Genomic DNA, 57671 nt, shown 5'->3' on the forward strand with positions numbered 1-57671 from the left:
ATGGAGAGCATCAAGTGGTTGCCATTCATTCAGGCATGGAGGACCACGAAAAACGTTATGCTTACGCACATTTACATACAGCGCGCTTTATTTTTGTCAGTCCAGAATTCATTCTGCAACCCCATCACTTTAAACGTTTTAAAAATATTCCCTTAGGGCTCATTGTTTTAGATGAAGCCCATTGTTTATCTGAATGGGGATTTGATTTTAGACCTCATTATGCCTTGATTGGTAAAATCACAAGCTTTTTCAAACAAGCAAAAATTTTAGCATTAACTGCCACAGCGACTCCGCAGCTTCATAAAGATATAGAATTGGCGACAAACCAAACCTTTAAAGTTTTTCAAACAACAGTGAATCGACCAAATATCTCTTTAAATGTTAAATTTTTTGATAGCTATGAAGAAAAGGTGGATTGGCTTTTGCGATTTATTGACGATAGTGGTCCGACGATTATCTACGTGTCCTCTAAAAAAGTAGGCTTGTCACTAGCAGAAGTCATTTATGAAAAGGGACATTTAACAGGTCTATATCACGGTGATTTAACTTATCAAGAGCGACAAACTGTTCAACAACAATTTTTAAATGATGATATTAAAATTATCGTGGCTACGAGTGCATTTGGGATGGGGATCAATAAACCTAACATTCGCTCAATCGTACATTTTCATGCACCATATAGTCCTTCCAATTACATTCAAGAGATTGGGAGAGCAGGGCGAGATGGTCAAAAAAGTCAGGCGATTTTACTTTATCACCCAGAAGATCAATTTTTAATGGAAAATTTAATGCTAAGCCATACAATTGAAGTGAGGGATATTACACTCTATGAACAATCTCAACTTATTGATGATGTTAAAATCGATATTTTAAATACATTAAGCCAACGCTATTCAGTTAAGTCACTTAAACAAATTTTCTTAAAACAAACTGAGTTGAAACAAAGAGCCTATCGTTATATGATGCACTTTATTATGACGAAGCAATGTAGACGTGAAGTCATATTACGCTATTTTGTTACAGCATCCACACAAGCGGATCATTGCTGTGATAACTGTAATAATATCGAATCTATTAGTGAAAAAAATAGTAAAAAAGTAAAACGTCGACTAAACTATGTTGAAAAGTTAGAAAATTTATTAGAATAACTGAAAATCGCTTTACATAGGAATTTTGGTATCGCTATAATTAAAGATATCAATGCGATGAATAGGGCATAGAACACTGTATATATTTAAAATTAGCAAAATCTTCCTGTTTATGTAAAAAAAATGTTTTAAATAGAGCCAGATAAGCTATATATATACAGTAATAGAAAGGGTGAACATAGTGTCAAAAGATAATTTTAAAGACGATTTCGAACGCAATCGCCAAGAAATCAAACCAGATCATACAAACGAATTCAATGATCAAAGCGAAAATGAAGAAACTTCATTTGATATTAGAGATGAACAACAACATTTCCCTCCAAGAAACGCATCACGTCGTCACCGTAAACGTGATTTAAATTCAGATGATTATCAAGCTCAAGAGCACGTTCAAGAAAATTCACACAATAGCCATTCTGAAAAACGTCCGGGTCTTTTAGGTGGATTTGTTAATAAACAACAAGACACTTCTCATCGCGAGGATTCTGCGGAACCAGCACGTACAAACGACCAAGGTGAAAAAATTAGAGATTATGCTAAAGAGCATCCTCATGAAATTCAAAATCAACCTAAAGAAAATCACTCCAACAACCGTGAACTTAAATCAGAACAACAAAGAGACCAACGCCGTGACATTCACAATCCTGAAAAAGGAAAGGATGTACATCGTTCAAATATCAACAATGTAAGCAGAGAAGATAGAGCTAAACAAGAACCTCATGGCCAATTCAAAAAATCTTCAGAAAAAGATGTAAACCATACGCGTAGCAATAACAATAGTTATTCTCAAGAGCAACAACATAAAAAAGTTGGACCAATTGCGGGCGGTAATCAAATCAATCATCGTGAAAACGAAACACATCCTCATACGAACGAACCCAATGCGTCTCAACGCCTTGACCATGAATCTAAAAAGATTGATCAAAATCATCGCCAACAACCTGGAAACACGCGACCTGATCAACGTCATACTAAATTCAATAAAAAAGCCGCAGCTGGAGCGGCTGGGGCAGCTGGGGTGGCAGGTGCAGTTGCAAAACATGAACACGATAAAAAGCAACGTGAACCATTAAGCGACAAGAACGAGAAGCAAAATCACGCGCCTCAACAAAATGATAAGATCCCTAACAATAATAAAACCACTTCAGGCGCCGTGGGAGCTGCAGAAACGCGTGGTGAATCTCAACACCAACGACCTCAACACCAACGACCTCAACAACCAAATGATAGAAAGCGTCCTACGCATGAAGATGAACGTCATTCACGAAATAAAAAAGCTGCCATGGGCGCTGGAGCTATTGGTGCTGCGGGTGCAGGAGCCGCGGGCGCTCATGCTGCAAAACAACATAATGAAAAAAATCAACAAGAAAAAAATCAACAACCTCGTAAAACGAATCGAAATGCAGCAACAGGAGCTGGTGCTGGCGCTGCTGGGGCGAGTGCAAGTACGCAAACTGCGCATACACCTCCAAATAACAAAAGAAAAAAAGGTGGCTGTCTAAAAAGATTATTGCCACTTTTAGCCGCCTTATTGCTCTTAGGGGCTTTAGCAATTTTCGGTGGAATGTATTTATTCAATCAAAATAATGATGAAAATCATAATAATAAAGATAACCAAACTGAAGTTGCTAAAAATGATAATGCGTCTAAAGATAAAGCCGAAAACGATAAAGCAAACAAAGATAAAGAAAAATCTACTGAAGAAACAACTGAAGAAACAAATTCAAATGAAACACCGGGGGCATCTAGCGAATCTTCTTCAGAACAAAGCAATCAAGACACTACACAAAGTGACTTAAACCAACAACAAAACCAAACACAACAAGACCCTAATTCGCAAGCTCAAACAAATTCAAATCAACAGACCCCATCAAATACAAACCAACAAAATCAAAATAGCGCATCAAATAATAACGCACAATCTCATACTGTAACAGGTAATGAAAACTTATATCGAATTGCAATACGTTATTATGGTAGTGGTTCTCCTGAAAATGTTGAGAAAATTAGAAGAGCTAATGGCATTTCAGGTAACAATATTAATAATGGTCAACAATTAATTATTCCATAAGGAACTGTTTTAAGAAAAGAGGAGTAGACAAACATATGTCACTCCTCTTTTTACATATAATTGATTTCTGTAGAGTTAATAGAAAATAGTATGTCACAAAACTGTACGCCTAAGTACTAATATTAACTGTTTAATCATAAACATTTCCATTTAGTTCTCATTATGAAATTGCTATAATAATTCATGGATGAAAACGAATGAAGTTATCAACAAATGAATAAAAGAAATAGGTTCGTTATTTCTTAAAAATGATAACTTGAGAGAGGATGCAAAATATGATTAAAGTCGAAAGTATTATCATAGGTGGCGGACCGTGTGGGTTAAGTGCAGCTATTGAACAAAAGAAAAAAGGGATTGAAACATTAATCATTGAAAAAGGGAACGTTGTGAATGCTCTTTACCATTATCCTACACATCAAACGTTCTTTTCTTCAAGTGACAAATTAAGTATTGGCGATGTCCCTTTTATTGTCGAAGATTTAAAACCACGTAGAAATCAAGCACTTGTTTATTATCGTGAAGTAGTGAAACATCACCAACTTCGAATAAATGCTTTTGAAGAAGTGCTTACTGTGCGTCAAATTGAAGACCACTTTACAATTACAACAACTAAAGACGTTTACCAATGCCGTTTCTTAACGGTTGCAACAGGGTATTATGGCCAACATAATACATTAGAAGTGGACGGAGCAACTTTACCTAAAGTGATGCACTATTTTAAAGAAGCTCATCCCTATTTCGATCAAGATATCGTGATTATTGGAGGAAAAAATTCAGCAGTAGACGCTGCAATTGAATTAGAAAAAGCCGGCGCTCGAGTCACTGTAATTTACCGTGGTGACAATTATTCTCCATCTATTAAACCATGGATCTTGCCTAATTTTGATTCGTTAGTTAGAAGAGGGAATGTAAAAATGCATTTTAATAGTAACGTTACAAAAATCACTGAAGATACTGTAACATTTGAAACAAAAGGTATCGAAACAACGATACAAAATGATTACGTCTTTGCAATGATTGGCTATCATCCTGATTATGAATTTTTGGAATCCATTGGTATTCACACGCACACAAACGAATTTGGAACAGCACCGGTTTATAATAAAGATACTTACGAAACAAATGTTCCTAATTGCTATATTGCAGGTGTCATTGCTGCTGGTAATGATGCTAATACAATTTTTATTGAAAATGGCAAGTATCATGCCAATTATATCGCACATGATATTTTATCTAAAAAGCAAGCCCCGTTAGAATCATAAAATAATAGGACAATGACAGAAACGATTTGCATTTCGTTGTCATCATCCTATATCTAAACGGAACAAAAACCGCTTATAAATTTGAGGAAACCGGATTGCTATGATTTTTATTAAGACGTGTCTATTGAAACTTATTTTATTGTGGGTTGGACTTATAAAGTCTTTCCCACTTTTTTAATAGTTAAAATAAGTTTTGATATGTGCTTTATTAAACTTGTTACTCAAAGCGACTAATAATTTTAATCTCGCTTTTTGTCCATTAAGTCCATTTGAAAAAATGACGCCTTTTTCACTAAGTTGGTGTCCGCCACCTTCGTAAGCATAAACGGCACTCACGATGCCATTAAACGAACGAGAAACAAGCACAATAGGAATATTTTGTGCTAAACAAGCCTCAAGTCCCTCCATTGCAGTAGGGGGAAGATTTCCTTGGCCTAAGGCTTCTATGACGATACCATCTACTCCTGTATTAGCATAATACGTGAGCATTTCACTGCCTAATCCCATATGTGCTTTTATAAGTGGTACATTTAAAGAAACATTTATATTAGGAAAAACAGTTTGGCGGTAGGGTCTATGGTGAAATAGAACACCTGATTTTGTAATCACTCCTAAGGGTCCGTGATTAGGACTTTGAAATGTATTTGTATTAGAGGTATGTGTTTTTGTCACATTGCGTGCGGTATGAATTTCATCGTTAAAAACAACCATTACACCCTTATGCTGTGAATCGTCATGAATAGCGACGCGAATTGCTGAAATAAAATTATATAGACCATCCGAACCTATTTCATTTGAAGAGCGCATTGCCCCGGTGAGAATGATAGGTTTCGAGGTTTCGACGGTTAAATCTAACAAATATGCAGTTTCTTCTAATGTATCTGTCCCATGCGTAATCACATATCCATCATAATTAGAATTTTGTTCTTCATGTTCAAGAATAGATATCAATTCTTTAACATGTGACAATGTAATGTGAGGCGAAGGGACATTAAATGGCATGACCTCTTCAATGTGGGCGTATTTTTTTATTAAACTTTGATGTTGTGCTATTGGGTTTTCATCATTTGTTAAAACACGATTAGATTCATCTTCTGACATACTAATAGTGCCACCAGTATGTATGACTAATAATGATTTCATATGTTTCCTCCTCGATAAAACGTACGATATTATGATAAAATATTATTAACTAAACAACAAGGAAGGTATTCAATGACAGCTATAAATATTGCATTAGATGGCCCTGCAGCAGCTGGTAAAAGCACGATTGCAAAACGTGTTGCTGCAAAATTAGGAATGATATATGTCGATACAGGTGCCATGTATCGCGCCATTACCTATCATTACTTAAATCACCAATCAACTTTCACTAATTTTAGTGACATGATGGCAAATATTCAAATCGAATTAAAATATGACGATCAAAAAGGTCAACGCGTTTTTCTTCAAAATGAAGATGTGACTGATTATTTGAGGGAGAATGATGTCACTCAAAATGTTTCATATGTTTCTTCCCAAGAAGAAGTGCGTCAATTTTTAGTCAAATCACAGCAACGTTTAGCCATTAAAAAAGGTATCGTTATGGATGGTCGAGATATCGGAACGACAGTATTACCTAATGCGGAATTAAAAATTTACATGGTCGCATCAGTAGAGGAGCGTGCAATGCGTCGTTTAAAAGATAATGAACTGAGAGGCATCGAATCTACTTACGATCAACTTGTCAAAGATATTGCTGAACGAGATGCATATGATATGAACCGTGACATTTCTCCTTTGAGAAAAGCAGATGACGCTATCGAAATTGACACAACAGGGCTTTCCATCGAAGAAGTTACTGAACAAATCATTTCACTCGCTAACAAAGCCATTAGCCAAGCATAACTGAAAAGTGCGCTATGATTTAACGATTTCGTTAATATTGCACAGAAAAAAATTTTATGATTCATTAATGTTGAAAAAATTGTAAAAAACACCGTTCAAATTCCTCATTAAAACAAAATTTACTCTATTTGTAATGATAAAACGCTTATTTCTAACAAATCTAAATTTCTTGACAATTTTACACTTTTGTAAGATGTTAGTATTATGTAGTAGTATAAGGAGGCATTCATGATGACTGAAGAATTCAATGAATCAATGATTAATGACATTAAAGAAGGCGACAAAATTACTGGAGAAGTACAACAAATTGAAGACAAGCATGTCGTAGTACATGTAAATGGTGGTAAATACAATGGTATTATTCCGATTAGCCAATTGTCTACACACCACATTGAAAATGCAGATGAAGTTGTAAAAGTCGGAGATGAAATTGGAGCTTATGTAACTAAAATTGAAATCGATGAAGAAAATGAATCAGGTAGTTACATTCTCTCAAAAAGACAATTAGAAGAAGAGAAATCTTATGAATTTCTTCAAGAAAAATTAGATAACAACGAAACAATCGAAGCTAAAGTGACTGAAGTTGTAAAAGGTGGCTTAGTTGTTGACGTAGGACAAAGAGGTTTCATTCCGGCATCGCTCATTTCTACTGATTTCATTGAAGATTTCTCAGATTATGAAGGAAAAGTGCTTGAACTTAAAGTTGAAGAACTTGATCCATCAAATCATCGTGTCATCTTAAGCCGTAAAGCTGTAGAAGCAGAAGAAAACGTAAAGAAAAAAGAAGAACTGTTAAAATCTATTAAAGCTGGCGACGTAATCGAAGGTAAAGTTGCACGTTTAACTAATTTTGGTGCATTTATTGATCTTGGTGGCGTAGATGGTTTAGTACACGTATCTGAGTTATCTCATGAACATGTAAAATCACCTGAAGAAGTAGTATCTATTGGTGAAACGGTTAAAGTAAAAGTACGTTCTGTCGAACAAGACTCTGAACGCATCTCACTTTCTATTAAAGATACGTTACCAAGTCCTTTTGAAACGATTCAAGAGAAATACAACGAAGGCGATATCGTTGATGGTAAGGTAATGAGATTGGCAAGCTTTGGTGCATTTGTTGAGATCGATAAAGGGTTACAAGGCTTAGTTCATATCTCTGAAATTAGTCATAAACATATTGGCACACCAAACGAAGTGTTAGAACCTGGTCAAGAAGTTAAAGTGAAAATTTTAGGCATTAACCCTGATGAAGAACGTATTTCACTATCAATTAAAGCAGCTTTACCAGAAGAAGAAAAAAATGAAGCTTCAGAAGAAACGACACAACAATATACACATCAAAACGATGATGAAAATGAAAATAACCCAACACTTGGGGATGTTTTCGGAGATAAATTAAAAGACTTAAATTTATAGTTTTAAAATGAAGGTAGCGGGATATATGCATATCTCGCTCCTTTTTTATTGTCTATAAAGTTTACTGGCATGATATAATTGTATGTAAATTATATTACATACGCACATTTTCTTATAATACCGAAAGTTCAAACAACCGAACGCTAAGTGACTTTTCCATATAAACGTCACTTTCATAATCAATGCGTTCATTCCTATTTAAAGTGAAATACCTTATTCTTAGAAGATGACTTTCTTTTATTCTATCTTTTGAAAAGTAGGACCATGTGCTAAAATAATGAAGATAATTAAAGAGAGGAAGAACACTCATGACGAAACCTGTTGTAGCAATTGTAGGGAGACCTAATGTCGGGAAATCAACAATTTTTAATCGTATCGTTGGTGAACGTGTCTCTATTGTTGAAGACACTCCAGGCGTTACACGTGATAGAATTTATTCTAGTGGCGATTGGCTGACACATGAATTTAATATTATCGACACGGGGGGCATTGAAATCGGTGATGCGCCATTTCAAACGCAAATTAGAGCGCAAGCCGAATTAGCCATTGAAGAAGCGGACGTTATTATTTTTATGGTAAACGTTCGTGAAGGATTAACACAAAGTGATGAAATGGTTGCCCAAATTTTATATAAATCTAAAAAACCTGTCGTTCTCGCAGTTAATAAGGTAGATAACCCAGAAATGAGAAACGATATATACGATTTTTATGCGCTAGGATTTGGTGAACCTTATCCTTTATCGGGTTCCCATGGCTTAGGACTAGGGGATTTGCTTGACGCTGTTGCCAGTCATTTTAAAGACATAGTCGATGACGATTATGATGATGATACGATTCGTTTATCTCTCATTGGTCGCCCAAATGTTGGAAAATCAAGCTTGGTTAATGCCATTTTAGGTGAAGAACGGGTCATTGTTTCCAATGTTGCAGGTACCACTCGTGATGCTATTGATACAGAATATACTTTTGATGACCAAAAATATGTACTTATAGATACAGCGGGTATGCGTAAGAAAGGGAAAGTATACGAATCCACAGAAAAGTATTCTGTTTTACGCGCTCTCAAAGCAATTGAACGTTCAAATGTTGTACTCGTTGTTATTGATGCTGAAACGGGGATTATTGAACAAGATAAGCGTGTGGCGGGATACGCTCACGAAGAAGGAAAAGCCATTGTCATTGTAGTCAACAAATGGGATACAGTTGAAAAAGATAGCAAAACAATGAAAAAGTTTATGGACGATATTCGTCAGAACTTCCAGTTTTTGGACTATGCTCAAATCGCATTTGTTTCTGCGAAAGAAAGTGCACGTTTACAAACCTTATTCCCATTAATTAATGAAGCCAGTGAAAACCATAAAAAACGTGTACAAAGTTCTACATTAAATGAAGTCATAACTGATGCAATATCTTTGAATCCAACACCAACTGATAAAGGGCGTCGCCTAAATGTGTTCTATGCAACACAAGTTGCCATTGAACCACCAACATTTGTTGTTTTTGTCAATGATGTAGAACTATTGCACTTTTCTTATAAACGTTATTTAGAAAACCAAATACGTCACGCCTTTGGTTTTGAGGGGACACCTGTTCATATTATCGCGCGTAAAAGAAATTAAACTCGGAGGGATTAAAATGACCAATATAACTGTATTCGGTACGGGAAGCTTTGGTAGCGCACTTGCCAATGTTCTTGCTGAAAATGGTCACCATGTTTTAATGTGGGGGAAAAATGAGACAACCATCTCTGAAATTAATACACAACATACAAATAAGAATTATTTAAAAGAAGCGAAGTTAGATCAAACGATTCAAGCAACGACTGATTTAGATCGTGCGATTCAACATTCAGATATTTTTATCATCGCATTACCTACGAAAGCAATTCGAGAAGTGATGGGACGTGTCAATGCAAAATTAAATTCGAAAAAAACATTGATACATGTCACTAAAGGAATAGAAAACGAAACCTTCAAACGGGTTTCTGAAATGCTTGAAGATAGCATTTCTCCTGAATTTAATGCTGGAATAGGTGTTTTATCAGGTCCGAGTCACGCTGAGGAAGTTGTTGTTAAGCAACCAACGACAGTTGCAGCAGCATCTAACAATTCAGAAATACGCCAATTAATACAAGACCTTTTTATGACAGACTACCTTCGTGTTTATACTAACGACGACCTTGTAGGCGTAGAATTAGGGGGCGCATTGAAAAACATCATTGCCATTGCAAGTGGTGTCGTTTCAGGAATGGGCTATGGTGATAATGCTAAAGCCGCATTAATGACACGAGGCCTTGCAGAAATCACACGCTTAGGTGTCCAACTTGGTGCTGACCCTTTAACATTCCAAGGTTTAGGCGGTATCGGTGATTTAATCGTGACTTGTACTTCAACGCATTCAAGAAATTTCTCATTAGGCTATAAACTAGGACAGGGTCAAAAACTAGATGAAATTTTAAACGAAATGAATATGGTGGCTGAAGGCGTTTATACGACACAATCCGTTCATAATTTGGCAAAACAACAAGGTGTAGAAATGCCAATTACAGAAGCGCTTTATAGAGTCTTATTTGAGGATCAACCCGTCGAAGAAGAATTAAAAATCTTGATGGGTCGAAATAAAAAGTCAGAATAAGTCACGAATATGACATTTTCTTTCTAATTTATGGGTTTATTGCTCCTTTCTTAAGGGTACTATAAAAACGCGTAACAAAGCGCAACATGTCTTCAAAGACAATTTTAATGACTTTCACATGCAAATAATCGTGTTATTTGTTAAATTCGAGCTATAATTTAACAAAATCGCATTAAATCAGCGTTTTTCTTGTATAAATCGTTGCAGTACCGCTATTGCTTGTGTTAAAGTCATACCATAATGATAATTGAATTATCATTACATAAACCTTTAGGAGGTGAATTGACATGAACAAAACAGACTTAATCAACGCTGTAGCTGAGCAAGCTGACTTAACTAAAAAGGAAGCTGGTCAAGCTGTTGATGCCGTTTTCGAATCAATTCAAAAATCACTAGCAAAAGGTGACAAAGTACAATTAATCGGTTTCGGTAACTTTGAGGTACGTGAACGTGCTGCACGTAAAGGACGTAACCCTCAAACAGGTAAAGAAATTGATATCCCTGCAAGCAAAGTTCCAGCTTTCAAAGCAGGTAAAGCTTTAAAAGATGCAGTGAAATAATTCAATTATTTACTTAGAAAGCCCTGTAATTAGGGCTTTTTTTATTTTTTTATAATCCTCTTTATACTAAATCTAAAATATTCTGCAATTCAGTTTTCTCATGCTTCATATTTCAATGAAATTTCTTATCACCACATTATCAAATGTACGCTATAAGCTACATTACTTTTGAAACGTTATCATTTTGCATATACTTATAAATATCGTGAAGATTTCAAAACAATTCAGATTTAATTTTCAAACCGATAATGTTAAGATAGTAAGTGATTAAAAATTGAGGTGTGACCATGAGTAAAACCTTTGAACTATTAGAAAAACAGATGAATAAAACATTAATTCATATACATAAACCAAAAAATGTCTTTGTTAATCGTGCATTAAGCGAAATTTTAGATTCATTAGAAATACCTACATTATCAAAAGTTGCTGTGCTCTCTATTAATACTGCGATGAATCATCTCGATCGAATCAGCTTTTACCGGTTTGAACGAGATGCCATTTTAATAGGAGATTTGTATAGCGCGCATTATTACTACCTTATTTCACAAATACAATCCACCACTTTTCAAAAGCATATGAGTGAGGCAATTATCAAAATTAATGCACAGAAGTCATACCTTCAAAATGAACATCAATCTCTATCACAACATCAACTTTTAGAAACTGTGTTAGCGGTTGAATTTGGTTTAATCGATACACTATTGAATATATATCAATTAAATACACTAAAAGAAGAGAATCATCAACGTATTATTGCACATTTAGCCGTTGATCAATTGACATATCTTAACTTTTTAAATGAAACCCAAATTAATCAATTGATTGATGTGATACACTCAAAATACAAATATACTGGAGTCGGTTTTAATGAATAATCAAGCAGATAAACAAAAAGTACATGAGGTCTTTCAAAATATTTCAGGCAAGTATGATAAATTGAATAATATCATTAGCTTTGAGCAACATAAAGTATGGCGTAAAAAAGTCATGAAAGAAATGAATGTACGTCCAGGATCTCAAGCATTAGATGTCTGTTGTGGGACGGCTGACTGGACAATCGCATTAAGTAAAGCAGTAGGTCCTAATGGTGAAGTCGCGGGAATAGATTTTAGTGAAAATATGTTAAAAGTAGGAGAAACTAAAACAGAAAACATGTCTAATATACGCCTCATTCAAGGTGATGCTATGGATCTCCCATTTGAAGATGACAGTTTTGATTATGTAACAATTGGCTTCGGACTTCGTAATATTCCAGATTATACGAAAGCTCTTGCAGAAATGTATCGTGTACTTAAGCCCGGTGGAACAGCTGTTTGTTTAGAAACTAGTCAACCCACGGCTCCTATTTTTAAGCAAGGTTATCAACTTTACTTTAAATTTATAATGCCGTTATTCGGAAAGATTTTCGCAAAATCAAAACAAGAATACGAATGGCTTCAACAATCGGCGTTTGATTTCCCAGATAGCGAAACATTGAAAGGGTTATTTGAATCAGTATCATTTGAAAATGTAAAAGTACGTCGCTTTACAGGTGGTGTGGCGGCGATGCATTTAGCTCATAAACCTAAAACAAAATAATTAAAGGTGAGGACCATGTCGAAAATTTATATGAATCGAGAACTAAAATATATAGAAAAAAACTTAGCGCATCAGATGCAATGCGAAGATATGACGTTGCAAAAAGCAGCAGAACATTTATTATCATCCGGTGGCAAACGTGTACGTCCTCTATTCGTAATTCTCAGTAGTTATTTGAGTAATCAGCACGCCACAGAAGATACTTATCGCGTAGCCGTTGCATTAGAATTAATTCATATGGCGACATTGGTTCATGATGATGTAATCGACTTTAGTGATAAACGACGGGGCAAAACGACAATTGAAAAAGAGTGGAATCAATCTACAGCCATTTTAACGGGAAATTTTTTACTTGCACGTGCTTTAGAACATTTGTCTCCGATAGAAAACCCTCATATTCATCAAACATTATCAAAAGCTATCGTAGAAGTGTGTCGCGGAGAATTATTTCAATTTCAAGACCAGTTTCGTGCAAACCAATCAATTACAAATTACTTGCGTCGCATTAAACGTAAAACGGCATTGCTCATTCAATTAGCAACTGAAGTAGGAGCGATGAGTGGTGGGGCTAATGCTCAAACGGTAAAAACAATGAGAAACATTGGCTATAATATTGGTATGAGTTTTCAAATCATTGATGACATTCTAGACTTTACGAGTTCCGAGAAAAAATTGGGTAAACCTGTCGGAAGTGATTTGAGAAATGGACATATGACGTTGCCAACATTGCTCGAAATGAAACGAGATCCTCAGTTGAAAGCACGCATTGAATCATTAAACGCAAATGCGCCTCAAGATGCTTTTGAATTATGTGTGGAACAAATTCGAAACTCAGAATCGATTAAGATTTCTCAACAAATTAGTGAGCGCTATTTGCAAAAAGCGAATGATTTATTAGCAACATTACCCGACAATGATGCAAAACCTGTGTTTAAAAAATTGATTTCTAAGCTTAAAAATCGTATGTCATAATATATAAAACGATTGAAAGCGCTTTATTTACATGGTAGGATATTCTTGTAATCTATACATAAACACAGGGGGATCCTCACAATGGAAAAAACATTCGTAATGATTAAACCAGATGCTGTACAAAGAAAATTAATCGGTGAAATTGTTCAACGTCTTGAACAAAAAGGGTTAAAATTAGTTGGTGCTAAATTAATGACTGTGCCTCAAGAGTTAGCGGAAGAACATTATGGTGAACATAAAAGCAAACCTTTTTATTCTAAGTTAATTTCATTTATTACTTCTGCACCTGTATTTGCAATGGTCGTAGAAGGGGAAGATGCGGTGGCTGTTTCCCGTCATATTATTGGCTCTACAAATCCTTCAGAAGCTACACCAGGCTCTATCCGTGGGGATTTAGGTCTAACAGTCGGACGCAATGTTGTACACGGTTCTGACTCAGTCGAATCAGCAGAAAGAGAAATCAACTTATGGTTTAAGCCAGAAGAAATCAGTAGTTACCAATCACCAGATGAAGTTTGGTTATACGAATAGAAAAAACGAGATAAAAGAGTTGAAACAATATGCCGTTTCAGCTCTTTTATCTATCAAAACACTTTAGTTATTAAAAGCGTTAAACTTTTTCTTATTTTTCTGTTAATTTAAACGATATTTTGTGCTATGATAAACAACATATTTAATTTAAATCTTTGATGACACAATACGCTATGTTAGTCTAAAAATAATGAATTAATAAAAGGAGTTGCCCGTTATGAGATTTTTAACTGCCGGCGAATCACATGGCCCTCAATTAACAGTGATTATTGAAGGATTGCCTGCAAATATGAAAATAGATATCGATCAAATCAATAAAGAAATGTTCAAACGTCAAGGGGGTTATGGTCGGGGTCGACGTATGCAAATTGAAAAAGATACCGTAGAAATTGTTTCTGGTGTTCGACACGGATATACATTAGGTAGCCCTGTAACAGTGATTGTTAAAAATGATGATTTTAAACATTGGCAGAAGATTATGGGAGCTGAACCTATAACTGAAGAAGAACAAGAAAATATGAAGCGTGTCATTACAAAGCCACGGCCTGGTCATGCGGACTTAGTGGGCGGTATGAAATATAATCATCAAGACCTTCGCAATGTCTTAGAGCGTTCTTCTGCACGTGAAACTGCAGCGCGAGTTGCTGTTGGTGCAATTTGTAAAAGTCTTCTCGCACAATTAGGTATCGAACTCTTTAGCCGTGTCGTAGAAATTGGTGGCATTAAAGATGAAGGTGAATACGACATTGATACGATTAAAAAGTCCGAAGATGCCAATGATGTTCGCGTGGTGGATGAAAGTATTGCACAGTCCATCCGCGATAAAATAGATCAAGCTAAAAAAGACGGCGACTCTATCGGTGGAGTTGTTCAGGTCATTGTAAATCACATGCCTGTCGGTGTGGGAAGTTATGTCCACTATGATCGTAAATTAGATGGACGCATCGCCCAAAGCGTTGTCGGCATAAATGCTTTTAAGGGTGTCAGCTTTGGTGTAGGCTTTCAAGCGGGAGCTTTACTTGGTTCACAAGTTCAAGACCCAATTATGTATGATGAAACAAGAGGATACTACCGTGCAAGCAACCATTTAGGAGGTTTAGAAGGGGGCATGTCGAATGGAATGCCTATCGTTGTAAATGGAGTAATGAAACCAATTCCAACTTTATACAAACCACTTGCTTCTGTGGATATCAAAACAAAAGAACCTTTTAAAGCGACGATTGAGCGTTCAGATAGTTGCGCAGTGCCAGCGGCGAGTATTGTTTGTGAACATGCCGTTGCTTTCGAAATTGCCAAAGCGCTTTTAGAAGAATTCGAATCTAATGATATTGAGAAATTGAAAAACCAGGTAGACACGCGTCGCTTACGAAACATCACTTATTAAAAGGAGATTTCTATGCAATTACACACACGTTACCCTCACGATAACTATCCTATAATAGTAGAAAATGGGGCCATTCAACATCTCAATGACTACTTGTCAGATTATGAGCAAATATTCATTCTTATAGATGAACACGTTGCCAAATGTTGGCCAGATGTGCAACATCAAATCAAACCGAAACACACTTTAATCATAATCCCCTCTGGTGAGCAAGTGAAATATATACAATATTATGAGCAATATATGGGGCAAATTCTATCATTCAAACCTACACGACAAACATGTCTTGTTGCTATTGGTGGGGGAGCTACGGGAGATTTTGTTGGATTTTTAGCCGCCACGTTATTACGTGGGGTTGACTTTATTCAAGTTCCAACCACACTATTAGCTCATGATTCTAGCATTGGCGGAAAAGTAGGTATTAATTCGCCTCAAGGTAAAAATTTAATAGGCGCTTTTTACAGACCTAAAGCGGTTATTTATGACTTAGATTTTTTAACTACTTTACCTCAAACAGAGATTTTAAGTGGCTACGCAGAAGTTTATAAACACACACTTCTCAATTCTAAAAAAGCTGTCAATCAGCTTGAACAGATGTATCCTAACGTGCAAACATTGCTCAAGTTAAAAAATATAGAGACCGTCATTGTCGATGGCATAGAAACTAAATTAAATATTGTACTCGCAGACGAGAAGGAACAAGGACAACGCAAATTTTTAAATTTAGGTCATACTTTTGGCCACGCGATTGAATACCAACATCACTTAGCGCACGGTCATGCTGTGATGTTAGGTATTTTATTTCAATATTTTGTTTCTAATTTAATCTTAAAAACGCAATATTCAACAACATCATTTTATCAGTATTTAAAAGAACTCCATTATCCGCTATCCATCATTGATGACTTTAATTTTGAACAGCTCTATGAATACATGTTGTCAGATAAAAAAAATGATGCGACAGGCGTACAAATGGTACTATTAAAAGATTTTGGACAACCCACTGTGCAACATATTCCAAAATCCATTTTAAAACAATCATTTAATCAAATGGTTGCATTACATCAAGAGGTGATATAAATGGAAACTATTTCATCCAACGGACCCCTTAAAGGGGAAATAACAATCCCGGGTGATAAATCTATGACGCATCGTGCCATCATGTTGGCTTCACTTGCTCAAGGAAAGTCTATCATTACAGGTCCTCTTTTAGGAGAGGATTGTATGAGAACAGCCAACATTTTTCAAACTTTAGGCGTTCAAATGACATTTTCAGAAAATCAAATTGAAATCAACTCACCAGGATACGAACATTTCACAACTCCACATCAAGTCCTTTATACGGGGAATTCAGGTACCACAACTCGGCTTATGGCTGGTTTATTAGGAGGACTTGGGATTGAAAGTGTTTTAGCTGGAGATGCGTCAATAGGTAAAAGGCCCATGAAGCGCATTATTGATCCGCTTCAAAAAATGGGTGTACAGATACGAGGTATAGAGAATAACTATACGCCCCTCATTATAAGTAGAGGAAATGTTAGAGGATTACACTATAAAATGCCTGTTGCTAGCGCTCAAGTAAAAAGTGCTTTATTATTTGCGGGTTTATTTGCACCTGATTTAACCACAATTGAAGAGATTGATATTTCTAGGAATCATACAGAAACAATGTTTCAACATTTTGGCATTCCTACTGGAACTTCTAACCAAACAATAACTTTACCGGGAAAAAGTATCCAACACTTGTCACCTAATAATTTTGATGTTCCTGGTGATATCTCTTCTGCTGCCTTCTTTATTGTTGCAGCACTTATTACACCTGGCAGTGATATTTATATTCATCACGTTGGAATGAATGAAACGAGAGATGGCATTATAGAAATCGTTAAAAAAATGAGCGGACATTTAGAAATTCTGAATTTAACCGATACCCCTGAACCTACTGCAACATTACATGTAAGATATACTGAACATTTAAAGCCGATTGAAATAAGTGGTCAACTCATTCCACGTTGTATTGATGAACTTCCTGTCATTGCATTACTCTGTACACAAGCAACAGGTTCAAGTATCATTAAAGATGCTGAAGAATTAAAGGTAAAAGAAACAAACCGCATTGATACTACAGTTAATGAATTGAATCGTCTTGGGTTTCAACTTGAACCTACAGCGGATGGAATGATTATTTATCCTTCTCAACTTACCACACCCCAAGTTGTAGATAGCCATACAGATCATCGTATAGGCATGATGTTGGCGATTGCCTCGTTATTAACGAAGGAAGACATTCAAATTCAACGTTTTGATAGCGTAAATGTTTCTTTCCCAGGGTTCTTACCAATCTTAAAACAATTAGAGAATGAGGGATAATATGCAAGATATCTATAAACTTATAGATGATATCAACTTACAAAAATTAGATGGCCTCGATTCACGTGTTCAAGAAGCACAACAATCTGATGATGACGAAGGGTTGTTTGCGCTTGGCGAAACTTTATACCAATATGGATTAACACCTCAAGGGCTTGAGGTGTTTCGCACGTTATACCACAAGTATCCAAATGAAGGCGAAGTTCTCATTTACTTTATAGAAGGGCTTGTGACTGAAAACCATATTGATGAAGCTTTAGAATATTTAAATGAAGTGCCAGAAACCCCAGAAAAATTGATGCTTGAAGCAGATTTATATCAACAAATTAACATGCTTGAAGTGGCAATCGATAAATTAGAAGCAGCTCTTGAAATTCAACCTAATGACCCCATCATTCATTTTGCGCTTGCTGAATTGTTATATTTTGATGGTCAATACTTACGTGCTTCTCGTGAATACGATACTGTGTTAGAGAGCGGAGAGTATGAAGTCAATGGTATTAATCTATTTTCACGTCTTGCCGATAGTAGCCTTCAAAGTGGAAATTATCAAGATGCTTTAAAATGGTATGATGAAATAAACGAGCAGGAATTGGTTCCTGAAGATTATTTAAAAAAGGCTGTTGCTTACGAAAAAAATGATCGTACACAAGAAGCCATAAAAATAACAAAAACACTCTTAAATAAGGATCCTGACTTTATACAAGCCTACTACTATTTGCAACAACTTTACGAAAATGAAAAAATGTTCGCAGACGCAATAGAAATTGGTGATGAAGGTTTACGTTTAAATCAATATTATAAAGAATTAATGTTCAGTACCGGGGCGCTTAAAATTGAACACGGAGACCAAAATGAAGCTGTTTCATTGTTAAAACAAGCGCTCGAAGTCGACCCAAGCTATCAAGAACCTTTACTCATGTTAGCAGATTTATATCGTCATGAAGAAGACTATGAAGCCCTAATTGAGTTGGTACAATTTGTGAATGAGGAAGATATGGATCCCGTATTCATTTGGCAACTGGCATATGCCTTAGGACAAGAAGAGCGTGATAAAGAAGCACAGCATTTTTATGATATTGCCTATACATCTCTAAAAGACAATGTAGACTTCTTAAAAGATTATTATGAATATCTCATTGAAATTAGCCAAATAGCGCATGCTAAAACAATTTTGGACCTCTTGATTCAAAAAGAACCCAATCAAGAGAAATGGCAAGATGAATACGATAGATTAAACTAAGGGGACCAGCAATGTTTGAGGTACCTATAAATAAAGATAAACAACATTTTATGGACTATCTGTTATTTCAATATCAATTTAAATCACGTATTACTGTTTGGATTTTAAACTACCTCAAAGCAAATGACTCCCATGTCAAATTCGTAAAATTTGTTGATGAAATTAATCCACAACATACGACACTTGAAATATCAGTAGAAAATAGTCAACAAGATGCAGTACGTCTCACTTTTAATCAAAATATATACATTAATACGAATAAAATTTTTACATTAATTGTTGAAGACATTGATCAACTTGACATCAAAATCCATTTTTCACATCCCGATTATCGTGATACGCGACTTGATTTTATCATTTTGCATCAATTATTCAGTCATCACGTGGATGAATCTTATATTTATGACTTAAAACGCATCCATTTAAACTCAACCACATACCAACATTTAATGCATTTATTGGAGTCTCAAATCGATTTAAGTCTACGTGTTAAAAATCCTGATGCATTTAAATGGTACACGCATTTGCTTAGCGTTCTAAAATTGCGCCGTTATAAATTCTATGAGGAGTGAAAGCATGAATTGGTCAACAATACATCAAACTATCATATACAACCGATTTATTTTATGGCTTTTGCTCCTATGTAACTTACTTGGAACAATTTATGGATATATTTGGTATTTACCACAGTTAATGAGATCTGAATGGTATTTTTGGATTTTTATTCCAGACAGCCCAACCGCTTCATTATTTTTGACTATTAGCATCTTTTTAATGCTGTTTAACAAAAGAAATGCGATTATCGATACACTTGCTTTTGTTACTTTGATCAAATACGGGGTTTGGGCTGTAATTATGAATATATTTATGTTTATTCATGACGACACAGTTTATATTACGGGAATCATGCTGATTTTTTCACATGCCGTTATGGCTATACAAGCTATTTTATTTTTACCTCGTTTGACCGTTACAACACTCAGTCTAACAATCACTTTAATATGGATTTTTCATAATGATGTGATTGATTATGTGTTTCACCAATATCCTGTATACGGGTCGCTCATTCATTATGAATCCATAATTGGCTATATTGCTTTTTGGCTTAGCGCGATTCCTTTTATTGTTATTTTATATATCTTTCGGATACGAGAGGATAAAAAGTTTGACCATTATTAATCAACCACTTACAATATAATTAAAGGAGTGAGCATAATGTCTTTTATGTCTTTAATCATTTATTTTGTAATACTTATGATCCTCCCAATGTATGCGCAACACAAAGTAAAATCTAACTATGAAAAATACTCTCAAGTTAGATCAACGAGTGGCAAGACGGGACGAGAAGTTGCTTTAGAAATTTTACATTCAAATGGCATTTACGACGTTGATGTAAAAGAAGGGGAAGGCTTTTTAACAGATCATTACGATCCTAGTAAAAAGGTCGTTGTATTATCACCTTCAAATTATAATCGTCCTAGTGTAGCAGGTACAGCGATTGCTGCTCACGAAGTCGGACATGCGATTCAGCATTACGAAGGTTATTTCTTCTTACGTTTCCGTTCTGCATTAGTTCCTGTAGCGAATTTAGGTAGCTCTTTATCCTACTTATTAATCACAGCAGGCTTTATTCTTACAATGTTGCATATCGCATTTGGTTCAACTTTATTATGGATTGGTATTTTCTTTATGGCATTTGCAGTGCTATTCTCAATTGTCACATTGCCAGTCGAATTTGATGCAAGTAAGCGTGCCATGAGACAAATCCAACATTTGAATATTGTTGATGAAAAAGAATATAAACATGCAGGACGCGTACTACGTGCTGCAGCAATGACGTACGTTGCAGCTACTGCCGTTGCGGTTGCTGAATTAGTACGATTAATTCTCATTGCACGTTCTGAAGAATAGTCATAAGCATTCAACACCCGTTCTTATCCCATGATAAGAGGGGTGTTTTTGTTTGGCTAAAATTCTTTCTAAAGTGGGTTGATACATTGCCGATATATAGCTCAATCATGTAAGATAAAGAATAAGATACGAAAGGGTGAGTTTTATGGAAAAATCTATGCAAATGATGCAACAAGAAGTAGATAACTATATTTCACAATTTAAAGCCGGCTATTTCTCACCTCTTGCAAATTTAGCACGTCTTACAGAAGAGGTAGGAGAACTTGCTAGAGAAATCAACCATTATCACGGTGAAAAACAAAAAAAATCTACAGAAGAACCTAACACAATTGAAGCTGAACTTGGTGACAATTTATTTGTCTTACTTTGTTTAGCCAATTCATTAAATATAGATATGACCGAAAGTTTTAATCAAACAATGGAAAAATTTAATCACCGAGATCAACATCGCTTTGAACGTAAATAAAAAGGAGTGATCGGTTGTGAAAATAGGAATCACATGTTATCCCTCAGCAGGTGGTTCAGGAATTATTGCCACAGAATTAGGGATACTTATGGCTGAGCGTGGACATGAAGTACATTTTATTACTTCAAATATGCCATTTCGTTTAAAAAAGCCTGTTCCAAATATCACATTTCATCAAGTCGATATTAATCAGTATGCCGTGTTTCAATATCCGCCATACGATATTTCTTTAAGTACAAAAATTGCAAATGTAATTAATGAATACGACTTAGATGTATTACATATGCATTATGCAATTCCACATGCAATTTGTGGTATTCTGGCACGTCAAATGTCTGGAAAAAATATAAAAATTATGACCACGCTACATGGAACAGATATTACGGTATTAGGTTATGACCACGCGTTACAAAATGCAATAAAATTTGGCATTGAAAAAAGTGATATCGTCACAAGTGTAAGTCAGTCACTTAAAGAGGAAACTTACGAAATTATACAACCTGAAAAGGAAATCATTCCTATCTATAATTTTGTAAAGGAAAAAGATTTTCCTCAAGGACGTCAGCCAAAATTACGTACGAGTTATGGCATTGCAGAGGATGAAAAAGTGGTTATTCATGTTTCTAATTTTAGAAAAGTAAAACGTATTGATACAGTGATTGACACCTTTCATCTTATACGTCAAAAGATGAAAGCAAAGTTATTACTTATAGGGGATGGGCCTGAGTTGTTAGACATGCGACAACGTGTAAAGTCTCTTCAATTAAGTGAGGATGTCTTATTTCTAGGTAAGCAAGATTGCATGAGTAACTTTTATCAAATTTCAGATTTACTTTTGCTCATGAGCGAGAAAGAAAGTTTTGGACTTACATTGCTAGAAGCGATGCACACAGGCGTTCTACCTATTGGCACTCGGGCAGGAGGAATCCAAGAAGTCATTAAACATGAAGAAACTGGATTTCTTGTAGATATTGGAGATGCTGAGACTGCTGCCCAATATGCGGTATCTATACTTCAAAATCCAACAAAATACCAACAAATGCAGACAAAAATGTTACTAGACATCCAAGAAAGATTTAATTCTAAAAAGATTGCAGATCAATATGAATATTACTATCAACAAATGTTAGGAGACTCAAAGGTTCATGTCTAAAGCAGCTTTTAATGCGGCCATCCCATTGATGAAACATATTCAACAACATGGTTTTGAAGCCTATTTTGTAGGTGGAGCCGTACGTGATTTTTATCTCAATCGTACGATAAATGATGTCGATATCGCTACCAGTGCGACACCTGATGAAATAGAGGCTATATTTGAACATACTATTCCGGTAGGTAAAGCCCACGGAACTATTAATGTCGTATGGAAAAAAAACAATTATGAAGTTACTACTTTTCGAACGGAAGGTCGTTATGAAGATCATCGGCGTCCAACCGACGTTCAATTTGTACGCTCATTATATGAAGATGTCGCACGTCGAGATTTTACTATTAATGCTATGGCAATGGATACAAACTTTAAATTGTATGATTATTTTGATGGCTGTAATGATTTAAACCATCACTGTATACGTACAGTAGGCAATCCACAAGCACGTTTCACTGAAGATGCCTTACGTATTATAAGAGGTCTTCGTTTTCAATCTCAGTTGAATTTTGATATAGAAGAAAAAACCTACGTAGCAATGTCTGCATGTGTAGAAGATATTCATTATTTATCAATCGAACGAATTATGACTGAGCTCGAAAAGTTATTATTGGGACGGGGCATTGAGAAAGCATTTAAAGCAATGGTTGATTTAAAAATCATGGCCCACATTCCTTATTTAAAAATGTTTAATTGGCAGCATATACATTTAAATATAGCGCTCTCTTTATCGCAATTTTTAGCCTTTTTACATTTATTTGAAGGCCAAAAAGAGGGGATTAAACGTTTAAAATTGAGTAATCAAACTTTAAAAGAAGCTGAACACTTGGCAAGTGCAATCCTGCGTCTCCAACAAATTCAGTCTAAAGAAGAATTACAAATATGGGTTTACGATTACGGTGAAAATATAGCTTCGGATATCTTTTATTTAAAACCACTATTAGAGGCGCATGAGATTCAAATCGCGAATCCTTTAATATTCAATCCAAAAATCATTCAAGAGATTTATCAACAGCTATCCATTCATAATAGAAAAGAAGTAAATATGAATGGTAAAGTTTTAATGGAGGTCCTCGATCAACCTAGTGGTCCTTGGATTAAACATGCATTAAGAGAAATTGAATGTGCCATCGTGTTGAAAAAAGTAAAAAATAGTCGAACAGATATTGTAGAATGGGTGAAGCAAAATGTCAAAGTATAGAGATCAAATTTTAAAATTAATTGCAGATGCGCGTCCGAACTATATTTCCGGACAAGCGATTGCAGAACAACTACATATTTCACGGATGACTGTAAAAAAAGTGATAGATCAATTGAAATCCGAGTCTATCTCAATAGATTCAGTTCATAATAAAGGTCATCGTTTAAATGAGTTTCCTCAACAATGGCATGCAAGTATTATTCACTCAATGATAGAATATCCTACGCTTTTTGAATCCGTCTATACATATGACAGTGTGGGATCCACGCAATTAGAAGCAAAGCATCTACTGGTTGAGCATGATGAAGCGATGCTTATTATCAGTGATGAACAAACTGAGGGAAGAGGGCGTTTTAAAAGACCTTGGCAATCTTCAAAAGGTAAAGGGTTGTGGATGTCCCTTGTCCTACGTCCTGATATCTCTTATGCAATGCTCACGACATTTAATTTATTTATTTCACTGGCCATCCGTGATGCTATTCAAGAGTATGTTGAGCAAGATGTAAAAATCAAATGGCCTAATGACATTTACATCGGTGAGAAAAAAATTTGTGGGTTTTTAACTGAAATGGTTGCTAACGCAGATCGTATAGAAGCCGTCATTTGTGGGATTGGAATTAATATCAATCAAGACGAGACCGATTGGAATCCAGAGGTGAGAAAAATCGCGACTAGCATTTCACTTCAAAACAGCCAATCAATAAATCGATACGCTTTTTTAAAGACTTTAATGTCTCATATACAACAACGATATAGCCAATTTTTATCAAAACCATTTACATCTATTAAACAAGAATATATTGCCGCTTCAAACATTTGGAACCGTAGATTACGGTTTACTGAAGGAACACGTCAGTTTTATGGAAAAGTCATCGAAATTGATGATTTGGGATTTTTGCATGTGGTCGATGAATCAGGTACGATTCATCGTTTAATGAGTGCGGATATAGATTTATAGATAGAAAGGAGGGGACAATATGTCTCGATATGCCGTTGTTGACCTTGAAACAACGGGGAATCAGGTTGACTACGATGAAATTATTCAAATTGGCATTTCATTTGTCGAAAACAATCAAATTGTAGATCAATATCATTCAATGGTTAAAACTGATTTAGAAATCCCTACTTTTATACAAGCATTGACTTCTATTGAAAAAGATATGTTGGCTCAAGCCCCTTATTTCAACTCAATCGCTCAAGAAATTTATAACAAATTGCAAAATTGTATTTTCGTCGCACATAACGTGAATTTTGATTTAAATTTTCTTCAACACGCATTTAAACGTTGTCATATTCACTATGCGCCAGCACAAACGATTGACACACTTGAATTATTTAAAATTGCCTTTCCTATGGAGAAAAGTTATCAATTAGGTGAGTTGGCAGACGCTTTGGGAATTTCACTTGGACAAGCACATCGAGCAGATGAAGATGCACGTGCAACAGCTTTACTCATGATCAAAGCCTTTAAACGTTTTGAAAAACTACCTATTGAAACTATTAAACAACTCTATTTTTTGAGCAAGCATCTAAAATATCAATTAGATTATTATTTCTTTGAATTAGTCCGTACTGCTCCAAAACAGACCGAACAAAATTTATATACTCAATTCTGTCATATTTACTATAAACCTATTCCTGATTTAAAGGAGACACATTTTCATTTTGAAGGAAATATTAAAGACCTCTATCAAACCATTGTAAATCATGCAGGGTACCAATATCGAGAAACTCAACTTTATATGGCTGAAACCATTTTTAATCAAATAATGCATAATGAGAAAACTTTAATTGAGGCAGATACTGGAAGTGGTAAATCACTTGCCTATCTCATCGCTGCATTGATGTTTCATATTGAAACAGGAGAACATGTTATGATTTCCACGAATACGAAACTACTTCAAAATCAGTTACTGACTCATGACATTCCTGTCATCAATCGTGCTTTAGATACACAGATTCATGCACGCATGATTAAAAGCAAACAAGATTATATTTCGTTAGGTCTTGTACGCCAAATCATCGATGAAAAAACATCTAACTATGAAGTTAATTTATTAAAAATGCAATTGCTCATCTGGTTACTTCATACGGAAACAGGTGATATTCAGGAACTTAATTTACGTGGTGCCCAAAAAATGTATTTTCATCAGAAGGTTGAAACTTATGTTCCTTATAAAAATGATGTTCATTACTATCACTATATCAAACAAAATGCACGCCGTATTCAAATTGGAGTGACGAATCATGCACACTTAATGTATTCTTCACCTGATGACACCATCTATCAACTTTTTAATCACTGTATTATTGATGAAGCACATCGCCTGCCTGATTATGCTTTTGAAAAATCAATAAAAGAAGTCGACTATGCGGATATCAAGTATCAACTTGGTTTAATTGGCAAATCTGAAAAGGAAAAATTATTACGCCAATTATACTTCTTAGAAAACACGCGTAAAGCTCAGAAATTAGATATACCTCCGATTGATATATTTAGTATAAAACAAGATGTTGATCAGATTCATGCTGACAATGAATATCTCTTCGATGTGTTATTTGAACAATCACACCAATCAAAGATTTACGAAGATGAAAGCACAAAAACATTTTATGTTTATGAAATTGAGTCACAACACATTAAACAACCTTTAAATCGACTCATTCATCAAATCAATCAAACACTTGAAAACTTTAATAACATGAAGCACATAACAGTTAAAACGATACGTAAACACTTATTATATGTACGTGATTTAATGAAACGTTTTGAAAGCGCCCTTAATCAAGATGAACCATTTTATATTTCATTGAAAAATACTCATCAAAAGTCAACACTTAAAATTCATATTAAAGAAAATAAAATTAAGACGACGTTAACTGAAAAAGTACTTAAGAAATTTGATTCAGTTACATTTGTATCGGGTACGTTGACTTTTAATGGTTCGTTTGACACTTATAAAAAGTGGTTCAATGACGAAAATTTTAAATCGTTCATCATGAAATCATCCAACTCCCAATATTCAAAAGGTCATTTATTTATTCCGACTGATATTGAGCGATACGATTATCAGTCTCATGACGATTACGTACAGTCTATCGTTTCTTATATCATTGACTATGCAAATGTCGTGCAAGGGAAGTGCCTTGTTTTATTTACGAGTTATAAAATGTTAAACGAGGTCATGGCTTATTTACAAGACTTGGAATCGCTTGAAGATTATGTCATATTATCACAACAACCTAGCCAAAATGTTAAAATTGTGCAGCAGTTCAATCATTTTGACAAAGCTATCCTGCTTGGAACATCTATGTTTTTTGAAGGATTTGATTATCAAGCGACAGGTATCAAATGTGTCATGATTACTAAATTGCCTTTTATGAGTCAATATCATGCAAAACCTGTGCTACTTAAAGATGAGTTTGACAATATTTTTAAAGATTACATTTTGCCTGAAGCTGTGTCACGATTTAAGCAAGGATTAGGACGACTGTTGCGTAATGAAAATGATGAAGGTATCGTTGTTTCATTTGACAATCGACTGATTCATCAACATTATAGACATTTCTTTAATGATGCAATTGAACCATTTCAACGTTATGAAGGGAATATCAAGCAATTTGATGCATTATTAAATAAATTGAATTCAAAAAAAGACTAAATTTAACAACTTCCTTACAAATCTTATGAATGTAGAAGTCCAAGCTAAGTTTTGATAAAATAATAAAGAGTAAAAATGTTATAGGAGACTGGTTATGAAAACAACGATTAAAGAAGCTAAAAATTTTATAGGTCAAGAAGTGACAATTGGAGCGTGGCTCGCTAATAAACGCTCTAGTGGTAAAATCGCTTTCTTACAATTGCGTGATGGAACAGGTTTCATGCAAGGTGTTGTCGTTAAAGCAGCAGTAGATGAAGAAACGTTCCAACTTGCTAAATCATTAACGCAAGAAACGTCCCTCTACATTACAGGTGAAATTACTGAGGATCAACGTTCGGATTTAGGTTATGAGATGCAAGTTAAATCGATCGAAACGATACATGAAGCACACGATTATCCCATTACTCCTAAAAACCATGGCACAGAATTTTTAATGGACCATCGCCATTTATGGTTGCGTTCAAAAAAACAGCATGCCGTAATGAAAATTCGTAACGAAATTATTCGTGCAACTTATGAATTTTTTAATAACAATGGTTTTACAAAGATTGATCCTCCGATATTAACGGCGAGTGCACCTGAAGGGACAAGTGAACTATTCCATACTAAATATTTCGATGAAGATGCATTTTTATCACAAAGTGGACAACTTTATATGGAAGCTGCGGCAATGGCATATGGTAAAGTATTCTCATTTGGTCCTACTTTCCGTGCAGAAAAATCTAAAACACGTCGTCATTTAATTGAGTTTTGGATGATTGAACCTGAAATGGCTTTTACGACACATGAAGAAAGTTTACAAGTTCAAGAACAATATGTTTCTTATGTTGTGCAATCTGTACTAAAAAATTGCGCTATTGAACTTAAAACATTAGAACGTGACACTTCAAAATTAGAAAAAGTCAACGCACCATTCCCAAGAATTTCCTATGATGATGCCATCGACTTTTTACACAAAGAAGGATTTGATGATATTGAATGGGGCGATGATTTTGGAGCCCCTCATGAAACAGCGATTGCAAATCATTATGACCTCCCTGTATTTATTGTCAACTATCCAACAAAAATCAAACCGTTCTACATGCAACCTAATCCTGAAAATGAAGATACAGTCTTATGTGCGGATTTAATAGCACCTGAAGGCTACGGTGAAATTATTGGTGGGTCAGAACGTATTAATGATTTGAATTTATTAGAACAACGTATTGATGAACATCAGTTAGATACTGAAAGTTATCAATATTATCTTGATCTACGAAAATATGGTTCTGTACCACACAGTGGTTTCGGACTTGGATTGGAGCGAACAGTCGCATGGATTTCTGGCGTAGAACATGTTCGTGAAACATCACCATTCCCACGTTTATTAAACCGTTTATATCCTTAGAAATTGATTGACTTTTAGACCAAGTCTCATTCCATTCAAATTGAGCTTGGTCTTTTTATATCAACATTGAAAGAAGGTGACGAAATGAATGCAAGAGAGCTTCAAATCCGCCCAGTTGTCATTCGATATGAATTGTTAAATCACTATCATTCGCTTGGATTAAATGAGGCAGATTTGATAATTTTGATTAAGATTTTGCATGCTTATGAAATATCTAACTTACAACCTTCAATAGATATATTAAAACAGGGGACAACCATGCAAGAGACTGAAGTCACGATGATTATTCAAAAATTAATTCGACTTGATTTATTATCAATGACAGTGGAAAAAAATGCAGAAGGTAAGTTTTCCGAATTCATCAATTTAGATGGCTTTTTTCATCAATTCGCACAATTGCTCAATAAAGAAGAGCAACAACAAGAAAAAGCGCATGAAGCCTCTCAGTTTAAAGCACTTTTTTCAAAAGTTGAATCTGCTTTTGGACGTGCATTGTCACCACTTGAAATTGAGACGTTAACACAATGGTTAGATGTTGACCAATATCCAATTGATCTAATCGAGACAGCTGTTGATGAAGCATTGAGTCATAACAAACTAAGTCTCAAATATATCGATCGTATATTGCTAAATTGGCAAAAAAATCATGTTTCAACAGTTGCAGATACGAAACCGATACGGGCAAAATTTAAAAAACAATCTCAACAGGGACCTAAAAAAATAGAAAATTTCCCTAAGTTTGATTGGTTAAATGGGGAGTCGCCAAATGGTAAGTAAGAAAAAAGCTTTAGAAATGATTGATACTATTGATAAAATGTTTCCTGATGCCGAATGTGAACTAAATCATAAAAATCCATTCGAATTAACTATTGCGGTCTTATTGTCTGCCCAATGCACAGACAATGCAGTGAATAGAGTTACAAAAAATTTATTTGAAAAATATCATACACCTGAAGATTATCTTCAAGTTGACCACAATGAGTTAGAAAATGATATTCGAAGCATCGGCTTATATCGCAACAAAGCCAAAAATATTCAGAAGTTATCGCAATCACTGATTGATAAATTTGACGGTGAAGTGCCACATACACATGCTGAGCTAGAAAGCTTGGCGGGTGTGGGTCGCAAAACAGCTAATGTCGTGATGAGTGTCGGTTTTGGTGAACCAGCACTAGCAGTCGATACACATGTTGAGCGTGTATCAAAACGTTTAGGAATATGCCGTTGGAATGATAGTGTAAGTGAAGTTGAACGTAGATTAACCTCAATTATTCCAAAAGATCGCTGGACTAAAAGTCACCACCAACTTATTTTCTTTGGACGTTATCATTGTCAAGCACGCAAACCTAAATGTGGAGAGTGTCCGCTTTTTGATGATTGTCGTGAAGGTCAAAAAAGATACAAATCTATTTTAAGAGCGACAAGAGGTCTGTCATCATGAGCAATCCTAAGCAATTTGAGGTTCTCGAAGAACAATTAGACGCATTGGCAAAGAAACGACAAGTCGGTAAAGCCCCCTCATTTGATTTACTCGATCAATATTATGAATTGCTTATAGATTATTTTACAACCATCAATGATATCGATGCTATCAAACAAATAGAAAATCAACCTTTAAAAATTCATCCGATAAACATTGAAGATCGATTATCTTATATACAACAAAGAAAACATCATTATATGGGCTATCAACAAATGAAGACACTCAAACAAGAGCTTATCAAAATGCACGCTGCTTATCGTGTGCGTTTTCAAATGAAAAACGACACAAATAATACTACTTCAGAGACTTCAAATTTGGAGTAGCTATTAATAACAATTAAAGCAATTACACTGCCTCTCTAGGTACGTGAATTTTATCTGTTAATGTTCATATAAAAAAAACACCCTGACGCAATTTTGCGTCAGGGTGTTTTTTTAATTAGAAGCCGAAGAAGTTTCTAATGAAACCAGTTGGGCCGGCTGTATTTGTTTGTTGCGAAGCGCTATTATTTGTTGTGCCACTTGAGCTTGTTGTACCGCCACCAGCATTTGTACCGCCACTACTTTCAGTGAAGTTACTAGTTGTATTGTTATCTGGCGAATTTGCGACATATAAGCTCTTGTCGCTTCCACCAACAGAATCAGGACGTTGGAAATCTTCATTGTATCCTGGTGGGTGGATGCTTGACATGACCTCTCTAAATAACTCTTGAGGTAATTTTTGCTCACTGCTACCGACAAATGAGTTTGTACCATAAGGTTTTACTTGGTTAAAGCCCATCCAAACTGACATTGTATATTTCGGTGAGTAACCTGCAATCCAAACATCTTTGGCAGCTGAGTCAGGTAAGTTATATTGTTGGTAAATTTCTGAACCATAAGTACCTGTACCTGTTTTAGCTGCAACATTAAATCCTGGATTATTACCATAAGCCGATCCATAAGGTTTAAATGTTCCTTTAAGAATATCTGTAATCATATAAGCTGTGTAATCTTGCATTGCTTTGTGACTTGTATGATCAAATTCAATTGTATTACCGTTGCCTTCTTCTACACGCTTAATAGCATGTGCTTTATTATATTCTCCACCATTTGCAAACGATGCATAGGCCGATGCAAGCTGAGTAGGGGAGAATTCTGAAGAAGAGCCACCTAGTACTTCAGAAGGTCCAATATTTGTATTTTCGTATTCAAGACCAACTTTTTTAGCAAAATCAGTCGGTGCATCACTACCTGCTTGTTCTTTAACTTGTTGCCAAGTCTTTAGGGCAGGAATGTTAAAACTTTGACGCAGAGCATCATACATTGCGACTGTACCATGACTCTTTTGGTCATAGTTTCTAAATGTACCACCATCAACATTGTAAGCTGCTTCATCTTGTAATGCATGATTCGTTGCCCATTGAAGATTTTCAATCGCTGGCGCATAAGCTAAGAATGGTTTTAATGTTGAACCTGTTGGATGTAAATCCGTTGCTTGGTTACGTTCAACGACATCTTCATAATTTCTACCACCAGAAATTGCTGCTAGGCCACCCGTTTTACTATCTACAATTGTTGCACCTACTTGTTGGTCTTCATTTTTATAAAACCCACCATTATTGACACGATCTTGTAGCGTATCTTGGGCGTTTTTATCCATGTTCGTGTAAATCTTAATACCGCTATTTAAGAGGTCTGAAAGATTTTCATTTTTAAACTCTGGATTTGCCATCAATTCTTGTTTTACGAAGTTAACATACGAATCATATTGTTTTGTTGAATCATCAGGTTTTACTTCACGTTCACTCGCTGAACGTTGAACTAAGTTTTCGGTAATCGGTGTATTTTGAGCTTCTTCTTTTTGTTTTTCCGTTATACGGTTATGATAAGCCATCAAGTATAATACCGTATCTTTACGTTGCTCAGCTTGTTCAGGATGATCATAAATGTTATAAGTGTTTGGAACTTGAGGTAATCCCGCAAGATAAGCAGACTCTGCTAGATTCAAGTCTTTAATATCTTTATTAAAGTAGTACTTAGCTGCTGCTTTAATCCCATATACGCCATCTGAATAATAAATTTTATTCAAGTACATTTGGAATATTTCATCTTTTGAATATTCTTGTTCTAAGCGATAGGATAAATAAGCTTCTTGCGCTTTACGCTCGATAGATTTTTGATCGGTTAGGAACGTACGTTTAACAACTTGTTGTGTTAACGTAGATGCCCCTTGCGCACCAAATCCACCAGTGAAGTTTTTCAAAACAGCCCCAAATAAACGTTTATAATCTAGCGCACCGTGATCATAAAAACGATTGTCCTCAGTCGCTAAAACGGCATCTTTCATTTGTTGAGGTACATCTTTTAAATCCACATGTTCACGCCGTGCACCATTATCAAGCTTTTTCACTAATTGTCCGTCTTTATCGTAAATTTCAGCAGGAGCAGGATCTTGAAGTTTTGCTTCGTTAAAAGCAGGTGCTTTCCATGCATAATAGGCAAATAGCAAAATGCCAAGTAAACCTAAGATTACTCCAGCAAGTACGATAAAACTTAGCACTTTAATAATCGTACGCTTGATGTTCTTATTCTTTTTTTGACCGGACTTCTGAGATGAACTGTTAGAAGTCCTTTTCTTTTCCGTCATACGCGGTCCTCACTTTCATCTAATATCAACTTATCAACGGCATCGAGGTAATTTAATCTAGGTTGATATTGATAAGGAATATAGTAACTATTTTCTTGAATTTCATCAACCGAAATTGATTTTTTTCCACCTTGTTGACATCTATTCCAGAATGGCAAAAAGTGTTTAAATGGTAATAGGTATACCTCATCTAACATTTTAAAACGAATAATAAAAAAAACAATAGCACCTTGCAATAAAACTTGTTCCATATGTTTGACTTGATGTGCGTGTATGTTTTGTAAAGGAAATGAGGTTTTGTTTTTCGTTTCTTTCGCTTCAAAATCGATATACAACCCATTGTAGATACCATTATAATCGGTTGTCGAAGGCGTTCTGAAATAAGCCTCTTTAATCACAGCCTGACTTCGTTTCGGATAATCAACATGAACTACTTGTATAGGCGTCGGTTTCTTATGAATGACCGCCCGCTGATTTCTTAAATAAAATTGATTGCTGCGTTCGATGTCATTTTCTAATGACATCCCACGACCGCCGTAGTCAATATTACTATGTTTTTGATTGTAATTCATTCCGCCCTTAGTCTGATTTGGCTTAAAAGGCTTACCGTTAGGATAATTCATCACGACACCTAAATTCTAAAAAATTTACTAGGTTTATAAATAAACCTTATTCCTTTTGGATGCTATTTGAAGTGGACACTTTATCGCTTTATCAATAAACCTCTGACTTCGCTTAGAATTGGACGTTAAAATCAATTCATTTTTAAAATAATTAGGTTTATGATACTCAAGTAAGTAGAGAAGCATATGTCACACTTAGGTAAATAGACAAAGGGTTTTATGAAACTTAGAACAAGTTTCATAAACTGCTATTATTGTATCATAAATGCTATTAATGCGTTACCCATATTGAATGTTGAAAAATGGATAAAAACATTGAAAAGCGTATACTGCTACGCATTCATCATAGAGGAGGAAACCTTATCTTTGTGATGATAAAAAAATGAGTACTTTTTCTAATACAACTGATAAAATATTGGGTGAATTTAGTCATATTCACATTGCTATACTATAACTGTTTTTTTGAAGCGAGATTATTTTTAGAAGATATTAACTTTTAAAGAGGAGGGATTACATGCCAAACTCACTTTTAGATCTCAATGAACAAATTTTTCATCGTTTCAACTTGGCAAAAGAAGGGCGAGTTTTTGATTTTCACGATGAAATTGAACCTTTTGTTCATCATGTAGATGAGATGATGCTTTATTTACATGACAAACAATCTCAAATTTGTGCACTCCCTTATTTTAATGACCACAAATTACAACAATTAATTAAACTCATAGAAGAAGTTTCAGTTGAATGCCACTATCTGTCTACAAGCAAAAAATTATTTCTTGAAAAAATGAAAGTCATTCATCACGATTTAACATACATTCAACCAAAGGGTGGACTTCCCCATGTATAAAACAATGTATATTACAGGGTATAAATCCTATGAACTTAATATTTTTAAAGAAGACGTAAAGGAAGTCACTTATCTAAAAAAATTCATCACAAATAAACTTATCAGTTATATCGAAGAAGGGTTAGAGTGGGTGTTAGTCCAAGGTCAATTGGGTATTGAATTATGGGCTGCAGAGTGTGTGATTGAACTAAAATCAAGTTATCCAAATTTAAAACTTGGCGTGATAACGCCTTTTGAAAATCATACTGAACGATGGAATGAATTTAACCAACTTCGTTATCAAAAAATGGTCAGTGCCGCTGATTACGTCAACAGCGTATACAACAGACCTTACGAAGGACCCCATCAATTTCAAGCTGCGGATCAATTTATGTTAGATCATACCGATTTAACCGTTTTAATCTATGACGAAGAACAGGAGGCGAGCCCTAAGTTTTTCAAACATAAGTTAGTTGATTTTACAGAAAAAACAAACTATACTTGTGATATTGTGACGTTTGACGAAATTACAAGCTTTATCAATGATTTACAATGGACTGAAGAAAATTGAATCTAATGAGGTGGAGAAATCATGTCAGATGTTTCTTTAAAGCTATCTGCGAAAGATATTTATGAAAAAGATTTTGAAAAGACGATGGTGCGTGGGTATCGTCCTGAAGAGGTTGATGCATTTTTAGACGATATTATCGCGGATTATCAAAAAATGGCTGATTTAAACAGCGAAGTTATTAAGTTATCAGAACAAAATAACAAATTAAAAAAAGAAATTGAAGATTTACGGATTCGTGTGGCATCTGGTCGTTCACATGATAACAAAAGCTTTGCAAGTCAAAGTTCAAACCAAAACAGTAACGTAGATATTTTAAAACGTATTTCTAACCTTGAAAAAGCAGTATTTGGCAAATAACAATTGCATTTACAAAACAAAATGATATAATTTTTTGAGTGATATTTTGCGTAATCGCTATAGATAATATAGAGGAAAGTCCATGCTCACACAATCTGAGATGATTGTAGTGTTCGTGCTTGATGAAACCATAAGTCAAGGCAATAGTAATATTGACGGCAATGACCTAACCTAAGTCGTAAGATAAGGTTACAATAGTTTTAAAGTGCCACAGTGACGTAGCTTCTGTTAGAAATAACGAAGGTGGAACGCGGTAAACCCCTCGAGTGAGCAATCCAAATTTGGTAGGAGCACTTGTCTAGCGGAAATGAACGCATAGATGAGAAAAGGTGAAATACACTTTTTAGACAGATGATTACGACCGGCGTACCAGTGTAACTAGTGCACACGATGAGTACAATGGCACAGAACATGGCTTATAGAAATATCACAACTAGTCAGGGGCTGGGACAATTCTTGTTCCAGCCCCATCATTTTTGTGCCATACTTAATAGGAGTAGACACAAATCATTAATAATATAAAATTTCATTTTCCGCTTCTATAGAAAATGATATCTATTAAGCTATACTTCGCCATCAACAATTTAACTGATATTAATAGCAATTATGAGGAGGTTCAATATGTACCAATTATTAGCAGTCTGTCCTATGGGATTAGAAGGGATTGTTGCAAAAGAAATCCAAGAACTAGGTTATGATACGAGAACAGAAAATGGGCGGATTTATTTCGAAGGGGATGAAAGTGCGATTGTGAAAGCCAACTTATGGCTAAGAACGGCAGACCGTGTCAAAATCGTTGTTGGTCAATTCGAAGCCTATACGTTCGATGAATTATTTGAAAAAACGAAAGCACTTCCGTGGGAAACATTAATTAGTGAGGATGGTAAATTCCCGGTACAAGGGCGGAGTTTAAAATCAAAATTATTTAGCGTCCCGGATGTCCAAGCGATTACTAAAAAAGCCATCGTTGAACGATTAAAAAAAGCCTATCATGTTCCAGGATGGCTAGAAGAATCCGGCGCCACTTATCCTATCGAAGTCAATATTTTAAAAGATCAAGTTTTACTCACAATTGATACCTCAGGTTCGGGCTTAAACAAACGCGGTTATCGTTTGAAACAAGGCGAAGCACCTATTAAAGAAACATTAGCAGCAGCACTTGTTAAACTTGCAAATTGGACAGGCGATACACCTTTAATTGATCCATTTTGCGGTTCAGGGACTATCGCAATAGAAGCTTGTATGATTGCTCAAAATATCGCCCCAGGATTTAATCGTAGTTTCGTTTCGGAATCATGGGAGTTTATGCCTGATGATTTATACGATACTTTAAGAGCTGAAGCTGATGAAGCCGCAAACTACGATAAAGAAATTGAAATTTATGCTTCAGACATAGATGCCAACATGGTGGAGATCGCTAAAGCCAACGCAGATGAGGTAGGGATGGGGGACATTATTCAATTTAGTGTTAAAGATGTGAATACTTTGACGCTCTCTCATGAAGGGCCTATCGGAATTATTGGCAACCCACCTTATGGAGAACGTATTGGAGATCGTGATGAGGTAGAAGAAATGTACAAATATCTAGGTACTTTATTGCATAAACATCCACAACTCTCATTATATATTATGACGAGTCATAAAGAATTTGAATATCTCGTAAACCGGAAAGCGACAAAACGTCGTAAACTTTTTAACGGTTATATTGAGACAACTTATTATCAATATTGGGCCCCAAAAAATTAAGTTCAGTTTCACACGTCATATAAATATTATTTGAAAGGGCGGTTACTGCTTATGCAAGAAACAAACTTTAAAAAGGGGATTTTATTTGCGTTTTCAGCCTATTTCATGTGGGGAATTTTGCCTCTCTACTGGGCGCTCATTAAAGGCATTGATGCGACAGAAACGCTCATGTTTAGAATCATTCTTTCACTTGTTTTTATGATGATATTATTGCCCTTAATGAAAAAATGGTCTGTATTTAAGAGTGATTTACAGCAACTTGTATCTTCTCCTAAAAAACTATGGATAATTATTATTGCTGGTTATGTGGTGACTTTAAACTGGGGGACGTTTATTTATGCGATAGAAGCAGGGTATGTGTTACAAACGAGCTTAGGTTATTATATCAATCCTCTCATTAGTATTTTACTCGCCATGATCTTCTTTAAGGAACGATTTAACCCCTTAGAGTGGGTAGCTATCCTTTTAGCAGCCATAGGTGTGTTGTATATGACTTTAAAAATAGGAGAATTTCCTTTTGTTTCATTATTACTCGCGTTTTCATTCGGGATTTACGGACTTTTGAAAAAACTCGTGCCTCTTAATGCGATGAGTAGTATTGCGATTGAAACCATTGTCACAGCGCCTATGGCCATTTTATATTTCATCTTTATGTTAACGCAACATAGCTTAAGCATTGGCTTTAACTGGTCATCATTTTGGTTACTTTTCTCAGGCATCGTGACTGCTGTTCCTTTGTTAGCATTTTCTGCTGGGGCCGTTCGTATTCCTCTATCACTCATAGGTTTTATTCAATACATAGGACCCACTTTAATTTTTTTATTAGGGATTTTTATTTTCAAAGAACCTTTTAATACAGACCAATTCATTACTTTTAGCTTTATTTGGTTAGGAATATTGGTTTATATCATTTCTCAAATTATAAAAATAAAGAGACGTCCAAAACCCTTAAAATATCAAGAATAGTGACGTTTCTTATGACGGGACGGCAGTAAGATGTGCCACCCCGTTTTTTTAATTTTTGAGCGTTATTTTTATTGCGTAAGGAGTTTTTGTTTTTACTTTGTCGGACTTATATTACAATAATATAGAACCATTCAAACAAGGGGAGTCAATCATGCATAATCAAGCACAATTGGATATTCTATATAAACTTAAAAAAGAGGTAGAAAAATCAGACCATGCCTCCTTCGTACATACCATTAATCAAATGATTAAAAAGGTCTATTTAGAACATTATACGATGACATTTGTAGGGCATTTTTCTGCTGGAAAGTCTACTGTGATAAATCGTTTAATCGGTCAAGATATTTTACCAAGTTCTCCCGTACCTACAACAAGTAATACTGCCCTGGTCACGGTTTCTGACGATACAGGTATTACAGCCAATATCGAAGGACAAAAGTATACGCATCTTGAAACCTACGATGAAGTTAAACAGATGAACCAAGAAAATTATCATGTCGAATCGATTGATATTCGTTTTAAGTCTAACGATTATCGTAAAGGGTTTACTTTTCAAGATACTCCAGGTGTAGATTCTAATGTGCAATCTCATAGTATGAGTACAGAAAGCTTTTTATATACGAGTAATATCGTTTTTTATACAGTGGACTACAATCACGTACAATCAGCGTTGAATTTTCAGTTTATGAAACGTCTCAATCATGCAAATATTCCTGTCGTTTTTGTAGTGAATCAAATAGATAAGCATCAAGAGTCTGAAATTACGTTTGAAACGTTTAAGTCCCGCGTTGAAAAATCTATTTCAGAATGGGATATCAACCTTGTCGACACCTTTTACATTACTAAATATGAGCACCCAGAAAATCAGTTCGATGCTTTAAAAGCTTTTATCCATCATCAAGATATGCATCGTGAACCGATTGAAAATTATGTCAGTCGGATGACGCAGTATATCACTGAAACTCAAGCAGCGTATTTAGAACAGCAAATGGAGGACTGTCTCGAACGTTTAGAGGTTGAAGCGGCATCATTTGACACTGCTTATGAAACATACTTGCAAAATGAATCAGTAAACCAAGAATCTCAACTTCTAAGTCACCCTGAAGAACTCAAATCAGATTTATCAACGAAGCGAAAAAATATTATTGATAACGCTTATGTCATGACGCACGATACACGAGAACATATCCGAGATTATTTGGAAAGTATGACCAAAGATTTCAAAGTGGGCGGCTTTTTTCAAAAGCAGAAAAAAATCGACGAAGCCCGTGCCGCACGTCTTCATGCTTTAATGAGTGTCTTACAAACTAAAGTGACTCAAGAAATCGCTAAACCTATGCGAGAAGATATGTCCTATTTAACGCGTTTTATCACAAATGAAGAATTAAATAAACGGATTGTCAATCAAGACTTCCAACTTTCTGAAACAATAGTGACAGATCTTTATCAAGAACAAATACAGATTACTAACCAATACGTGCTTACCTTTGCTGATGATTTATTAAAACGTATACGGCAGTACATCCTTCAATCTTCTGAACCACTTGATCAAGAGATTGTCGCTTCTGTTGAAGTTCCTGAGTCGTCACACACAGCGTTGCCTGAACGTACGGATTATGAGACGTATATCAAGTTACGAGATTTAAAACATTCTTTAGATACAAAAAATTATCGACATTATTATATTCATATTGACGATTCCTTAGATAAACTCATTGACAGAACGCGGATTGAATACACACCTAATCAAAGTGAAACACCTCAGAACAACAAGCAGCTGGAAGCTTCAACAGTCACAACTTCAACGACGTCACGAACGCAAAAGTTTGAAACCGCTCTAAGTGTACTTGAAGATGTGCCTTTATTCCAATCAACCCTTCAAAATATTCGTCGTACATTAGATCGAATGGACCATCAAATCATCAAAATTGGGGTGTTTGGTACATTTAGTGCCGGTAAGAGTAGTCTCATTAATGCATTACTTGGAGGACCGTATTTAGTGAGTTCTCCTAATCCAACGACAGCTGCAACAACAGAGATTTCTTACGGGAATAAGAATACCATTACCTTTAAAACGAAAGAAGCCCTTTTAGAAGAGATTAACCATGTGACAGAACTTGTGGGTTTTCAATTTGATTCTATGAGTTCCTTTTTAGAAGCAGACAAGCAGAAACTTAAAGCCCAAATAGATAAAAATCGTTTAGCGTTTATTCAAGCAGTTGAAAATAACTACGCTTTATATGAATCCTTAACACAACATAGCTATACGATGGAAATTGCTAAAGAAGAGATTAAAAAATGGAGTGCCGAAGATCAATTTGCAACTTTTGTAAATACTGTGCATATTCAGTTACCGTTAGCGTGGCTTAAAGATAAAATTATTGTCGATTCCCTTGGATTACATTCCAATAATCAGCGTCATACTAATGAAACTGAAAAAATATTAACAACGTCAGATTTAATTCTATACGTGAGCTACTTCAATCATTCCTTCACAGACAATGATAAAGCTTTCATACAACATATGAAGGACATGAATCAACTTATGGAAAATCAATCCTTCAAAATGATCGTTAACGCCACTGATTTAGCAGAAAATGAAGCGGATAAAAAAGCAGTACTTGATTATGTGACGCATGCCTTGAACGACGTAGGAATGACGCCAGAAATTTTTGGCGTTTCAAGTCGAAATGCTTTATTAGACGGGGATGAAGGCGTTGAGTTATTGAAGAAATCCATCCAGCAGTTTAGTGAAGTCGAGTCCAAATCCGTATTAGCATCTAATATCGAACGTCAATTCTATTACATGTATCAGTCTTTCATGACGACAATTCATGACTTTGAAAGCAATGCTTCACGTATTGAAAAACAACATCAACAGTTAAAAGCGCTTTCTACACCTCACGTTTTTGAAGAGAAAGTGATCACCACGACGTCTCAAAAAACTCATAATGAAATCGAAGACCAAATGTACCATTTAGAGCAACGTTTGAATATACAATTGTTGGATGATGTTAAATCTGTATTTAATGGTCATATGACGAACACGGATGATTTTAAAAAAGAAAAAGTCACTGCTTCAAAAATATATTTAGATCAAATTCAACAAAAACTGTATTTGGAACAAACATTACTTGTTGAACGCATAAAAAAATTCTATACGGAGCAATTGAACCACCAACTTGTTCCAACTTTAAAGACACTTCAAGAACATCATGTTCTGATTCAAGATGAGGCATCATTTCAACTTGATCAACTTGAAACAGCCTTTCTTAAAATAGACTTGGAGTCTTTTGTCAACGCTTTACCTAAGCAGTTAACTAAAAAAAGAATTATCCAAATACAATCACAAAAAGAAATTCAAGAGGCAATAAAGGATCAGACGATAGAACAATTGCAACAGCCATTAAACGCTTTAAATACAGCGTTAATGGGATTAATTGAAACATTAAATACACAAGCTAACAACTATATCGCCCATCTTGAAGAATTAGCACAAAAAGAAATTCAAGAAGTTTTATCATTCAAAATTGATAATGCTCTAGTACAACAATTAAAAGTTACTACTCCTAAATTAAAGACCATTTTAGAAATCGAGGAAGACACTTTATGAACAAAAAAATCTTATTAATTGATGGCATGGCACTTTTATTCAGACATTTTTACGCCACAAGTGTGCACAAACAGTATATGAGAAATTCTGAAGGAACACCTACAAATGGGACACAAGGATTTGTACGCCATGTTTATACAGCGATTCAATTAGCACAACCTACACATATCGCAATTTGTTGGGATATGGGGAAATCTACGTTCCGCAATGAACTTTTTGAGGATTATAAAAACAATCGTCCGGAGCCTCCAGAGGAACTTAAACCTCAATTCGATCATGTTAAACAAATTTCAGAAGCACTCGAATTCCACAATATTGGCATTTTGAATTTTGAAGCAGATGATGTCATGGGAACAATGGCTCGTCATTATACGCAAGAAGACGACGCAAAAGTTATTATCATTACAGGTGATCGAGATTTACTTCAATGTGTTTCAGACCAAGTTGAAGTATGGTTGATTAAGAAAGGCTTTACAGAGTACCTCAAATACACGCATGATGTATTTTACAATCAATATCAACTTCAACCCCATCAACTTGTAGACATCAAAGCGTTTATGGGAGATACAGCAGATGGCTACCCAGGGGTAAAAGGCATAGGGGAGAAAACAGCCATTAAATTAATTCAACAGTATGGTTCAGTCGAGCATGTTCTCGAAAATCTATCAGAACTGACACCGGGCCAACAAAAGAAAATTTCTAGTCATATCGAGGATTTAAAACTTTCTAAACAATTGGCCAGAATTGAAGTGAATGTTCCTCTCGATTATGATGAACTTGAACAACATACCCGTTATCATCATGACATTGAAAAAGCGTTACAAATTTGCGCGGCACATGAACTGAAAGTTTCTTACAAATATATAAAATCTTTATATCAATAAAACAACGTTTCACATGAACTTGCCTAATTCATGTGAAACGTTTCTTCTTTTGGATTTTATTTTGTTTTGAATATTGATGTAATTTTGTTTGAGCAAGCATATTAGCTTCTTTATTTTGCTCCCTTGGGACCCATTTTACAAAGCATAGCTCAAATTGTTGAGATATTTTGAGATATTGGTTTAAGTAGTTTTTATATTTTATATTTTTTACAAATTTACGTTGTACCGCATCTTCTATGAGTTTTGAGTCGGTATAAATTAATGCATTCGTTATATTCAGACGAGCCGCTTGGTTTAATGCGACCAATAGGGCTTCCCATTCTGCCTCATGATTTTCTTTTTCGCCAATCACATCGGAATACTGAAATCTTTGCTGTTCGTCAACGATGACTACGCCATATGTACTCATCCCTGGATTTCCTTTTGTCGCAGCATCAAAATAAATTTTGGCCATTTTAAACACCTCTTTGTTATTATAACATGTGATTAAAAATAGCCATTAACATTTATCGGAAAATCAATGTTAATGGCTTTCTAATTTAAAGTGTACGTTATGTCTCAATCTTAATCTACAAAAAAGTTAGCGTGATACTCCATAATTTAATTTATAATATATTAAATTCAAACATATCTTCTTCTGAAATTATCGAGTGTCTTCTTGTAGTATTGATTTAATTTTGCCTTTTCTATAAAGATGTTTTGCCCAATATCCAAAAGGGACATTAAAAATCGTAGAGATTAATTTTAGTACATACGTCGTTACAAAAATTTCAAATACGACATCATTAGGTAAGGGACCCCCAAAAAATGCAATCATCACAAACAGACCTGTATCAATAATCGAACTTAACATTGTGCTCCCATAGGCACGAATGAAAAACGTTTTATCAGAACTGAAAATCCGCTTTATACAGCTAAAAATAAATACGTCTACATATTGACCGATAATATAGGCGATGATAGAGGCTAGCGCAATTCTTGGGACTAAACCAAAAATTGTATCTAAAGCGTGTTGTGAGATATCCGCTTCACTCGGTTGGAATGTTAAAGAAATCTGCATCAAAATGATCATCACTATTGTTGAGAAGAAGCCCATCCATACAGCCCGTTTCGCTATTTTGCGTCCATAAATATCATTTAAGATATCGGTCGCTAAATAAATAGATGCAAACATAACATTTCCTAATGTAGCTGAAATGGACAATAAATCGACTGTTTTTAAAACTTGAATATTCGCAATAATGGTACCAATCGCTACCCAGACTATTAATCCTTGAGGGCCAAATACCCGAAACATTAAGACCATAAGTAAAAAAGTTGTTAAAAATGCGATAAGGCCTAACCATTCGTTAAACATTTCCTACCTCCTAAATTTTGATAAAGCGGGTGTTTAGAAACCGCTTTTTAGATTTTGAATGTCGTTTTGTGTGACATGTCAACTTATTTATATTAAGGAAAAATCGTCAAAATTTCAATAGTGTTTGACGTAAATCATAGGTTTATATATGGAAAGGACGTTCTTAAAACCTTTGACTTCATAGAATTGAAATTACATGTTAGGATAATGTTTATTGTATTGCGCTATATTTTTAAAGGAGCGGTGGGTGTGATTACGGAATCCAAAAAAAGAGCCATTTCGCAGATTGATCAACTGATGAATCAATATTGTGAGCATTGTATGATTAAAACGCATATTCGTAAATCTCAAAATAAGACCCAAGCACATCATTTCTGTATTAGTGAATGTTCTGTTGGCAAACAAATACAACAATTAGGGAACGAATTACAATAGGAGGCGTATCATGGAAATTGTTAAAGTAGAACCAACACCAAGTCCGAATACAATGAAAATTGTTTTATCGCAAAAACGTGAAGATCAAAAATCTAAAACATATACAGAGGTAAAAGAGGGCCAACCTGCATTTATAAATCAAATTTTAGAAATTGATGAGGTTAAATCAGTTTTCCATGTTCTAGATTTTATTGCTGTTGATAAAATGCCTAAAGCAGATTGGGAAAAAATTTTGCCAAAAGTCACTGAAGTCATTAACGGTGAAAATTCAGAGACATCTACAACACCTGAACCTGATATTCATTTTGGTGAAATTAAAGTAGAATTACTCAAATTTAAAAATATTCCTTATCAAATCAAATTGACCTCAGGACAACAAGAATTACGGCAACAGCTCCCTGATAACTTTATTCAAGCGATGAATACATCCCAAAAACCAGAGGATAATGTTGTATTTTTGCGTAAATGGGACGCACTCGGAATTCGTTACGGAAACATGGAAGAGGTTATGAAAGAAGTTGAATCAGAAGTTCTCGCTTTATACCCAGATGATGTTTTAGATGAATATGTAAAAGCTGCACAAGCAACAGAAACATTCGTACCTCAAAAAGAATATAAACATGTTACACTAGAGACGTATCAACATACTACAGACTGGAAATCACGGTTACGTATGTTGAAATCATTTCCTACACCTACTCAGGAAGACTATCCACTATTACAAGCGGCATTACACGAAGAAAAGGTACCTTTGAGACGTGAAGCTGTTGTTTTATTAAGTATGATAGAAGATAAAAATACGCTACCTTATCTCTATGAAGGTTTAAATGATAAAAGTCCGGCAGTAAGACGAACTGCAGGAGATGGTCTTAGTGATTTAGGTTTTAAAGAGGCTTTACCTGAGATGGAAAAAGCACTCTCCGATTCACAAAAGATTGTACGTTGGCGTGCTGCGATGTTTATTTTCGATGAAGGTGGCGTTGAACAATTACCAAGTTTAAAAGCACATCAAAATGATGAAGCCTACGAGGTAAAGCTCCAAATTGAAATGGCTATTGCAAGAATCGAGAATGGTGAGGAAGCACTCGGAAGTGTGTGGAAACAAATTGCTAATCGCAATAATAAATAAATTGGGAGATGTTATTTTATGAATGCTTATGATGCATATATGAAAGAACTTGCGACACAAATGCGCTCAGAATTAACAGATAATGGGTTTAAAAGTCTTGAATCCGATCAAGCCGTGGAGGACTATATGAACACTGTCAATGAAGATGAAACGACATTCGTTGTCATTAATTCTACATGTGGCTGTGCTGCTGGTCTTGCTCGCCCTGCGGCTGTTGCCGTTGCGGAACAAAACGAGAAAAAGCCTACGCACAAAGTCACTGTATTTGCAGGCCAAGACAAAGAAGCGACAGCTAAGATGCGTGACTATATTCAACAAGTCCCTTCTAGCCCATCATATGCCTTATTTAAAGGCAACCAATTAGTCCATTTTATCCCTCGTGAACATATCGAAGGCAGAGATATCAATGACATTGCCATGGATATCAAAGATGCGTTTGATACGCATTGTGATGCTTAAGCGCAGATAGCTATTAAAAAAGCACACAAGACACAAAATTGAGTACTTAGATGTGTGCTCAATCAAAATTTCATTGGTTTTACTCTTATAAAGTTTTACTATTTATCAAGAAAAGTGAGTGACGGCATCAAAATCCAAGCCTTATCTCACTTTTTAATTTATAATAAGAACTAAATAATTTATGATTGTTTATAAATGAAAGAGGTGACGACGATGAATCCATTCGATCAAGCATATCATTCTTTATGTGAAGATATTTTAAATGCGGGTCTATCTAAAGATGATCGTACAAAGACTGGCACACTTTCAAAATTTGGGCACCAGTTACGATTTAATTTAAAAGAAGGATTCCCGTTATTAACAACTAAGAAAGTTTCATTCAAATTAATAGCAACTGAATTGATATGGTTTATACGAGGAGATACTAATTTACGCTATTTGCTTCAGTATAACAACAATATTTGGAATGAGTGGGCCTTTGAAAAATATGTACAATCCGAGGAATATACTGGTCCTGATATGACAGATTTCGGACACCGTGCACTAAAAGATTCTAATTTCAACGAAGTCTATCAAGCAGAAATGTCCGAGTTTAAACAAAAAATCTTAAATGACGATGACTTTATGCAAAAATACGGAGATTTAGGGAATGTATATGGTAAGCAATGGAGAAATTGGAATGGCCCCAACGGTCAACGTATTGATCAATTGAAAAATCTTATTGAGGGGATTAAAACAAATCCTAATTCTCGACGACACATTGTAAGTGCATGGAATCCCGCCGAAATTGATTCAATGGCATTACCCCCTTGTCACACACTTTTTCAATTTTATGTCCAAGATAATACGTTAAGTTGTCAACTTTACCAAAGAAGTGCAGACATATTTCTAGGTGTTCCTTTTAATATCGCAAGCTATAGCTTACTTACACACTTAATTGCAAAAGAATGTGGCTTAGAGGTTGGGGAATTCATTCATACATTTGGAGATGCACATATTTACAGTAATCATATTAATGCAGTAAAAACGCAATTATCACGTACGAGCTATCAACCGCCAACGTTAAAAATAAACACAGATAAGTCTATATTTGACATTGAATACGAGGATTTAGAAATCATTAATTATCAAAGTCATCCCATGATAAAAGCACCTATTGCTGTATAATCATAATGTAAAAACAAGTTTATTTTAATTAATAAGGAAATAAAGTATAGGAGTGAGGCGTATGACTTTATCAATCCTAGTTGCACATGATAAACAAAGAGGGATTGGATTTAATAATCAACTCCCATGGCATCTACCTAATGATTTAAAATTTGTTAAAAAACTATCTACTGGCAATACATTAGTGATGGGACGGTCAACTTATGAATCTATCGGAAAACCATTGCCTAATCGCAGAAATGTAGTCCTTACACGAAACAAAGATTTCAAAGCTGAAGGCGTTGATGTCATTCATGACGTAAATGACATTGAAAAATTAGAAGGCCATGTGTTCATTTTTGGTGGTCAATCTTTATTTGAGATGTTTATAGATAAAGTAGATGACATGTACATTACTGTCATTGATGAAACTTTCCAAGCCGACACCTTCTTTCCACCTTATTCATTTGAAGATTGGGAAGTCGAATCTGCTGTCGAAGGCGAAATCGATGAAAAAAATAAATATCCGCATACATTTTTACATTTAATTCGGAAGTAATCTTGGAGGTCACACACATGCAACGTATTATAGTAACTGATTCAACATCAGATTTAGATCAAACATACTTGGCAGAGAATAATATTCATATTGTTCCGCTAAGTGTCACAGTGAATGGAAAATCCTATATCGATCAAGAGGAAATTTCCTCAGAAGAATTTATTCAATTTTTAGATAATGATGAGAATGATTTAAAAACAAGTCAACCCCCATTAGGACAATTTGTTGAAACGTATGAAACGTTGACTAAAGATGGCGCTGAAGTCATTAGTATCCATTTATCTTCTGGACTAAGTGGAACGTACCAAACTGCCGTTCAAGCTAGCGAAATGGTAGACGGCAAAGTGACTGTTATTGACTCAAAATCAATTGCCTATGGCTTAGGCTATCAAATCCAACATATCGTCGAATGGCTAAATGAAGGATTATCGACTGAAGTTATTTTGGATAAAATTCAACAATTGCAAAAGAATATTATGCTTTATGTTGTGATAGGCAAGTTAGATCGTCTTATCAAAGGTGGACGAATTAGCAAAACAAAAGGGATGCTCGGCAATCTCATGAAAATCAAACCAATTGGCGTTTTAAACGATGGTAATTTAGAATTGGTTCACAGTTCGAGAACTCAAGGCGCTTGTGCTAAATATATCGCTAAAGATTTAGCATCCTTTTTAGGAAATGATAAAATAAAATCTGTTGCTATTTCTCATGCGAATGCTGTGGATTTTTTAGACAAAGTTAAAGAAAAATTAGATGAGACTTTTAGTTTTTCGAATTTCCATACAAGTTTCACAACACCTGTGATTTCAACGCATACAGGCACAGGTGCCATTGGACTTGTTGTTTTAAAGGAACAAAATTAATTAAAGCGAGGTAATGTTATGGCGATTGCAACATTCGCTGGAGGATGTTTTTGGTGTCTAGTTAAGCCTTTTGATACTTACGACGGGGTCCACTCTGTGGTTTCAGGGTATAGCGGGGGACATGTTGAAAACCCGACTTATGAACAAGTTTGTTCAGATACAACTGGTCATGTAGAAGCCGTACAAATCGACTTTGACCCTGAAATCATAAGTTATAAAGACTTATTGGATGTTTACTTTAAAACATTTGATCCAACTGACAATGGAGGTCAATTTTTTGATAGAGGTGAACATTACCGTCCGGTTATTTTTTACCATGATGAAGCACAAAAATCTCAAGCGCTTGATAAGATTAAAGCTTTAAATGAAGCCAAAATATTTAATCAACCGGTCATTACACCTGTTGAACCTTATCAAAACTTTTATCCAGCAGAAGAATATCATCAAAATTACTACCGTAAAAACCCAATGCATTATGCACAGTATCAGCTTGGTTCTGGGCGAAAAGCTTTTATAGATCGACATTGGAGTGATCAAAATGATTAAAAAAGATAAAAAAGATTTAACAGATTTAGAATATTTAGTAACCCAACAAGATGGAACAGAACCTCCATTTGAAAATGAATATTGGAATCATTATGATAAGGGTATCTATGTTGATAAAATCTCAGGTAAACCTCTATTTACATCAGAGGATAAATTCGAATCGAATTGCGGATGGCCTAGCTTTTCAAAAGCAATTGATGACGAAGATATTATTGAACTTATTGATAAATCGTTTGGAATGATTCGTACAGAAGTGCGTTCAGAAACAAGTAATAGTCATCTTGGTCATGTCTTTAATGATGGACCCCGTGAACGTGGGGGATTACGCTATTGTATTAATTCAGCGGCCATCCAATTTATCCCATATGACAAACTTGAAGAACTTGGTTACGGAGATTTAATTCAGCATTTTGAACAATAAAGGAGCGATGAAGGATGTTTAAGAAATTATTTGGAAAAGGTAATGAAGCGAGTAAAGAGGTTGAAGTGTTTACACCGATAAGTGGAAATTACGTCAAAATTGAAGATATTCCCGATCCTGTATTTGCACAAAAGATGATGGGCGAAGGATTCGGTGTAAAACCATCTGAGGGAATTGTTGTTTCACCTATTTCAGGTGTTGTAGACAATGTTTTCCCAACAAAACATGCGATTGGTCTTAAAGCAGACAATGGCATCGAAGTTTTAGTACACATCGGTTTAGATACTGTTCAACTTAATGGTGAAGGATTTAAAACTTTTGTGGAAAGTGGTGACCACGTGAACGTGGGTGATAAATTAGTAGAATTCGATATGAATTATATCGATGAACATGCTAAATCAACAATTTCACCTGTCATTATTACAAATACAGATCAAACAGAGCATCTTGAAATTTTGGATGCGACAACTTTAACAAAAGGTGAAACTAAAGTAATTGACGTAACGGTGAAATAATGAAAGATGCTTCTTTTTATCATTTCCTCCTCACCGTTAGAGGACGACCAAATGACGAAGGTGCCTTTGCTGAAATGGCGTACCAAGATTTAGACTTTCCTAAACATGAAAATGATTTTAATGTCTTATCTGAATATATTGAAACTGAAGGCAATTATACGTTATCCATGTCGATTTTTGATGGTTTGTTTGACGAATATAAAGAGTGGCTTCAATTTTAAAATTGCCCTAGAGATGAAGATATATGGATGCCAATTGATATCATTTCAAGTCTAAATTTGAGGAGTGAGACGAAGAAATCAAATCCTTAGATGATTGATTTCACGCTCACTCCTTTTCTTTTACATATAAAATAAAGGGGTGTTTTAATGTTGCCTCCAAAAGAGAAAACACATTCAAAAGAAAAAAAATACGTATCCTTATCCCATTTTATTATGGGAATTGTATTAACTTTTATTTTAACAGCACTACTCATTTTTGGCGGTATTTATTTATGGCATCAAAAGTCTCAAAATCAACAAGTAAGTGCCAATAGCGAAAAATTAAGTAAAGTCTATGAAACGCTCGCCAATGATTATTATCAAACACCAAATAAAGATAAATTATTAGAAAATGCGATTAATGGTATGACAAAAGGGTTAAAAGACCCATATACAGAATACATTTCAAAAGATAAAACAACAGCTTTTAATGAAGACGTCACAGGTGATTTTGTAGGGATTGGTGCAGAGATGCAACAAAAAGGGAATCAAATTATGATTACGAGTCCAATGAAAGCATCACCTGCAGAAAAAGCTGGACTAAAACCTAAAGACATATTAAAAGCAGTGAATGGGAAACCTGTAAAAGGAAAAACTTTAAACGAGATTATTCCTCAAATTCGCGGTAAAAAAGGAACGAAAGTTACCCTTACGATTCAACGTGGCTCTGAATCAAAAGATTTTACAGTAGAACGTGATACAATTCATGTCAAAAGTGTCGAAGTCGAGAAAAAGGGCAATGTCACTGTGTTTAAAGTCAACAAATTCCAAGAAGGAACTTCCGGTGAATTAAAATCAGCCATCCAAAAAGCACAGCAATCTGGCGCAAAAAATATCTTGATAGATTTAAGAAATAATCCTGGAGGCCTATTGGATGAAGCTGTTAAAATGTCCAATATTTTTCTAAAAAAAGATGAACCCGTTCTTTATTTAGAAAAAGGAAAACAAACTGAAGCCGTTAAAACTTCAAATGAACCCTTAAAAAATGTAAATGATTTAAACATTTCTGTATTAGTCAATGAGGGTTCAGCAAGTGCATCTGAAATTTTTACGGGTGCGATGAAAGATCATAAAATTGCTAAAATATATGGAACAAAAACCTTTGGTAAAGGCATTGTACAAACGACACGCGAACTTGAAGATGGGTCAATTTTAAAATTTACTGAAATGAAATGGTTAACACCTAACAAACAATACATCCATGGCAAAGGTATCCAGCCAGACGTCAAAGTCGCTGGCGCTGATTTTGAAAATTTAAATGTCATTCCATCAGATCAAACATTTAAAATGGGTGATACGAACACTCATGTGAAATCTATTAAAATCGGCTTAGATGCTTTAGGTTATTCATCTGGCACACAAAATGAACAATTTGATTCAAGATTACAAGAAACCATTAAAAAATTCCAAAGTACACATGACCTTAATATCACAGGAGAATTTGATAAGCAAACCAATCAAAAATTTACTGAATTATTAGTTGAAAAAGCTTCAAAAGAAGATCCGATGTTAGAAAAAACGATTCAAAAATTAAAGGAGCATAAATGATGATACGACTTGCTACTTACGCTGAAATCGATATTATAGAAACGTTAACTGAAGAAGCCAAAGTTCTCATGTTAGAAGATCAAAACCCACAATGGGATCATCTCTACCCTTTAAAAACACATTTTGAACGTGATATTGAAGCAAATAGTATGTATGTTATTGATGAAGACAAGACAATTAAGGGGTTTATCGTCATCGATCAAAAAGCACCAGATTGGTACAATAGTATTCAATGGCCAAGTGACATTTCAAATGCTTATGTGATTCATCGACTGGTGGCTTCTCCTAAATATAAAGGGAGTGCACAACGTATGATGGATTTTGCTGAAAACTTAGCGCGTCAACATGACGTAGATATATTACTTACAGATACTTTTTCATTAAATGAAAGAGCTCAGAAATTATTCCAAAAAAATGGCTTTATCATGACAGGCGAAATGACCAGTAATAAATTTCCTTTTGATAAAGGTGAACCATTTTATGCTTACTACAAAAATTTGAACGAATAGAGGGTTAATATGGTAAAAATAGCATTTACTGGAGGCGGTACAGTCGGTCACGTCTCAGTTAATTTAAGTCTTATCCCTACAGCTAAAGCTTCTGGATATGAAACATTTTATATAGGTTCAAAAACCGGGATAGAACGAGAAATGATTACATCTCAACTTCCGAATACGCCTTATTTTGCGATATCGAGCGGAAAATTAAGAAGATACCTCTCTTTTGAAAACGCTAAAGATATTTTCAAAGTCCTCAAGGGTATTAACGATGCAAGACGTATTCTCAAAAAGGAAAAACCTGATATCGTCTTCTCTAAAGGAGGCTTTGTATCAGTTCCAGTGGTATTAGCAGCAAAATCTTTAAATATACCTACAATTATTCATGAATCAGATTTAACGCCTGGTTTAGCGAATAAAATAAGTATGAAATTTGCAAAAAAAATGTATGTCACATTTGAAGAAACTTTAAAATATGTGCCTGAAGGACGTGCAGATTTTGTTGGAGCAACTATTCGTGAAGATTTAAAAAATGGTAGCCCTGAACGTGGTTATCAATTAACAGGTTTTGATGCCAATAAAAAAGTACTGCTCGTTATGGGAGGAAGTATGGGGAGTCAAAAGATTAATGAAGCTATACGCCGTCAATTAGAGCGACTCCTTACTACTTACCAAATTGTACATCTCACTGGCAAGAATCTTAAAGATGCTTCAATTCAAAAACCAGGATATGTTCAATTTGAATTTTTAAAAGAAGATTTAACTGACATTTTAGCGATTACAGATACAGTTATTTCACGTGCAGGATCGAATGCAATTTATGAATTTTTAACTTTAAAAATCCCAATGTTGCTTATTCCACTTGGATTAGACCAATCCCGAGGGGACCAAATTGATAATGCAAAATACTTTGAAAAACAAGGCTATGCCTCTATGATCGATGAATCTGAATTAAATGCTGAAACTTTATATCCGGCATTAGAAAAAATTGAAAATACGCGCACGCAAATTATTCACAACATGGATAATTTTAAAGAGAGCCTAACGAAAGAACAATTGCTCAATAAAATCATTCAAGACGCTAAATCATAAGGAGGGATAAATGTATGAACCATTGGAAACGCATCTCATTGCTTATTGTATTTGCATTAATTTTTGCGGTTATCGCAATGTTCCATGAATCAAGGTTAGGAAAGTGGATTGACACAGAAGTATACGAATTTATTTATTCCTCCGAAAGTTTTATCTCTACTTCTATTTTCTTTGGAGCAACACAAATCGGTGAAGTATGGGCAATGATGTGTCTCTCGCTGTTAACAGTCGCGCTATTAATGTTTTATAAATATAAAATCGAAGCGTTATTTTTCGCTTTAACAATGATGGTTTCAGGAGCAACAAATCCAATCCTCAAAAATATATTTGATAGGGAACGTCCAACTATTTTAAGACTGATCGATATATCTGGATTTAGTTTTCCAAGTGGCCATGCGATGGGGTCAACAGCTTTCTTCGGTAGTTTGATTTACGTGAGCCACAGAATTCTGAAAGGTAAATCTAAAGGTGTCGTCATTGCACTTTGTGCTTTAATGATATTGTTAATTTCAACTTCACGTGTCTATTTAGGTGTCCATTATCCAACTGATATCATTGCTGGAATTATTGGGGGCATTTTCTGTATACTCCTTACACAATTAATGTTAAGAAAACCCTTAAAACTATAATACTTTTCGAGACGATGAAGGAACAATCTATTTTAGATGACCTTCATCGTTATTTATATCTTCACGTTTATGGGTTAAATAAGAGTAGATAAAAAAACTGCCACACCTTCGTGTGACAGTTTTAATTTAACGTTTAATCAAAACGACTATTTTTTATACGGGCATATAAAAGGGGATAGTACTTGAAAATGACTCAATCAAAAGAACGAATTGTAGTGGGGGGGTCGTTGCGATTGATAATCATTTTCAATTACATTATACCTTACTGAGAATGATTGTCAATTAAAACTGTAAAATTTTTTGAAAAACTTTAATCTCTGTGCTTTTTACCCTATGATTAAGAAGAGGTGACATCATGAAAAAAGTATTAATTATTGAAGACGAACAAAATTTAGCTCGTTTCATCGAATTGGAATTAAAACATGAACAGTATGACGTGGACATTACTTATGATGGTCTTTCTGGACTTAATAAAGCATTACAACAATATTATGACATCATTTTACTCGATCTAATGCTTCCAGAAATGGACGGCCTTGAAGTGTGTCAACGTATCAGAACCCAAAAAGATACGCCCATTATCATGATTACAGCAAAAGGGGAAATTTATGATAAAGTCGTCGGCTTGGACAATGGTGCAGATGACTATATTGTTAAACCTTTTGAAATAGAAGAATTATTAGCCAGAATGCGTGCACTTGTACGTAGATATGGTGAAGAAAGCCATTCTAATACAGATATTATTAATATCGATGGTTTAATCATTGATAAACATGCATTCAGTGTCTCGTTTGAGTCTCAAAATATAGAGCTCACAAAAACAGAGTTTGATTTATTACTCGTATTAGCAGAAAACAAAAATCATGTTTTACAACGTGAACAAATTCTAGACCACGTTTGGGGATACGAATCTGCTGTTGAGACAAACGTGGTAGACGTCTATATTCGTTATTTGAGAAATAAATTAAAACCTATAGGCAAGCAAAAACTCATTGAAACTGTACGAGGCGTAGGATATGTGATTAGACAATGAAACAATCCACTTTGAAAACAAAATGGACGCTTGTTACGACGATTATCACTTTTTAATTATTTTTGTATTTTGTTTATTAATTATTTACGCCATTAGCAGCTTATTAAAGCAACATGAATTAGAAAAAGCTGAACGAAGTGTTGATGATATTTATAACCTTTTAGAAACTAAACCTATTCAACGTATTACAACAATCGAATTTAATTCCGTTACAAATAGTTATCAAAAAGTGATTTTGCATGATAGTTACCATCGAAAAATTTTCGAAAACTCTAACACATCAGATATACGTTTTTCACCAGAATTTCATGCTATCAACACGCGAAATATCACTATAATTAAAAATAAAGAAGGCTCATTCATTGTGGTAAGCACACCGGTGGATACTTCTTACTTTAAAGGGTATGTGACAGTAGTCCATTCATTAAAAGTTTATGATGATTTACTAAGATTTATCACGTATTTAGCATTGATTTTTGGGCTTATCGCGTTGTTCGTTACAGCAATTATTAGCTACATATTTTCTGCACAAATTACAAAGCCTATCAATATTATTACAGAGAAAATGACACAAATTCGACGCGATGGATTTCAAGAAAAACTATCAGTTCCAACAAATTATGAAGAAACCGATGCATTAATAGACACTTTTAATAGCATGATGATTAAACTTGAAGATTCATTTAACCAACAACGTCAATTTGTTGAAGATGCTTCACATGAATTAAGAACACCACTACAAATTATTCAAGGACATCTTAGTTTGATTAAACGATGGGGTAAGAAAGACCCTGAGATATTAGAAGAATCATTATCGATTTCAATAGAAGAAATGAATCGTATTTCAAAACTCGTTGAAGAATTATTGATGCTTACTAAAAATGATATGCGACATGCTGAAAATCAAGTGGAAAAAGTGGACATTAATGAAGAAATTAAAACACGTATTAGAGCAATTACAAAAATTCATGACTCCTACACTTTTACATTCAATACAAATCAAGATTTTATATTTTTAAATATCAATGCCTTTCATTTTGAACAAATTCTTTTAATATTTTTTGATAATGCCATTAAATATGACACACAAAGAAAGAAAATTGATATCACAACAAAGTACATTAATAATCAAGTCATTATTGAAATTACAGATCATGGAATGGGAATTCCTCAAGAAGATATTAATTATATATTTGATCGTTTTTATCGCGTCGACAAATCTCGCTCACGTCATCAAGGAGGAAATGGTTTAGGCCTATCAATAGCTGAAAAAATTGTCAAGTTATATCAAGGTCATATTTCGGTTAAAAGCGAAGTAGGTAAATTTACAACATTCACAATTAGCTTCAATGCAAGTCAGAACTAGAATTTACCCCCTATTTTGCCTTTAAATGTTCACAAATTAATGCTATGATTATCCTGTAAGCGGTTTTATTTATTCTGTGGAGGGTGGATTATGAAGAACGATAAACAGGTGACAGAGGCACCTGTAAACTTCGGAGCGAATCTAGGATTAATGTTAGAACTCTATGATCAGTTTTTAGAAGATCCAAGTTCAGTCACTGAAGATTTACAAGTGCTCTTTAGCACAATCAAAGATGGCGAAGCAACCTTATCAAACACATCACGTCAATCAAGCTCAGGAGATAGCACAATTAAACGTGTTATGCGGTTGATTGATAATATTAGACAATACGGGCATTTACAAGCAGATATTTATCCTGTCAATAAGCCCGAACGTAAACATTTACCTAAACTCACAATTGAGGATTTCGATTTAGACAGGCAGACGCTCGAAGATATATCTGCCGACATTGTTTCTGAACATTTTAAAGATATCTATGACAATGCGTATGAAGCGATTTTAAGAATGGAAAAACGATATAAAGGACCTATCGCCTTTGAATACACACATATAAATAACAATAAAGAACGTGTGTGGCTTAAACGTCGAATTGAAACCCCATATAAAGCAAGCCTGAACACCGAAGAGAAAAAAGCATTGTTCAAACAACTCGCACGTGTAGAGGGATTTGAAAAATATCTCCACAAAAACTTTGTAGGAGCGAAACGTTTCTCAATAGAAGGTGTAGACGCATTAGTGCCTATGCTTTCACACACAATTAAACGTGCATCTGAAGTAAATATTACAAATATCCAAATCGGTATGGCACACAGAGGACGTTTAAATGTACTCACACATATCCTTAAAAAGCCTTATGCTATGATGCTTTCCGAGTTTATGCATACCGACCCAATGAAGTTTTTACCTGAAGATGGAAGTTTAGAACTCACTTCAGGTTGGACAAGCGATGTTAAATATCATCTTGGTGGTGTGAAAACAATTAATGACCACGGTCATGAACAACGAATTGTTTTAGCAAATAACCCGAGCCATCTTGAAGTCGTAGCTCCTGTTGTGACAGGACGTACTCGCGCATCACAAGACCTCACAGATCAAGCAGGTCAAGTTGAGACAAACTTTAATAACGGTATGCCAATCATTATTCATGGGGATGCAGCATATCCTGGCCAAGGGGTTAACTTTGAAACAATGAACCTTGGTAGTTTGAAAGGATATTCTACAGGTGGAACTTTACACATCATTACAAATAATCGTATCGGATTTACAACAGAACCCATTGATGGGCGCTC

56 protein-coding genes, 1 other RNA gene and 1 pseudogene (2 of these 58 only partly in view) are annotated in these 57671 nt (G+C 35.0%); 53 read left to right on the plus strand and 5 right to left on the minus strand.

The genetic code is table 11. The annotated features are described in order from the left end of the window. From G8Y84_RS03155 to ypdA, 3 genes are all read left to right on the plus strand, one after another. Positions 1 to 1148 carry the 3' portion of a RecQ family ATP-dependent DNA helicase gene (locus G8Y84_RS03155; RefSeq protein ID WP_103159471.1) on the plus strand. 229 nt of this gene lie to the left of the window's left edge, so only the last 1148 of its 1377 coding nucleotides appear in the window; the start codon falls outside the window, past its left edge; the stop codon is at positions 1146 to 1148. Between the two features lie 181 nt (positions 1149 to 1329). Further along, positions 1330 to 3219, plus strand: a complete 1890-nt coding sequence (locus G8Y84_RS11495) for a LysM peptidoglycan-binding domain-containing protein (protein ID WP_165806109.1) — start codon at positions 1330 to 1332, stop codon at positions 3217 to 3219. 275 nt (positions 3220 to 3494) lie between these two features. Then, positions 3495 to 4481 carry a bacillithiol disulfide reductase YpdA gene (ypdA, locus tag G8Y84_RS03165; protein ID WP_103159469.1) on the plus strand — a complete coding sequence of 329 codons (987 nt, stop codon included), beginning with the start codon at positions 3495 to 3497 and terminating at the stop codon, positions 4479 to 4481. 174 nt (positions 4482 to 4655) lie between these two features. On the opposite strand, the gene G8Y84_RS03170 is transcribed toward ypdA, so the two are convergent. Next, the gene (locus tag G8Y84_RS03170; RefSeq protein WP_105996589.1) at positions 4656 to 5624 is read right to left on the minus strand and encodes an asparaginase; all 969 of its coding nucleotides are present in this window, start codon (positions 5622 to 5624) and stop codon (positions 4656 to 4658) included. 72 nt (positions 5625 to 5696) lie between these two features. Here G8Y84_RS03170 and cmk point away from each other — a divergent pair, with 72 nt between their 5' ends. The 25 genes from cmk to G8Y84_RS03295 all read left to right on the plus strand — a co-directional run bounded on the left by cmk (position 5697) and on the right by G8Y84_RS03295 (position 30636). After that, positions 5697 to 6368 (plus strand): (d)CMP kinase, encoded by a 672-nt coding sequence (gene cmk / locus G8Y84_RS03175; protein WP_037573782.1) that lies wholly within the window; start codon positions 5697 to 5699, stop codon positions 6366 to 6368. A 231-nt stretch (positions 6369 to 6599) separates the two neighbouring features. Then, positions 6600 to 7784 carry a 30S ribosomal protein S1 gene (gene rpsA, locus G8Y84_RS03180; RefSeq protein WP_037573779.1) on the plus strand — a complete coding sequence of 395 codons (1185 nt, stop codon included), beginning with the start codon at positions 6600 to 6602 and terminating at the stop codon, positions 7782 to 7784. Positions 7785 to 8092: 308 nt separating this feature from the next. Beyond that, positions 8093 to 9403 (plus strand): ribosome biogenesis GTPase Der, encoded by a 1311-nt coding sequence (der, locus tag G8Y84_RS03185; RefSeq protein ID WP_165806110.1) that lies wholly within the window; start codon positions 8093 to 8095, stop codon positions 9401 to 9403. A 16-nt stretch (positions 9404 to 9419) separates the two neighbouring features. Then, entirely contained in the window at positions 9420 to 10418 is a 999-nt protein-coding gene (locus tag G8Y84_RS03190; protein ID WP_037573772.1) for an NAD(P)H-dependent glycerol-3-phosphate dehydrogenase, read from the plus strand. A 287-nt stretch (positions 10419 to 10705) separates the two neighbouring features. Next, the gene (locus G8Y84_RS03195) at positions 10706 to 10978 is read left to right on the plus strand and encodes an HU family DNA-binding protein (RefSeq protein WP_037564282.1); all 273 of its coding nucleotides are present in this window, start codon (positions 10706 to 10708) and stop codon (positions 10976 to 10978) included. A gap of 287 nt (positions 10979 to 11265) precedes the next feature. Beyond that, positions 11266 to 11853: a heptaprenyl diphosphate synthase component 1 gene (locus G8Y84_RS03200; RefSeq protein WP_103159467.1), complete on the plus strand. Its 588-nt coding sequence runs from the start codon at positions 11266 to 11268 to the stop codon at positions 11851 to 11853. Further along, positions 11846 to 12556: a demethylmenaquinone methyltransferase gene (locus G8Y84_RS03205; protein WP_165806111.1), complete on the plus strand. Its 711-nt coding sequence runs from the start codon at positions 11846 to 11848 to the stop codon at positions 12554 to 12556. The genes G8Y84_RS03200 and G8Y84_RS03205 overlap by 8 nt, the downstream gene beginning before the upstream one ends. 15 nt (positions 12557 to 12571) lie before the next feature. Then, positions 12572 to 13528, plus strand: coding sequence for a polyprenyl synthetase family protein (locus G8Y84_RS03210; RefSeq protein WP_105967300.1), 957 nt, complete (start codon positions 12572 to 12574; stop codon positions 13526 to 13528). Positions 13529 to 13609: 81 nt separating this feature from the next. Beyond that, positions 13610 to 14059 carry a nucleoside-diphosphate kinase gene (ndk, locus tag G8Y84_RS03215; protein WP_037573764.1) on the plus strand — a complete coding sequence of 150 codons (450 nt, stop codon included), beginning with the start codon at positions 13610 to 13612 and terminating at the stop codon, positions 14057 to 14059. 217 nt (positions 14060 to 14276) lie between these two features. Further along, entirely contained in the window at positions 14277 to 15443 is a 1167-nt protein-coding gene (gene aroC, locus G8Y84_RS03220) for a chorismate synthase (protein ID WP_105996592.1), read from the plus strand. Positions 15444 to 15455: 12 nt separating this feature from the next. Then, positions 15456 to 16523, plus strand: a complete 1068-nt coding sequence (gene aroB, locus G8Y84_RS03225) for a 3-dehydroquinate synthase (protein ID WP_037573759.1) — start codon at positions 15456 to 15458, stop codon at positions 16521 to 16523. Continuing rightward, on the plus strand, positions 16524 to 17813 hold the full coding sequence (gene aroA / locus G8Y84_RS03230; protein WP_165806112.1) for a 3-phosphoshikimate 1-carboxyvinyltransferase: 1290 nt from the start codon (positions 16524 to 16526) through the stop codon (positions 17811 to 17813). It begins immediately after the preceding gene. 1 nt (position 17814) lies between these two features. Continuing rightward, positions 17815 to 19056: a tetratricopeptide repeat protein gene (locus G8Y84_RS03235; RefSeq protein WP_037573753.1), complete on the plus strand. Its 1242-nt coding sequence runs from the start codon at positions 17815 to 17817 to the stop codon at positions 19054 to 19056. An 11-nt stretch (positions 19057 to 19067) separates the two neighbouring features. After that, complete coding sequence (locus G8Y84_RS03240; protein WP_037573750.1) at positions 19068 to 19628, plus strand: YpiB family protein; 561 nt, start codon at positions 19068 to 19070, stop codon at positions 19626 to 19628. A gap of 4 nt (positions 19629 to 19632) precedes the next feature. Next, entirely contained in the window at positions 19633 to 20235 is a 603-nt protein-coding gene (locus G8Y84_RS03245; protein ID WP_037573747.1) for a DUF1405 domain-containing protein, read from the plus strand. A gap of 36 nt (positions 20236 to 20271) precedes the next feature. Further along, the gene (locus G8Y84_RS03250; RefSeq protein ID WP_037573744.1) at positions 20272 to 20967 is read left to right on the plus strand and encodes a zinc metallopeptidase; all 696 of its coding nucleotides are present in this window, start codon (positions 20272 to 20274) and stop codon (positions 20965 to 20967) included. Between the two features lie 145 nt (positions 20968 to 21112). After that, entirely contained in the window at positions 21113 to 21433 is a 321-nt protein-coding gene (locus tag G8Y84_RS03255; RefSeq protein ID WP_037573741.1) for a nucleotide pyrophosphohydrolase, read from the plus strand. A gap of 16 nt (positions 21434 to 21449) precedes the next feature. Then, complete coding sequence (gene bshA, locus G8Y84_RS03260; RefSeq protein WP_165806113.1) at positions 21450 to 22586, plus strand: N-acetyl-alpha-D-glucosaminyl L-malate synthase BshA; 1137 nt, start codon at positions 21450 to 21452, stop codon at positions 22584 to 22586. Next, complete coding sequence (locus G8Y84_RS03265; RefSeq protein ID WP_037573734.1) at positions 22579 to 23781, plus strand: CCA tRNA nucleotidyltransferase; 1203 nt, start codon at positions 22579 to 22581, stop codon at positions 23779 to 23781. The genes bshA and G8Y84_RS03265 overlap by 8 nt, the downstream gene beginning before the upstream one ends. Continuing rightward, complete coding sequence (locus G8Y84_RS03270) at positions 23768 to 24739, plus strand: biotin--[acetyl-CoA-carboxylase] ligase (RefSeq protein WP_037573731.1); 972 nt, start codon at positions 23768 to 23770, stop codon at positions 24737 to 24739. The genes G8Y84_RS03265 and G8Y84_RS03270 overlap by 14 nt, the downstream gene beginning before the upstream one ends. A 19-nt stretch (positions 24740 to 24758) precedes the next feature. After that, positions 24759 to 27443 carry a helicase C-terminal domain-containing protein gene (locus tag G8Y84_RS03275; protein WP_037573728.1) on the plus strand — a complete coding sequence of 895 codons (2685 nt, stop codon included), beginning with the start codon at positions 24759 to 24761 and terminating at the stop codon, positions 27441 to 27443. A gap of 94 nt (positions 27444 to 27537) precedes the next feature. After that, positions 27538 to 28830, plus strand: a complete 1293-nt coding sequence (asnS, locus tag G8Y84_RS03280) for an asparagine--tRNA ligase (protein ID WP_037573726.1) — start codon at positions 27538 to 27540, stop codon at positions 28828 to 28830. A gap of 84 nt (positions 28831 to 28914) precedes the next feature. Next, positions 28915 to 29607 (plus strand): DnaD domain-containing protein, encoded by a 693-nt coding sequence (locus G8Y84_RS03285; protein WP_037573723.1) that lies wholly within the window; start codon positions 28915 to 28917, stop codon positions 29605 to 29607. Continuing rightward, on the plus strand, positions 29597 to 30271 hold the full coding sequence (gene nth, locus G8Y84_RS03290) for an endonuclease III (protein WP_037573720.1): 675 nt from the start codon (positions 29597 to 29599) through the stop codon (positions 30269 to 30271). The genes G8Y84_RS03285 and nth overlap by 11 nt, the downstream gene beginning before the upstream one ends. Next, complete coding sequence (locus G8Y84_RS03295; protein WP_037573717.1) at positions 30268 to 30636, plus strand: YpoC family protein; 369 nt, start codon at positions 30268 to 30270, stop codon at positions 30634 to 30636. The genes nth and G8Y84_RS03295 overlap by 4 nt, the downstream gene beginning before the upstream one ends. Positions 30637 to 30751: 115 nt before the next feature. Here the strand turns inward: G8Y84_RS03295 and G8Y84_RS03300 are convergent, their stop codons facing one another. Together G8Y84_RS03300 and recU are read right to left on the minus strand one after the other, a co-directional pair. After that, positions 30752 to 32941, minus strand: a complete 2190-nt coding sequence (locus G8Y84_RS03300; RefSeq protein ID WP_037573714.1) for a transglycosylase domain-containing protein — start codon at positions 32939 to 32941, stop codon at positions 30752 to 30754. Then, positions 32938 to 33564 (minus strand): Holliday junction resolvase RecU, encoded by a 627-nt coding sequence (gene recU, locus G8Y84_RS03305; protein ID WP_037573711.1) that lies wholly within the window; start codon positions 33562 to 33564, stop codon positions 32938 to 32940. Before recU ends, G8Y84_RS03300 begins: the two co-directional genes overlap by 4 nt. Positions 33565 to 34078: 514 nt before the next feature. On the opposite strand from recU, the gene G8Y84_RS03310 reads away from it, so the two are divergent. The 8 genes from G8Y84_RS03310 to G8Y84_RS03345 all read left to right on the plus strand — a co-directional run bounded on the left by G8Y84_RS03310 (position 34079) and on the right by G8Y84_RS03345 (position 42527). Next, on the plus strand, positions 34079 to 34411 hold the full coding sequence (locus G8Y84_RS03310) for a DUF1798 family protein (RefSeq protein WP_165806114.1): 333 nt from the start codon (positions 34079 to 34081) through the stop codon (positions 34409 to 34411). Further along, on the plus strand, positions 34404 to 34961 hold the full coding sequence (locus tag G8Y84_RS03315) for an SLOG family protein (protein WP_165806115.1): 558 nt from the start codon (positions 34404 to 34406) through the stop codon (positions 34959 to 34961). Before G8Y84_RS03310 ends, G8Y84_RS03315 begins: the two co-directional genes overlap by 8 nt. A gap of 21 nt (positions 34962 to 34982) precedes the next feature. Then, positions 34983 to 35318 carry a cell division regulator GpsB gene (gene gpsB, locus G8Y84_RS03320; RefSeq protein ID WP_037573703.1) on the plus strand — a complete coding sequence of 112 codons (336 nt, stop codon included), beginning with the start codon at positions 34983 to 34985 and terminating at the stop codon, positions 35316 to 35318. Between the two features lie 42 nt (positions 35319 to 35360). Next, positions 35361 to 35742, plus strand: an RNA gene (gene rnpB / locus G8Y84_RS03325) — RNase P RNA component class B. Between the two features lie 197 nt (positions 35743 to 35939). Next, positions 35940 to 37064: a THUMP domain-containing class I SAM-dependent RNA methyltransferase gene (locus tag G8Y84_RS03330; RefSeq protein ID WP_037573700.1), complete on the plus strand. Its 1125-nt coding sequence runs from the start codon at positions 35940 to 35942 to the stop codon at positions 37062 to 37064. A 51-nt stretch (positions 37065 to 37115) separates the two neighbouring features. Beyond that, a complete protein-coding gene (gene rarD / locus G8Y84_RS03335; RefSeq protein WP_037573697.1) occupies positions 37116 to 38030 on the plus strand; it encodes an EamA family transporter RarD in 915 nt (304 codons plus the stop codon). A gap of 151 nt (positions 38031 to 38181) precedes the next feature. Further along, positions 38182 to 41643 (plus strand): dynamin family protein, encoded by a 3462-nt coding sequence (locus G8Y84_RS03340; RefSeq protein WP_037573694.1) that lies wholly within the window; start codon positions 38182 to 38184, stop codon positions 41641 to 41643. Further along, on the plus strand, positions 41640 to 42527 hold the full coding sequence (locus G8Y84_RS03345) for a 5'-3' exonuclease (protein ID WP_103159450.1): 888 nt from the start codon (positions 41640 to 41642) through the stop codon (positions 42525 to 42527). Before G8Y84_RS03340 ends, G8Y84_RS03345 begins: the two co-directional genes overlap by 4 nt. Before the next feature lie 28 nt (positions 42528 to 42555). On the opposite strand, the gene G8Y84_RS03350 is transcribed toward G8Y84_RS03345, so the two are convergent. Both G8Y84_RS03350 and G8Y84_RS03355 read right to left on the minus strand, forming a co-directional pair. Further along, positions 42556 to 42981 carry a ribonuclease HI family protein gene (locus G8Y84_RS03350; protein ID WP_037573689.1) on the minus strand — a complete coding sequence of 142 codons (426 nt, stop codon included), beginning with the start codon at positions 42979 to 42981 and terminating at the stop codon, positions 42556 to 42558. 189 nt (positions 42982 to 43170) lie between these two features. Further along, on the minus strand, positions 43171 to 43884 hold the full coding sequence (locus G8Y84_RS03355; RefSeq protein WP_103159448.1) for a queuosine precursor transporter: 714 nt from the start codon (positions 43882 to 43884) through the stop codon (positions 43171 to 43173). 249 nt (positions 43885 to 44133) lie between these two features. On the opposite strand from G8Y84_RS03355, the gene G8Y84_RS03360 reads away from it, so the two are divergent. The 17 genes and pseudogenes from G8Y84_RS03360 to G8Y84_RS03440 form a co-directional block, all read left to right on the plus strand. Further along, on the plus strand, positions 44134 to 44319 hold the full coding sequence (locus G8Y84_RS03360) for a zinc-finger domain-containing protein (RefSeq protein WP_037573683.1): 186 nt from the start codon (positions 44134 to 44136) through the stop codon (positions 44317 to 44319). A gap of 10 nt (positions 44320 to 44329) precedes the next feature. After that, a complete protein-coding gene (locus tag G8Y84_RS03365) occupies positions 44330 to 45448 on the plus strand; it encodes a virulence factor (RefSeq protein ID WP_105996599.1) in 1119 nt (372 codons plus the stop codon). A gap of 18 nt (positions 45449 to 45466) precedes the next feature. Beyond that, positions 45467 to 45907 (plus strand): bacilliredoxin BrxA, encoded by a 441-nt coding sequence (brxA, locus tag G8Y84_RS03370; RefSeq protein WP_037573677.1) that lies wholly within the window; start codon positions 45467 to 45469, stop codon positions 45905 to 45907. Between the two features lie 213 nt (positions 45908 to 46120). Beyond that, on the plus strand, positions 46121 to 47074 hold the full coding sequence (locus G8Y84_RS03375; RefSeq protein ID WP_165806116.1) for a thymidylate synthase: 954 nt from the start codon (positions 46121 to 46123) through the stop codon (positions 47072 to 47074). Positions 47075 to 47135: 61 nt separating this feature from the next. Beyond that, positions 47136 to 47612, plus strand: a complete 477-nt coding sequence (locus G8Y84_RS03380) for a dihydrofolate reductase (RefSeq protein ID WP_103159580.1) — start codon at positions 47136 to 47138, stop codon at positions 47610 to 47612. A gap of 17 nt (positions 47613 to 47629) precedes the next feature. Continuing rightward, positions 47630 to 48475: a DegV family protein gene (locus tag G8Y84_RS03385; RefSeq protein WP_037573668.1), complete on the plus strand. Its 846-nt coding sequence runs from the start codon at positions 47630 to 47632 to the stop codon at positions 48473 to 48475. Between the two features lie 18 nt (positions 48476 to 48493). Then, a complete protein-coding gene (gene msrA, locus G8Y84_RS03390) occupies positions 48494 to 49021 on the plus strand; it encodes a peptide-methionine (S)-S-oxide reductase MsrA (RefSeq protein ID WP_037573665.1) in 528 nt (175 codons plus the stop codon). After that, positions 49014 to 49442 carry a peptide-methionine (R)-S-oxide reductase MsrB gene (gene msrB / locus G8Y84_RS03395; RefSeq protein ID WP_105965306.1) on the plus strand — a complete coding sequence of 143 codons (429 nt, stop codon included), beginning with the start codon at positions 49014 to 49016 and terminating at the stop codon, positions 49440 to 49442. The genes msrA and msrB overlap by 8 nt, the downstream gene beginning before the upstream one ends. A 14-nt stretch (positions 49443 to 49456) precedes the next feature. Next, positions 49457 to 49957 (plus strand): PTS sugar transporter subunit IIA, encoded by a 501-nt coding sequence (locus tag G8Y84_RS03400; RefSeq protein WP_105965305.1) that lies wholly within the window; start codon positions 49457 to 49459, stop codon positions 49955 to 49957. Next, complete coding sequence (locus tag G8Y84_RS03405) at positions 49957 to 50178, plus strand: YozE family protein (protein ID WP_103159582.1); 222 nt, start codon at positions 49957 to 49959, stop codon at positions 50176 to 50178. The genes G8Y84_RS03400 and G8Y84_RS03405 overlap by 1 nt, the downstream gene beginning before the upstream one ends. A gap of 147 nt (positions 50179 to 50325) precedes the next feature. Next, positions 50326 to 51765: a S41 family peptidase gene (locus G8Y84_RS03410; RefSeq protein WP_105996601.1), complete on the plus strand. Its 1440-nt coding sequence runs from the start codon at positions 50326 to 50328 to the stop codon at positions 51763 to 51765. After that, on the plus strand, positions 51765 to 52274 hold the full coding sequence (locus G8Y84_RS03415) for a GNAT family N-acetyltransferase (RefSeq protein ID WP_105996602.1): 510 nt from the start codon (positions 51765 to 51767) through the stop codon (positions 52272 to 52274). The genes G8Y84_RS03410 and G8Y84_RS03415 overlap by 1 nt, the downstream gene beginning before the upstream one ends. A gap of 9 nt (positions 52275 to 52283) precedes the next feature. Continuing rightward, the gene (locus G8Y84_RS03420; protein ID WP_037573650.1) at positions 52284 to 53354 is read left to right on the plus strand and encodes an undecaprenyldiphospho-muramoylpentapeptide beta-N-acetylglucosaminyltransferase; all 1071 of its coding nucleotides are present in this window, start codon (positions 52284 to 52286) and stop codon (positions 53352 to 53354) included. A gap of 14 nt (positions 53355 to 53368) precedes the next feature. Continuing rightward, positions 53369 to 53983, plus strand: a complete 615-nt coding sequence (locus G8Y84_RS03425; protein WP_037573648.1) for a phosphatase PAP2 family protein — start codon at positions 53369 to 53371, stop codon at positions 53981 to 53983. Positions 53984 to 54338: 355 nt separating this feature from the next. Next, entirely contained in the window at positions 54339 to 55016 is a 678-nt protein-coding gene (locus G8Y84_RS03430; protein WP_037573645.1) for a response regulator transcription factor, read from the plus strand. Further along, positions 55013 to 56382, plus strand: a pseudogene (locus G8Y84_RS03435) (HAMP domain-containing sensor histidine kinase). The gene G8Y84_RS03430 and the pseudogene G8Y84_RS03435 overlap by 4 nt, the downstream one beginning before the upstream one ends. A gap of 90 nt (positions 56383 to 56472) precedes the next feature. After that, positions 56473 to 57671, plus strand: partial view of a 2-oxoglutarate dehydrogenase E1 component gene (locus G8Y84_RS03440; RefSeq protein ID WP_037573639.1) — the 5' end (the start) only. 1591 nt of this gene lie beyond the right edge of the window; the window shows 1199 of its 2790 coding nt (coding positions 1-1199); the start codon lies at positions 56473 to 56475; the stop codon falls past the right edge of the window.

It is taken from the genome of Staphylococcus sp. 11511212, from assembly GCF_011394755.1.
GTDB classification, from domain to species: domain Bacteria; phylum Bacillota; class Bacilli; order Staphylococcales; family Staphylococcaceae; genus Staphylococcus; species Staphylococcus chromogenes.

Excerpts from the sequence above, each read along its gene's own strand:
- ypdA (WP_103159469.1), top strand. The coding sequence starts at position 3,495 with ATGATTAAAGTCGAAAGTATTATCATAGGTGGCGGACCGTGTGGGTTA.
- G8Y84_RS03170 (WP_105996589.1), bottom strand. The coding sequence starts at position 5,624 with ATGAAATCATTATTAGTCATACATACTGGTGGCACTATTAGTATGTCA.
- cmk (WP_037573782.1), top strand. The coding sequence starts at position 5,697 with ATGACAGCTATAAATATTGCATTAGATGGCCCTGCAGCAGCTGGTAAA.
- rpsA (WP_037573779.1), top strand. The coding sequence starts at position 6,600 with ATGACTGAAGAATTCAATGAATCAATGATTAATGACATTAAAGAAGGC.
- der (WP_165806110.1), top strand. The coding sequence starts at position 8,093 with ATGACGAAACCTGTTGTAGCAATTGTAGGGAGACCTAATGTCGGGAAA.
- G8Y84_RS03190 (WP_037573772.1), top strand. The coding sequence starts at position 9,420 with ATGACCAATATAACTGTATTCGGTACGGGAAGCTTTGGTAGCGCACTT.
- G8Y84_RS03195 (WP_037564282.1), top strand. The coding sequence starts at position 10,706 with ATGAACAAAACAGACTTAATCAACGCTGTAGCTGAGCAAGCTGACTTA.
- G8Y84_RS03200 (WP_103159467.1), top strand. The coding sequence starts at position 11,266 with ATGAGTAAAACCTTTGAACTATTAGAAAAACAGATGAATAAAACATTA.
- G8Y84_RS03205 (WP_165806111.1), top strand. The coding sequence starts at position 11,846 with ATGAATAATCAAGCAGATAAACAAAAAGTACATGAGGTCTTTCAAAAT.
- G8Y84_RS03210 (WP_105967300.1), top strand. The coding sequence starts at position 12,572 with ATGTCGAAAATTTATATGAATCGAGAACTAAAATATATAGAAAAAAAC.
- ndk (WP_037573764.1), top strand. The coding sequence starts at position 13,610 with ATGGAAAAAACATTCGTAATGATTAAACCAGATGCTGTACAAAGAAAA.
- aroC (WP_105996592.1), top strand. The coding sequence starts at position 14,277 with ATGAGATTTTTAACTGCCGGCGAATCACATGGCCCTCAATTAACAGTG.
- aroB (WP_037573759.1), top strand. The coding sequence starts at position 15,456 with ATGCAATTACACACACGTTACCCTCACGATAACTATCCTATAATAGTA.
- aroA (WP_165806112.1), top strand. The coding sequence starts at position 16,524 with ATGGAAACTATTTCATCCAACGGACCCCTTAAAGGGGAAATAACAATC.
- G8Y84_RS03235 (WP_037573753.1), top strand. The coding sequence starts at position 17,815 with ATGCAAGATATCTATAAACTTATAGATGATATCAACTTACAAAAATTA.
- G8Y84_RS03240 (WP_037573750.1), top strand. The coding sequence starts at position 19,068 with ATGTTTGAGGTACCTATAAATAAAGATAAACAACATTTTATGGACTAT.
- G8Y84_RS03245 (WP_037573747.1), top strand. The coding sequence starts at position 19,633 with ATGAATTGGTCAACAATACATCAAACTATCATATACAACCGATTTATT.
- G8Y84_RS03250 (WP_037573744.1), top strand. The coding sequence starts at position 20,272 with ATGTCTTTTATGTCTTTAATCATTTATTTTGTAATACTTATGATCCTC.
- G8Y84_RS03255 (WP_037573741.1), top strand. The coding sequence starts at position 21,113 with ATGGAAAAATCTATGCAAATGATGCAACAAGAAGTAGATAACTATATT.
- G8Y84_RS03265 (WP_037573734.1), top strand. The coding sequence starts at position 22,579 with ATGTCTAAAGCAGCTTTTAATGCGGCCATCCCATTGATGAAACATATT.
- G8Y84_RS03270 (WP_037573731.1), top strand. The coding sequence starts at position 23,768 with ATGTCAAAGTATAGAGATCAAATTTTAAAATTAATTGCAGATGCGCGT.
- G8Y84_RS03275 (WP_037573728.1), top strand. The coding sequence starts at position 24,759 with ATGTCTCGATATGCCGTTGTTGACCTTGAAACAACGGGGAATCAGGTT.
- asnS (WP_037573726.1), top strand. The coding sequence starts at position 27,538 with ATGAAAACAACGATTAAAGAAGCTAAAAATTTTATAGGTCAAGAAGTG.
- G8Y84_RS03285 (WP_037573723.1), top strand. The coding sequence starts at position 28,915 with ATGAATGCAAGAGAGCTTCAAATCCGCCCAGTTGTCATTCGATATGAA.
- nth (WP_037573720.1), top strand. The coding sequence starts at position 29,597 with ATGGTAAGTAAGAAAAAAGCTTTAGAAATGATTGATACTATTGATAAA.
- G8Y84_RS03295 (WP_037573717.1), top strand. The coding sequence starts at position 30,268 with ATGAGCAATCCTAAGCAATTTGAGGTTCTCGAAGAACAATTAGACGCA.
- G8Y84_RS03300 (WP_037573714.1), bottom strand. The coding sequence starts at position 32,941 with ATGACGGAAAAGAAAAGGACTTCTAACAGTTCATCTCAGAAGTCCGGT.
- recU (WP_037573711.1), bottom strand. The coding sequence starts at position 33,564 with ATGAATTATCCTAACGGTAAGCCTTTTAAGCCAAATCAGACTAAGGGC.
- G8Y84_RS03310 (WP_165806114.1), top strand. The coding sequence starts at position 34,079 with ATGCCAAACTCACTTTTAGATCTCAATGAACAAATTTTTCATCGTTTC.
- G8Y84_RS03315 (WP_165806115.1), top strand. The coding sequence starts at position 34,404 with ATGTATAAAACAATGTATATTACAGGGTATAAATCCTATGAACTTAAT.
- gpsB (WP_037573703.1), top strand. The coding sequence starts at position 34,983 with ATGTCAGATGTTTCTTTAAAGCTATCTGCGAAAGATATTTATGAAAAA.
- G8Y84_RS03330 (WP_037573700.1), top strand. The coding sequence starts at position 35,940 with ATGTACCAATTATTAGCAGTCTGTCCTATGGGATTAGAAGGGATTGTT.
- rarD (WP_037573697.1), top strand. The coding sequence starts at position 37,116 with ATGCAAGAAACAAACTTTAAAAAGGGGATTTTATTTGCGTTTTCAGCC.
- G8Y84_RS03340 (WP_037573694.1), top strand. The coding sequence starts at position 38,182 with ATGCATAATCAAGCACAATTGGATATTCTATATAAACTTAAAAAAGAG.
- G8Y84_RS03345 (WP_103159450.1), top strand. The coding sequence starts at position 41,640 with ATGAACAAAAAAATCTTATTAATTGATGGCATGGCACTTTTATTCAGA.
- G8Y84_RS03350 (WP_037573689.1), bottom strand. The coding sequence starts at position 42,981 with ATGGCCAAAATTTATTTTGATGCTGCGACAAAAGGAAATCCAGGGATG.
- G8Y84_RS03355 (WP_103159448.1), bottom strand. The coding sequence starts at position 43,884 with ATGTTTAACGAATGGTTAGGCCTTATCGCATTTTTAACAACTTTTTTA.
- G8Y84_RS03365 (WP_105996599.1), top strand. The coding sequence starts at position 44,330 with ATGGAAATTGTTAAAGTAGAACCAACACCAAGTCCGAATACAATGAAA.
- brxA (WP_037573677.1), top strand. The coding sequence starts at position 45,467 with ATGAATGCTTATGATGCATATATGAAAGAACTTGCGACACAAATGCGC.
- G8Y84_RS03375 (WP_165806116.1), top strand. The coding sequence starts at position 46,121 with ATGAATCCATTCGATCAAGCATATCATTCTTTATGTGAAGATATTTTA.
- G8Y84_RS03380 (WP_103159580.1), top strand. The coding sequence starts at position 47,136 with ATGACTTTATCAATCCTAGTTGCACATGATAAACAAAGAGGGATTGGA.
- G8Y84_RS03385 (WP_037573668.1), top strand. The coding sequence starts at position 47,630 with ATGCAACGTATTATAGTAACTGATTCAACATCAGATTTAGATCAAACA.
- msrA (WP_037573665.1), top strand. The coding sequence starts at position 48,494 with ATGGCGATTGCAACATTCGCTGGAGGATGTTTTTGGTGTCTAGTTAAG.
- msrB (WP_105965306.1), top strand. The coding sequence starts at position 49,014 with ATGATTAAAAAAGATAAAAAAGATTTAACAGATTTAGAATATTTAGTA.
- G8Y84_RS03400 (WP_105965305.1), top strand. The coding sequence starts at position 49,457 with ATGTTTAAGAAATTATTTGGAAAAGGTAATGAAGCGAGTAAAGAGGTT.
- G8Y84_RS03405 (WP_103159582.1), top strand. The coding sequence starts at position 49,957 with ATGAAAGATGCTTCTTTTTATCATTTCCTCCTCACCGTTAGAGGACGA.
- G8Y84_RS03410 (WP_105996601.1), top strand. The coding sequence starts at position 50,326 with ATGTTGCCTCCAAAAGAGAAAACACATTCAAAAGAAAAAAAATACGTA.
- G8Y84_RS03415 (WP_105996602.1), top strand. The coding sequence starts at position 51,765 with ATGATACGACTTGCTACTTACGCTGAAATCGATATTATAGAAACGTTA.
- G8Y84_RS03420 (WP_037573650.1), top strand. The coding sequence starts at position 52,284 with ATGGTAAAAATAGCATTTACTGGAGGCGGTACAGTCGGTCACGTCTCA.
- G8Y84_RS03425 (WP_037573648.1), top strand. The coding sequence starts at position 53,369 with ATGAACCATTGGAAACGCATCTCATTGCTTATTGTATTTGCATTAATT.
- G8Y84_RS03430 (WP_037573645.1), top strand. The coding sequence starts at position 54,339 with ATGAAAAAAGTATTAATTATTGAAGACGAACAAAATTTAGCTCGTTTC.